The sequence below is a fragment of the Deltaproteobacteria bacterium genome (assembly GCA_028818775.1).
Taxonomy (GTDB): Bacteria; Desulfobacterota; Binatia; order UBA9968; family JAJDTQ01; genus JAJDTQ01.
The window spans coordinates 116008-159908 of record JAPPNE010000084.1; the positions used below are offsets into that span (position 1 = coordinate 116008).

Annotated in this window: 38 protein-coding genes and 1 pseudogene; 20 read left to right on the top strand and 19 right to left on the bottom strand. The window is 65.0% G+C overall.

Annotated features, from left to right (window positions below; translation table 11 throughout):
- Window positions 1-209 precede the first annotated feature (209 nt).
- Together OXU42_10330 and OXU42_10335 are read left to right on the top strand one after the other, a co-directional pair.
- Window positions 210-1133: an ABC transporter substrate-binding protein gene (locus OXU42_10330; protein MDE0029781.1), complete on the top strand. Its 924-nt coding sequence runs from the start codon at window positions 210-212 to the stop codon at window positions 1131-1133.
- A gap of 18 nt (window positions 1134-1151) precedes the next feature.
- Complete coding sequence (locus tag OXU42_10335; GenBank protein MDE0029782.1) at window positions 1152-1940, top strand: SDR family oxidoreductase; 789 nt, start codon at window positions 1152-1154, stop codon at window positions 1938-1940.
- A gap of 11 nt (window positions 1941-1951) precedes the next feature.
- Here the strand turns inward: OXU42_10335 and OXU42_10340 are convergent, their stop codons facing one another.
- Window positions 1952-4051, bottom strand: a complete 2100-nt coding sequence (locus OXU42_10340; protein ID MDE0029783.1) for a carboxy terminal-processing peptidase — start codon at window positions 4049-4051, stop codon at window positions 1952-1954.
- A 167-nt stretch (window positions 4052-4218) separates the two neighbouring features.
- Here OXU42_10340 and ispG point away from each other — a divergent pair, with 167 nt between their 5' ends.
- From ispG to OXU42_10355, 3 genes are read left to right on the top strand one after another with little or no spacing between them, the layout of a single operon-like run.
- Window positions 4219-5367: a (E)-4-hydroxy-3-methylbut-2-enyl-diphosphate synthase gene (gene ispG, locus OXU42_10345; GenBank protein ID MDE0029784.1), complete on the top strand. Its 1149-nt coding sequence runs from the start codon at window positions 4219-4221 to the stop codon at window positions 5365-5367.
- Window positions 5368-5387: 20 nt separating this feature from the next.
- Window positions 5388-6470, top strand: coding sequence for a tRNA-dihydrouridine synthase (locus tag OXU42_10350; protein MDE0029785.1), 1083 nt, complete (start codon window positions 5388-5390; stop codon window positions 6468-6470).
- Between the two features lie 29 nt (window positions 6471-6499).
- The gene (locus OXU42_10355; protein ID MDE0029786.1) at window positions 6500-7135 is read left to right on the top strand and encodes a Maf family protein; all 636 of its coding nucleotides are present in this window, start codon (window positions 6500-6502) and stop codon (window positions 7133-7135) included.
- 70 nt (window positions 7136-7205) lie between these two features.
- Here OXU42_10355 and OXU42_10360 read toward each other — a convergent pair whose 3' ends face one another.
- Window positions 7206-8069 (bottom strand): EamA family transporter, encoded by an 864-nt coding sequence (locus tag OXU42_10360; GenBank protein ID MDE0029787.1) that lies wholly within the window; start codon window positions 8067-8069, stop codon window positions 7206-7208.
- A gap of 101 nt (window positions 8070-8170) precedes the next feature.
- Between OXU42_10360 and OXU42_10365 the strand changes: the two genes are divergently transcribed.
- The gene (locus tag OXU42_10365; protein ID MDE0029788.1) at window positions 8171-8875 is read left to right on the top strand and encodes an isochorismatase family protein; all 705 of its coding nucleotides are present in this window, start codon (window positions 8171-8173) and stop codon (window positions 8873-8875) included.
- Between the two features lie 83 nt (window positions 8876-8958).
- On the opposite strand, the gene OXU42_10370 is transcribed toward OXU42_10365, so the two are convergent.
- The 4 genes from OXU42_10370 to OXU42_10385 form a co-directional block, all read right to left on the bottom strand.
- Window positions 8959-10662, bottom strand: coding sequence for an iron ABC transporter permease (locus tag OXU42_10370; GenBank protein ID MDE0029789.1), 1704 nt, complete (start codon window positions 10660-10662; stop codon window positions 8959-8961).
- Window positions 10663-10710: 48 nt separating this feature from the next.
- Window positions 10711-11838, bottom strand: coding sequence for an amidohydrolase family protein (locus OXU42_10375; protein MDE0029790.1), 1128 nt, complete (start codon window positions 11836-11838; stop codon window positions 10711-10713).
- Window positions 11839-11899: 61 nt separating this feature from the next.
- A complete protein-coding gene (locus OXU42_10380; GenBank protein ID MDE0029791.1) occupies window positions 11900-12922 on the bottom strand; it encodes an extracellular solute-binding protein in 1023 nt (340 codons plus the stop codon).
- An 80-nt stretch (window positions 12923-13002) separates the two neighbouring features.
- Complete coding sequence (locus OXU42_10385; GenBank protein ID MDE0029792.1) at window positions 13003-14184, bottom strand: CoA transferase; 1182 nt, start codon at window positions 14182-14184, stop codon at window positions 13003-13005.
- A 139-nt stretch (window positions 14185-14323) separates the two neighbouring features.
- Between OXU42_10385 and OXU42_10390 the strand changes: the two genes are divergently transcribed.
- Genes OXU42_10390 through OXU42_10405 form a run of 4 tightly spaced genes read left to right on the top strand, consistent with a single transcriptional unit; the run spans window position 14324 to window position 18216 of the window.
- Window positions 14324-15460: an amidohydrolase family protein gene (locus OXU42_10390; GenBank protein ID MDE0029793.1), complete on the top strand. Its 1137-nt coding sequence runs from the start codon at window positions 14324-14326 to the stop codon at window positions 15458-15460.
- Between the two features lie 18 nt (window positions 15461-15478).
- Entirely contained in the window at window positions 15479-16615 is a 1137-nt protein-coding gene (locus OXU42_10395; GenBank protein ID MDE0029794.1) for an amidohydrolase family protein, read from the top strand.
- 45 nt (window positions 16616-16660) lie between these two features.
- Window positions 16661-17824, top strand: a complete 1164-nt coding sequence (locus OXU42_10400) for an LLM class flavin-dependent oxidoreductase (protein ID MDE0029795.1) — start codon at window positions 16661-16663, stop codon at window positions 17822-17824.
- Window positions 17825-17850: 26 nt separating this feature from the next.
- A complete protein-coding gene (locus tag OXU42_10405) occupies window positions 17851-18216 on the top strand; it encodes a hypothetical protein (GenBank protein ID MDE0029796.1) in 366 nt (121 codons plus the stop codon).
- A gap of 51 nt (window positions 18217-18267) precedes the next feature.
- Here the strand turns inward: OXU42_10405 and OXU42_10410 are convergent, their stop codons facing one another.
- The 3 genes from OXU42_10410 to OXU42_10420 form a co-directional block, all read right to left on the bottom strand.
- A complete protein-coding gene (locus OXU42_10410) occupies window positions 18268-19374 on the bottom strand; it encodes an amidohydrolase family protein (GenBank protein ID MDE0029797.1) in 1107 nt (368 codons plus the stop codon).
- A 61-nt stretch (window positions 19375-19435) separates the two neighbouring features.
- Window positions 19436-20884, bottom strand: a complete 1449-nt coding sequence (locus OXU42_10415) for an amidohydrolase family protein (protein ID MDE0029798.1) — start codon at window positions 20882-20884, stop codon at window positions 19436-19438.
- Window positions 20885-20931: 47 nt separating this feature from the next.
- Entirely contained in the window at window positions 20932-21882 is a 951-nt protein-coding gene (locus OXU42_10420) for an NAD(P)-dependent oxidoreductase (protein MDE0029799.1), read from the bottom strand.
- A gap of 169 nt (window positions 21883-22051) precedes the next feature.
- Between OXU42_10420 and OXU42_10425 the strand changes: the two genes are divergently transcribed.
- Window positions 22052-22672 (top strand): DUF6338 family protein, encoded by a 621-nt coding sequence (locus OXU42_10425; GenBank protein MDE0029800.1) that lies wholly within the window; start codon window positions 22052-22054, stop codon window positions 22670-22672.
- Between the two features lie 150 nt (window positions 22673-22822).
- Here the strand turns inward: OXU42_10425 and OXU42_10430 are convergent, their stop codons facing one another.
- Both OXU42_10430 and OXU42_10435 read right to left on the bottom strand, forming a co-directional pair.
- Complete coding sequence (locus OXU42_10430) at window positions 22823-23938, bottom strand: amidohydrolase family protein (GenBank protein ID MDE0029801.1); 1116 nt, start codon at window positions 23936-23938, stop codon at window positions 22823-22825.
- Between the two features lie 53 nt (window positions 23939-23991).
- The gene (locus tag OXU42_10435) at window positions 23992-25236 is read right to left on the bottom strand and encodes a Xaa-Pro peptidase family protein (GenBank protein MDE0029802.1); all 1245 of its coding nucleotides are present in this window, start codon (window positions 25234-25236) and stop codon (window positions 23992-23994) included.
- A 136-nt stretch (window positions 25237-25372) separates the two neighbouring features.
- Between OXU42_10435 and OXU42_10440 the strand changes: the two genes are divergently transcribed.
- From OXU42_10440 to OXU42_10460, 5 genes and pseudogenes are all read left to right on the top strand, one after another.
- Window positions 25373-26437, top strand: a complete 1065-nt coding sequence (locus OXU42_10440; GenBank protein MDE0029803.1) for a tripartite tricarboxylate transporter substrate-binding protein — start codon at window positions 25373-25375, stop codon at window positions 26435-26437.
- A 19-nt stretch (window positions 26438-26456) separates the two neighbouring features.
- Window positions 26457-27935 (top strand): tripartite tricarboxylate transporter permease, encoded by a 1479-nt coding sequence (locus OXU42_10445; protein ID MDE0029804.1) that lies wholly within the window; start codon window positions 26457-26459, stop codon window positions 27933-27935.
- On the top strand, window positions 27925-28413 hold the full coding sequence (locus OXU42_10450; protein MDE0029805.1) for a tripartite tricarboxylate transporter TctB family protein: 489 nt from the start codon (window positions 27925-27927) through the stop codon (window positions 28411-28413). The genes OXU42_10445 and OXU42_10450 overlap by 11 nt, the downstream gene beginning before the upstream one ends.
- Before the next feature lie 128 nt (window positions 28414-28541).
- Window positions 28542-28769 (top strand): annotated as a pseudogene (locus tag OXU42_10455) (DUF5131 family protein).
- 123 nt (window positions 28770-28892) lie between these two features.
- A complete protein-coding gene (locus tag OXU42_10460; protein MDE0029806.1) occupies window positions 28893-29159 on the top strand; it encodes an addiction module antitoxin in 267 nt (88 codons plus the stop codon).
- Window positions 29160-29253: 94 nt separating this feature from the next.
- Here OXU42_10460 and OXU42_10465 read toward each other — a convergent pair whose 3' ends face one another.
- From OXU42_10465 to OXU42_10495, 7 genes are all read right to left on the bottom strand, one after another.
- Window positions 29254-30201 carry an NAD(P)-dependent oxidoreductase gene (locus tag OXU42_10465; GenBank protein ID MDE0029807.1) on the bottom strand — a complete coding sequence of 316 codons (948 nt, stop codon included), beginning with the start codon at window positions 30199-30201 and terminating at the stop codon, window positions 29254-29256.
- A 61-nt stretch (window positions 30202-30262) separates the two neighbouring features.
- Window positions 30263-31645: a hypothetical protein gene (locus OXU42_10470; GenBank protein MDE0029808.1), complete on the bottom strand. Its 1383-nt coding sequence runs from the start codon at window positions 31643-31645 to the stop codon at window positions 30263-30265.
- Window positions 31646-31657: 12 nt separating this feature from the next.
- Window positions 31658-32794: an amidohydrolase family protein gene (locus OXU42_10475; protein MDE0029809.1), complete on the bottom strand. Its 1137-nt coding sequence runs from the start codon at window positions 32792-32794 to the stop codon at window positions 31658-31660.
- 27 nt (window positions 32795-32821) lie between these two features.
- Window positions 32822-34099: a heterodisulfide reductase-related iron-sulfur binding cluster gene (locus OXU42_10480; protein ID MDE0029810.1), complete on the bottom strand. Its 1278-nt coding sequence runs from the start codon at window positions 34097-34099 to the stop codon at window positions 32822-32824.
- Between the two features lie 40 nt (window positions 34100-34139).
- Window positions 34140-35468: an FAD-binding oxidoreductase gene (locus OXU42_10485; protein ID MDE0029811.1), complete on the bottom strand. Its 1329-nt coding sequence runs from the start codon at window positions 35466-35468 to the stop codon at window positions 34140-34142.
- A gap of 43 nt (window positions 35469-35511) precedes the next feature.
- Window positions 35512-36939, bottom strand: coding sequence for an FAD-binding protein (locus OXU42_10490; GenBank protein ID MDE0029812.1), 1428 nt, complete (start codon window positions 36937-36939; stop codon window positions 35512-35514).
- Between the two features lie 68 nt (window positions 36940-37007).
- A complete protein-coding gene (locus OXU42_10495; protein ID MDE0029813.1) occupies window positions 37008-37511 on the bottom strand; it encodes a flavin reductase family protein in 504 nt (167 codons plus the stop codon).
- Between the two features lie 265 nt (window positions 37512-37776).
- On the opposite strand from OXU42_10495, the gene OXU42_10500 reads away from it, so the two are divergent.
- Window positions 37777-38808: a DUF4325 domain-containing protein gene (locus OXU42_10500; protein ID MDE0029814.1), complete on the top strand. Its 1032-nt coding sequence runs from the start codon at window positions 37777-37779 to the stop codon at window positions 38806-38808.
- Between the two features lie 97 nt (window positions 38809-38905).
- Window positions 38906-39862, top strand: coding sequence for an N-acetyl-gamma-glutamyl-phosphate reductase (gene argC / locus OXU42_10505; protein MDE0029815.1), 957 nt, complete (start codon window positions 38906-38908; stop codon window positions 39860-39862).
- Between the two features lie 143 nt (window positions 39863-40005).
- Here argC and OXU42_10510 read toward each other — a convergent pair whose 3' ends face one another.
- On the bottom strand, window positions 40006-40749 hold the full coding sequence (locus OXU42_10510) for a sulfite exporter TauE/SafE family protein (GenBank protein MDE0029816.1): 744 nt from the start codon (window positions 40747-40749) through the stop codon (window positions 40006-40008).
- A gap of 227 nt (window positions 40750-40976) precedes the next feature.
- Between OXU42_10510 and OXU42_10515 the strand changes: the two genes are divergently transcribed.
- Window positions 40977-43181 carry an acetate--CoA ligase family protein gene (locus OXU42_10515; protein MDE0029817.1) on the top strand — a complete coding sequence of 735 codons (2205 nt, stop codon included), beginning with the start codon at window positions 40977-40979 and terminating at the stop codon, window positions 43179-43181.
- A gap of 323 nt (window positions 43182-43504) precedes the next feature.
- Window positions 43505-43901: ABC transporter substrate-binding protein (locus OXU42_10520; GenBank protein ID MDE0029818.1), on the top strand; the 397-nt coding region annotated here is incomplete at its 3' end.

Sequence of the window (43901 nt, forward strand, 5' to 3'; positions counted from 1 at the left end):
CCCCGTCGTTGTTGTATTCAAAACAAACCCCCCCCCCCCGGTGGTTGGGGGGGGCCCCCCCCGGGGGGTTTGGGGGGCCCCCCCCCCCCCCGGGGGGGGCGCCCCCCCCCCCCCATCCCGCCATCCTCCCATCCCCCGGGGACCGCTTTACATCCGTGCACCGAATCCGCTACACCCCACCCCAACGCCCCGTTCGCGAAAGGAACGCCATGCGCATAGGACTACCCGACTTCGTCTCCAACTCCTACTTCCCCGCCATCGCCGCCGTCGAGCTCGGTTTCTTCAAAGACGAAGGTCTCGACATGGAGCTGGAGCTCATCTTTCCGGTGCCCTCCACCTTCGAGGCCCTGAGAGACCACAAGCTCGACTTCGCGGCCGCCTCCTCCCACGCCACCCTCACCAAGTTCCCGGACTGGAAGGGAGCCAAGCTGCTGGCGGCGCTGGCCCAGCACATGTACTGGTTCCTGGTGCTGCGGGCCGACCTGGGGGTCCAGCGCGGCGACATCGAAGCCGTCAAGGGTCTGCGCATCGGCGCCGCGCCGGGGGTAGACCTCGGACTCAAACGCATGCTCAGGGCCGCGGGCCTCGACCCCGAGGCGGACAAGATCGAGATCGGTCCCGTACCCGGCGCCACCGCGGCCGGAGTCTCCTTCGGCGTGACCGCGGCCAAGGCCCTCTCCGAGGGCGCCATCGACGGCTTCTGGGCCAACGGCATGGGCGCCGAGGTGGCCGTGCGCCACGGCGCCGGCACCGTCGTCGTGGACATCCGGCGTGGCGAGGGACCGCCCGACGCGCGCGGCTACACCTTCCCCGCCCTCATCACTTCGGACCGGGTCATCTCCGAGAACCCCGACGCCGCCGCCGCCGCGGTGCGGGCGCTGGTCAAGACCCAGAAGGCACTGGTGGAAGACCCGCAGCGGGCGGCGGACGTAGGCAAGGCCCTGTACCCTCCCGAGGAGGCCGGGCTCATCGCCACCCTCATCGAACGCGACACCCCCTACTACGATCCCCGTATCCCGGAGCCGGTGGTGACGAGCATGAACCGCTTCGCCCAGGACATCGGCCTGCTGGCCGCGCCGGTCGCGTACGAGGACGTGGTGGCCGTGCAGTTCAGCCATTTGTGGGAAGGTTAGAGGACGGAAGGAAAACACATGGACCTGTCACGCTTCTCACTGGAAGGACGCACCACCATCATCACCGGCGGCAGCGGCGGCATCGGGCGCTGCTGTGCGTTGGCCTTCGCCCAAGCGGGCTCCAACGTGATGATCGCCTCGCTGCCGGCGGACTCCATCCCGCCCGTGGTGGCGGAAGTCGAAGCCTTGGGGGTAGGCGCCGCCGGCGTGGCGGTGGACGTGTCCCAAGAGGATCAGGTGAAACGGTTGGTCGCCGCCACGCTGGAGCGGTTCGGCCGAATCGACGCGCTCCTCAACGTGGCCGGCGGCTCCTACAGCCGCAACCCGGAGATGCCCGCGTTTCAGCGTGCGCCGCTGCTGGAGCTTGCGCCCGAGGACTTCATGGGGGTCTACGACGTCAACGCCAAGACCGCGTTCGTGTGCTCCAAGGCAGTGGTGCCGCACATGAAGGAACGCGGCAAGGGCGCCATCGTCAACATCGGCTCCATCTCGGGCCGCTCCACCAAGCACGAGCGCCCCAACATGGCCGCCTACGGCACGGCCAAGGCCGCGGTCATGAACCTGACCTTTCACATGGCCAATCAGTGGGGACCGGAGGTGCGGGTCAACGCGGTGGCGCCGGGAATCATCGACACGCCGCGGCCCGGCGGTACGAGCCTCGGAAACCTGGAGGCGCGGGGACTGGAGAACATCGCCTTGGGACGCCACGGCAAGCCCGACGAGGTGGCGAGCGTGGCGCTGTTCCTGGCCTCGGACGCGGCCTCCTTCGTCAGCGGCTCGGTGGTGGACGTCAACGGCGGCGAATAACCAACCAACCCCTACGTGCCTCGGCGTTGCGCCCGCCCGGCCGACCGGGAGATGTCGATGAAGTCTCCCAGGACGTGTGCCGTCTCGTCCAGGATCGGGTCTTCTTCCGGAGAGCCGTTGGCGCTTGCCTTCTCCTCGTTGTAGGTTGCCAACTCGGCGTAGCTGGCGAAGGGTTTCTCGCCCTTGGCCACGCGCCGGCTGTTCTCGCTCTGGAGCTCGCGGACTTCGTCGGTCTTCTTCATGGCCCTGCGCGTCTTCTCGCTCAGCGAGACAGTGGCCTCTCCCCGCTCCTGGCGCAGGCGTTCGATACGCGCCATCAGATGGCTGAAGTCCGGGTCCGCCTGCGTGCGCTTGTGGTGTCTTCGCCGCAGTTCTTCGAGAAGCGGCGCGGTGTCACCGGTCCGGGCGTACCGGGCGCGGTCGATGACATCCCACGCCAACGCGTGCTCCAGCGCGCTCTCGCCCACCTCCGTCTTGTCGATCATGCCGGGAAACTCAATGTCGGGAATCACGCCGCGGTGCTGGGTGCTCTCTCCCGAGATCCTGTAGAACTTGGCCTGGGTAAGCTTCAGGTGCCCTCGGCTCATGGGCATGAGCGTTTGCACGGTGCCCTTGCCGAAAGTCTGGACGCCCAGCACCAAACCCCTGCCGTAGTCCTGGACGGCGCCGGCAAAGATCTCCGAGGCCGAGGCGCTGAGCCGGTTCACCAGCACCGCCAGCGGACCGTCGTAGACGATGCCCGGGTCCGTATCCGAACGAACGCCGATCACGCCCCGCCCATCGCGGATCTGCACCACCGGACCGGTCCGGATGAACAGTCCGACGAGCCGGATGGCCTCGCCGAGAGCACCCCCGCCGTTGTTCCGCAGGTCCAGCACCAGGCCGTTGACCTTGGCGTCCTGCAACTCCGCGATGAGGCGTTTGACGTCCGTGGCCGTGCTCTTGTAGTTGGGGTCCCCGGCGCGCTGCGCCGCGAAGTCGACGTAGAACGTGGGCAAACGGATGACGCCGATCTTGTCCGTCCGCTCCCCGACCTTCACCTCCAGGACCTGGCTGCTGGCCTGCTGGTCCGCCAGATCCACCTTGTTGCGAACGATGCGGATGACCTTGTGTTCTCCGCTCGTGCTCGCCTGGGGAATAATCTCCAGCCGGACCGTGGTCTCCTTGGGGCCGCGTATCAGGGTGACGACCTCATCGAGGCGCATCCCGAGGATGTCCACCATTTCGCCGTAGTTGCCCTGGGCCACGCCCACGATACGGTCTCCGGGACGCAGTTCCCCGGCCTTGTCGGCCGGCCCGCCCGGAACCAGCCGGACCACTTTTACCGTTCCACCGTCGTCCTGGAGCACGGCGCCGATGCCCTCCAGCGACAAGCTCATGTGAATGTTGAAGTTTTCACTCTGATGAGGCGGATAGTACGCGCTGTGCGGGTCGATGGCCCGGAGGAAAGCATTGGTGTACACACGAAACACATCAGCGTTGTTGGTCTTGGCCAGGCGCGTCAATTGATTCCGATAACGTTGCCGCAGCGCCTCGCGGATCTCCTCCCGCTCGGTCCCTGCCAACAGACGGTTCAGCACGTCACCCTTGAGTTGCCGGCGCCAGAGATCCCCGAGCTCGTCCGCGGAACCCGCCCAGTTCGTATTGGTCCGTTCCAGACTCTCGTCCTTTTCGAAATCGAGCTGCTCGAACCCATCGTCGAGAATGTCGATCAGGAAGCGGAGCCGTTCGTCCAGGCGTTGCCGGTACCGATTGAAGATTTTGAAGGCCGGGCCGAGATCCCCGGCCTTGACCAAGTCGTCGAAACGCGTCCGAAGGGGCTCGAACCCGTCGATATCGGCCACCGAGAAGTAGCTTCGTGACGGATCCATGGCCCTGATGTAGGAATCGAAGATCCGCCCCGACAACTGGTCGTTCAGCGTGATGGACTGGTAATGGGCGCGTGTGAGCCGCTGGAGGATTTCGGCGCTGATGCCCGAGTGCTCCGGTTCCGGCTCAAGGACCGGGGCCGACTCTCTCTGTGCCGGAGACAGGCTTGCCGGCATGAATCCCAGCAAGCAAAGCGCCGTGGCGACGGCCGCCAGACGGGTTCTCGCGCGTGCGGTTTGCATCGGTTCTCCTTGGCTACGCCGGTCATCCTAGTCCGAATTCCTACCCGCATCAAGACGCGATCTCACACGGCTTCGAAACCGCCCCGTGCCGCCGTGGAAGTTGCTTCCAGGGAGCATTCGAGCTAGCCTTGAAGACAACACACCGGACACCGGAGTCGCACGATCCCATGAAACTGCCGCGCAATCCCACCCGCGCCGTTCGCATCGGCACCGCCGTCATCGGCGGCAATCACCCTATTGCCGTCCAGAGCATGTGCGCCACTCATACCCAGGACGTCGACGCGACGGTGGCCCAGGTCAAGGACTTGGCCGAGGCCGGCGCCGATGTGATCCGCATCGCCGTGGACAGCAAGAAGGATGCGGCGGCGCTGGCGGCCATACGGGGCGCGACCGACGCCAACCTGTCTGTGGACCTTCAGGAAAATTACCGTCTGGCCAGCGCGGTGGCGCCCCACGTCGACAAGATCCGCTACAACCCGGGCCATCTCTACCACCACGAGCGCAGGAAATCCTGGCGGGACAAGGTCAAGTTCCTGGCCGAGGTGGCAACCGCTCACGACTGCGCCATGCGCGTGGGCGTCAACTGCGGTTCGGTGGATCCCGCGCAGCAAGAAAAGTTCCCCGAGGACGACTCCATCTCGCCGATGCTGGCGAGCGCCTGGGAGCACTGTGAGCTGCTCGACCGCATCGGCTACACGCGCTACTGCGTCTCGCTCAAGGACTCCGATCCGGCCAAGGTCATCGAGGTCAACCAACGATTTGCCGAAGAGCGCCCGGACGTGCCGCTGCATCTCGGCGTGACCGAGGCGGGATTGCCGCCGGACGGCATCATCAAGACCCGCATCGCCTTCGAGCAGCTCATCAGCCGCGGCATCGGCGATACCATCCGGGTGTCCCTGACCGTGCCCAACGCGCGCAAGGGCGAAGAGATCGCGGCCGGACGCGGGATACTGGCCGACATCGCCGAGGGCCGGGTGCGGAGCGTCGTGGACTACGGCCTCGACTCCCTCAACATCATCAGTTGCCCGAGCTGCTCGCGGGTGGAGAACGAGAACTTCGTGGAGCTGGCGCAGCAGGTGAAGGAGATGACCGCCTACGCCGCCGAGCATGCCATCACCATCGCGGTCATGGGTTGCCGCGTCAACGGTCCGGGAGAAACCGACGACGCCGACCTGGGCCTCTGGTGCGGCCCCCGGTTCGTCAACCTGAAGCGTGGGAGCGAGCCGCTGGGGGCATTCCCCTACGATGAGATCCTGCCGCGCCTCAAGGACGAGCTGGACGAAATGATCGCGCAGCGGGAAGACGTGCCGGACTGAAGCGCGTTCCGCCTGTCCTCATGAATTTCTGGCACGACATCGAAAAGCCGATCATCGGCCTCTCGCCCATGGACGGGGTCACGGACGCATCCTTCCGCCTGGTGGCGGCGCGACACGGCCGGCCCGACCTGTGCATGACCGAGTTCACCAGCGTGGAGGCCATCTGCTGCGGCGCCGACGGCTTCGTGCGCGACTTCGTGTACGGCGAGTGCGAACGGCCCGTGCTGGCGCAGATCTACGGACGCACGCCGGAAGCGTTCTACCAAGTGGCCCACGTCGTCTGCGAGCTGGGCTTCGACGGGCTCGACATCAACATGGGCTGTCCGGCCAAGAACGTTGCCAACAAGGGGTGCGGCGCGGGCCTCATCCTCAATCCGAGGCTGGCGGTGACGCTCATCCGCGCGGCGCGCCGCGGCATCGAGGACTGGGCCGCGGGCCAGCGCCTTGAGGACATCGGACTGGCGCCCGACGTGTTGGAGCGGGTCCGGAGCATGTGCCACGGGCAACCCTGGGAAGAAGAGCGCCGTGCGATCCCCCTCTCGGTCAAGACCCGCGTGGGCTACGACCGGGTGCAGGTGGACGAGTGGATCCCGGTGCTGCTGGACGAACGCCCCGCCGCCCTCTCCGTGCACGGCCGGACCCTGAAGCAGATGTACAAGGGGTTTGCGGACTGGGACGCCATCGCCCGGGTAGTGGAGCTGGCACGGGGCACGGGGATCCTGGTCCTGGGGAACGGAGACCTCAAGTCCATGGCCGACGTGGTGGAACGCGTGCGCCGGACCGGCGTCGACGGCGTCCTCCTGGGGCGCGGCGCCATGGGTAACCCCTGGGTGTTCCGCGACAAGCGGTGGGCCAAGGACGCACTGGCCCGCGGCGCGGAGTTCGACGCGGCCCCGCCGGACGTCTCTCAGGAAGAGCGCACCCGGGTGCTGCTCGAGCACAGCCGGCACTTCGAGGGCCTGTGGGGCGAGCGGCGTTTCCCCGCCATGCGCAAGCACTTGGCCTGGTACTGCAAGGGTTTCCGCGGCGCGGCGCAATGGCGCGCGCGCATGGTCCAGGCGCGCAATGCCGCCGAAGTCGCGCGCATCGTCGGCGCCGGCTAGTTCGACCAACCTCCGAGAACTCGAAGCGAATGCGAATCATCCTGGCGTCGACCTCGCCGCGCCGGCGCGACATCCTCGCCCTTCTCGGCCTCCCCTTCGAAGTGCACGCCCCGAATTTCGTCGAGACCACCCGCGCGCATCTCGCCCCCGAGGCCGAGGCGCTGGAGTTGGCCACGGGCAAGGCGCGCGCGGTGGCTCGTGCGGAACACGCGGCCCTGGTGATCGGAGGCGACACCCTGATCGCGCTGGACAACGAAAAGATCGGCAAGCCCGAGAGTATGGAACACGCAGCGGCCATGCTGCGGCGATTCTCCGGGCGGGATCACCGGATACTTACGGCGCTGGCACTCATTGACGGAGCCACCGGACGGGAAACCACCCACCTCGAATGCGTGGACGTGCGCATGCACCCTTTCACCGACGCCGACATCGCCGCCTACCTGGCCCGGGGCGAATCCATGGACAAAGCCGGCGCCTATTCCATCCAGGGCGACGGGCACCGGCTCATCGAGCACATCCACGGCGACTACCTCGCCGCCGTGGGGATGCCGCTACGGCCCATCGCGCAGTATCTCCAGAACACCGGAACCGATGTCCCGGTGGATGTCGAGAGGCTGTACAGCGAACGGGCACTGTGGACCTGGAGCCGGTTCGCCGCACTGTAGACGCCCCATGTTCCCCTCAACCCCTGGATTCCCGCTTCCGCGGGAATGACGATTCGCATAGCTTCCCGGACTAGCTCAACCGCAGCAGCACCATGCCGGCCATGATGGTCAGGCTGCCGGGCAGGATCTCGCGCACCCGCGCGCGCTCGTTGAACACGAGCCAGCCGGCGGCCAGGGCGAACAGGATCTCGGTTTGCTTGACCGCCTCGACGTAGGAGGTGAGGGTCAGCTCGTAGGCAAGGCTGTGGCAAATGCTCGTCAGCGAGGCACACAACCCCATGGCCATGAACGATACCCCGTGGCGGGGGATGGCGCGGAAATGGCCGGCGGAGTGGTACAGCGCCAGCGGCAGCACCGTCAGAGAGGCCGCAAGGTAACCGATCAGGTTGGCGAAGTAGACGTCGGAGTGGAGGATCAGGAGCTTCACCAGCACCACCGAGGGCGCGTAGAAGAAGGCCGCCGCCAGCGTGTAGCGCAGTCCCCGGTCCACCAACAGCTCGCGCAGCGGTGCCCATACGGAGATATGACTCTTCTGCACGTTGAGGAGATAGACGCCGGCGGTGCTGAGCAATACCCCCGCCAGCCCGGCCGCCGACGGCGTCTCGTCCAGGGTCACGTAGGCGAACAGCACCAGGAACAGCAGGCTCAACTTCCACAGGGACGTGACGATGGCGATGCCCGACAGCTTGAGCGCCTTGGAGAGGCTCAGTGTGGCGATGGACTGGGTCACGGCGAAGCCGATGACGTAGAGCCAGAACCCGTCCTTCACCTCCGGCAATCCGTGCCAGACCGAGCCCAGGGCCACGAACGGCAGCAGGAACGTGAACCGGCCCCAGACGTTGATGATATCGTCGAGCTCATGGCCCAGGTGCTTCATGGAAATGTTGCGCAGCACCTGGAACAGGGCGGAGAGAAGCGCCAGCACGAACCACATGGACACGCAGGCTAACGGTTACGGGGCGAGAAAGCGAGGTTGACACCGTGGCGGCCGAAACGGTATCACCGTTGGATCATATCGCGAAAGGGAGACTCCCGATGGTTGATAAATTCGAGGATCATTGCTGGCAGGATCTCGTCACCGAAGAGATCATGGACATCTACAGGCCCTACCGCAGGGACATCTACGTGGGCGAGCGGCCCGCGCTCCTGGCCATCGATCTCTACAACCTCGCCTACCGGGGCGGCCCCCAGCCCGTGCACGAGGTGGTCAAGGAGCACAAGAGCTCCTGCGGCGTGTACGCCTACGATGCCATCGAGCCCACCAAGGAGCTCTTCGCCCTCGCCCGCGCCCAAGGGCTGCCGATCTTCTACACTACCACCGAGACGCGGAAAGAGGTGCAGCCGGCCGCGGTGCACGCCACCAACCGTCAGATTACCGGGATCGACGCGGACGACTTCGAGATCTACAAGGAATTCGCCCCCGAGCCCGACGACATCATCATCTACAAGGAGCGGGCCAGCGGCTTCTACGGCACGCCGCTCATCGCCCACCTCACCCGGCTCGGCATCAGCTCGCTGATCGTGTGCGGCGAGAGCACCAGCGGCTGCGTCCGCGCCAGCGTGGTGGACGCCTACTCCAACGGCTACCACGTCTCCATCGTCGAGGAGTGCGTCTTCGACCGCAGCATCATCTCCCACAAGGTGAACCTGTTCGACCTGCACCACAAGTACGCCGACCTCATGAAGCTGGCGGAGGTGAAGCAGCACTTCGAGGAACAGCCGCTCAGGAAGGCCGTGTAACGCTCTTTCCACGCGTTCAAAAGGGGGGCGGGTCCCGGGACCCGCCCCCCTTTTCTTGTGCGACGCGTGAGTCGGACCAGTGACTAGTGCATACCCACCGGGTCTCCCCAGGTGAGGAGGCGCCGGGCCGCGAACGCTATCACCAGGGAGACCGCGATCAGCATGATGGAAAGCGCGTAGGCCTCTCCCACCTGCCCCTCCTGCCAGGCGAACCAGATCATGGTGCTCACCACCCGGTTTCCGGGGGTGGCCAGGAGGACCGCCGACGAGAGCTCCCGCAGGCTGTGAAGCGCCACCCACAGCCACAGGCTCACCAGCGCGGGAAGCACGATGGGCACCACGACCTTGCGCAGAGTCGCGCCCAGCGAGGCGCCGCAGGTGTAGGAGGCCTCCTCCAGCTCCTTATGGACCTGGACCTGGGCGGAGATCACCGCCCGGGAGCCGTAGGAGATGTAGCGGGTGACGTGGGCGATGACGATGACCCAGACGGTGCCGTAGACGCCCACGGGTATCGAGAGGTACATCAGGATCAGCGCGAAGCCGATGATCACCGACGGGATGGCGATAGGCGCGAAAGTCAGCAGGTTCAGGATTTTCCCGGTCCTGCCGCCGAACCGCACGATGATCCAGCCCGCCACCACCGCCAGCACCGTGGTGGCGGTGGACGCCGCCACCACCAGCACGGCCGTGTTCTTGAACGCCGTCAGGGCGCCGTAACCCGTTACCGCGTTGACGTAGTGCTTGACGGTGAGCTGCGGCACCAACTCCCAGGAAGGCGGCTGGTAGAACGTCAGCAGGCTGCCCCACGCCAACACCAGCAGCGGCAACACGACGGCCAGGCACATGTAGAGAAAAAAGAAACCGGACCCGACATACCTGGCGCGGCCCAGGTCGATCACCGCGGGACGGTAGCCGCGGCCGGTGACGGTGGTGTACTTCTCGCCCGCCCCGAGCACCTTCAGGTAGAGATAGACGAGCACGCCGCTCAGCACCAGCACGCTCATGGCCAGGGCGCTGGCGGTGCCGTACTCCGGCAACTCGCCCATGGGAGGATGGATGGCCCAGAAGATCTTGGTGCTGAACACGAGGATGCCGGCCTGCATGCCGATGACGCCCGGTATCTCGAAGGCCTCGATGGAGATGATGAAGAACCAGATGAGGGCGGCGAAGAAAGCCGGATAGGTCAGCGGAAAGGTCACCCGGCACAGGGTCGTGAAGCGGCTGGCCCCCGAGATCATGCTGGCTTCCTCGAAAGCCGGGTCCATGTTGCGCAGCACCGGCACCAGCATGAGAAACACGGTGGGGACCATGGAAAGACCCATCACGAACGACATCCCATAGAGGGTGAAGACGTTGAGGGGGCCTTCCCCTTCCATGCCGAGCAGCGCCCTGAGGACCATGTTGATGACGCCGATGCGCGGGTCGAGCAGCCGTTCCCAGCCGAGCGCCGCGATCATGGGCGGAAGCGCCATGGGCACCAGAATCAGGGCGTACATGAGATGCCGCCCCGGGGAGTTGGTGCGCTCCACCAGCCATGCCAGGGGCACCGCGAAGGCAAACCCGGTGAGGATGGAACCGGCGCCGAACAGCAGGGTGTTGAGGATCAGCTCATAGGTGCCGGGGTCGACGTAGATCTCGAAATAGTGGAACAGGGTAAGACCGCCGACCTCCATCAACGGCTCGCGCTGCAACGAGAAAAAGACCACCAGGAACAGCGGTACGACCACGAGCCACGCCACCGCTCCCAAGGTAAGCCAGCCGAACAGATCCCGTTCGCTTGCGCGCATGTCGAACTTGCGATGGGAGAGGACCGGACGTCTCCCGTCCCCTCCTTTCTATTGCCGGTTGTAGAGTCTGGCGCTGTTGTCCCAGAAGATCTTGCGCTTCGATGCGTCGCCGAGCCCATCGATCTTGAGAAAGCTGCTCACGGCGTCCGGCCACCTCGAATCAGCGTGCGGGTAATCCGTGGAGATGACGATGTTGTCGTCCCCGAGCCGCTCCACCACGTCCGTCACCAGGTCCTCTTCCACGTCCGTGGCGACAACGCATTGGCGCATGAAGTAGTCGCTCGGGTTCAGCGACAAGGGCTCGTCGCAAAGGTGTTGGCGCAACTCCCAACGCTCGTCGAGGCGGTAGAGCACCCACGGCAGCCAACTGCAGTTGCCTTCGAGGAACGCCACCTTGAGCCGCGGGAACCGCTCCAGCACGCCGCCGCCGCAAAAGCTTCCGACGGCCAGCATCAGCTCGATGGGATTCCGGTAGGTGTTGACCAGAAGCCCCTCGTTGGGAAAACCGTTGAACCGCTGCGCCACCTGGTCCATGCGCGGGGCCGCCGCCGGATGGAAGCAGATGGGCACGTTCAGGCGCTCCGCCTCGCGCCACAAGGGGTCGAAGTAGTACTCGTGAATGTGCCGGCCGTTGGCCGGCTCGGGCACGAGGCACAGCCCGGCGGCGCCCAGCTCGGTCACCGCGCGGCGCGCCTCGTCCACCGCCATGTCCACGTCGTGGAGCGTGATCAGCGCCGATGCCTTGAGCCGCTCGGGATTCTCCTTGCAGAACTCAGCGCACCAGTCGTTCCAGGCCCGGCACAGGGCATTGGCGAACTCCGGCTCCAGGGTGTCGTCCGTGTGCAGCGGGAAGGTCCGGAACAGCACCGCGACATCCAGACCCTCCTCGTCCATGGCCTCGACCTGGGAAACCGCGTCGTAGTTCCGCTCCAGGGGCTTGGCGTAGCGGTGGGCCACGAGATCTTCGCCCGGAGTCACATTGGGCCGCGCCGTAACGCCCGACGGCCGTACCGGCGTGCCGTCGCCGTAGCTGAACTTGATCTGGCCGTGGCGCTTCCTCGGCTCGCCCCTGGGAATCCGGTCACCCCACTTGGGATCCATGTGCCTCAGATAGAGATCATGCGGCTCGAACACGTGCATGTCGCTATCGAAAATCCTGAAGCCGTCTCGGGCCATGCGTAAGGACTCCTTCCCCGTCTCGGGTCCGTATCCGGAGCAGCGGCAAAACCGTGGGGCGCTAGTGCCCCGTCAGGATCTTGCGCACGGCCTTTCGCCACCCTTTGAGCTCCTTGGCTTCCGCCATGGTGGGGGCATTCCACACCAACTGCACACCGGCCCTCCGCACCATCTTCGCCGCGTCGGTCTGGGCGCTCTTGCCCAACTGGCTCCGGAACGACACTTCCTCCATGAGCCGCGACGCTTCCTGGGTGCCAAGGTAGCCGGTCAACAGCTTGGCCGCGTTGGGATGGCGGACCTTCTTCACCGCTATGGAGAAGAACCGCGTCACCGACATGGGCGAGATCCACACAAAGTCCACCGGCGCCTTTTCCTTCACCTTGGCTCGAAAAACGCGATCGAACTGGATCAGCGCCAACGGGGCCTGCCCCGCCACCAGCGCCTCCAGGGTCTGGGGGCCGCCGCGGGGCTGCACGATGGGGTCTTGGGCCTTGAACTTCTTGGTGTATTCCAGGACTTTCTCCAGGCCCCAGACAGGCACAAGGTCTCCGAAAGGATAGCCCCGCCCGACGACGATGATCTTCCTGCCCTTCCACTTGGGGTCCAGCAACCCTTCCCAGGTGGTGGGCACCTGATCCTTCGAGACCAGATTCGTGTTGAACCCCAGGACTCGCGTCAGGTCGAACCAGGGCACGAGCCGGTCGCCGAAAGAGATCTCGTCCTTGGCGATACCGAACTCGTGGTACGCGAAGGGCGCCAGGAGGTCCTTCTTGAGGAGAAGCTCGGCCGAGGTGGTAGTGGCCTGGGCGACCTCATAGGTGGCCCTGCCCACCCGCGTCTCGAGCTGTATCTTGGCGGACGCGTCGGACCCCGTGGACGGGATGTGGTTGACCTGGATCCCGGGGAACCGCTTGTTGAAACCCGCGATCTGCGCCTTGAGCGCGGAAGGGGGCGAGCCCGCGGCCATCACGACCTGGCCTTCCTTCTTCGCCTTTTCGTAGAGGGCCTTGACATTGTCCTGTGCAGAGGCTCCGCTCGCCGCCGCAAGGACACCACAGATAATGAGCGCCATGATCCAATGCATCTCGCTCTCCTTTCCTGGTCGACCTCTGCCCGGCACGTCATGAAAGCTGGCCCGCCCATAACACAGGCCGGGAAACAGGGTCAAGTCGTGCCCGCTTCCGCCAATTGATCGATCCGTTCCCGGCTGTAGCCCAATTCGCGGAGAATCTCCGCGGTGTGCTCGCCCAACTCCGGCGGCAGCGCCGAAACCTGGGCCGGCGTCTCGCTCAGGTTGACGCCGCTTCGCACGGTGTGCATCTTGCCGTGCTTGGGATGCCGCAGTTCCATGATGCGGTCGAGATGCTGCACCTGGGGGTCGCCGAACACTTCGTCGAGTCGGTTGATGGGGGCGTTGGCCACGTCGTTGCGGCTCAGCGCCTCCAGCCAGTGCGCCCGGGGTTTGGCGCGGACGGTCTCCTGCAACAGCGCCTTGAGGTCGTCGTAGTTTGCGAGACGGTCCTGGTGCTCGCGGAACCGGGGGTCGTCCGCCAGTTCGGGACGCTCGATGGCGCGGGTGAGGCCCACGAAGAACTTGTTGAGATGGGAAAGATGGACGACGAACGGGAGGCCGTCCCCGGCCAGCAGCGCGTACACGCCGGCGGAACGGCCCCGGCTCTCCACGTTGGGGATGTCTCCCGTAGCGAAGTACTGGATGATGCTGCGCCCGATGAACGCCATGGAGGCCTCCATGAGGGAGGTCTCTACCTTCTGGCCCTTGCCGGTCTTTTCCCGCGCCATCAGGGCGGTGAGAACGCCGTAGCAGGCGAACATGCCGCCCAGGTGGTCCGAGAAGGCGAGGCCCGGCGGCGCCGGGTTTTGCGGGTCGATGATCTGGCTCAGCAGGCCGCTCAGGCACTGCCCGAGTGTGTCGAAACCCGGCTTTTCGCGGTAAGGACCGGTTTGCCCGAACGCGGAAATGCCGCAGTAGATCAGGCGCGGGTTCAGTTGGCTCAGGCGTTCGTAGCCGAGTTCCAGCCGGTCCATCACCCCCGGCCGGTAGTTCTCGATGACGACGTCGGCTTCCTCCACCATGCGAAGAAAGACCTCCTTGCCTTCCGCATGGCGCAGGTTGAGCGTCATGGCCCGCTTGTTGCGGTTGTAGCTGCGGAACAACGGGCTGTACATGCGCGGCTCCCTGCCCCACTTCCGGAAGGGGTCGCCGCCGTTCGTGTTCTCTATCTTCACCACCGCCGCCCCCATGTCCGCCAGCAGCATGGCCGCGAACGGGCCGGCGATGTAGTTGCTGAGATCGAGTATCCTGATGCCGTCAAGGGCCTGTGCCATACCTGCTTCCTCCTTCGATGATGCGGCCGTGGCTTCCTTTATAGGAACCTCGGGGCGGGCGAGTCAAAGGCGTCTTGACTCACGGCGGGACTAGGATGTATTCGGGTTTCAGCAGTCGAACGGCTCCCCAAGGGAGATCATGATGAAGAACGGACTCAAGATCATCGACTCCGACATGCACATTCAGGAGCCTCCGGATATTTGGGAGAATTATGTCGACGCTCCGTTCAAGCAGCACGCCCCGCGAGTCGTCAAGGTCCCGAGCAGCGGCGATTTCAACTTGCACCTGGTGAACGGCAGGGAAGCGCGCCACAAGAGCCCGTCCCTGGCGGCCGACGCTCGCATGATCGGCGGGCGCCGGAACGAGAGTCCGGACGCGGTCGACTTCGCGCGCAAACAGGGTTTCAACCCCAAGTCCCAACTGGAAGCCATGGACATCGAGGGGCTGGACGTGGCGGTACTGTTCCCCACCGCCTGCCTGCACATCATGACCATGCCGGACATGGACCCGCTTCTGGCGGAGGCCATCTGCCGGGCCTACAACAACTGGCTGTACGACTTCTGCCGGGAAGACCCGGCGCGAATGAAGGGCGCCGCCCTCTTGCCGCCCCACGACGTATCCCTGGCGGTGAGGGAAGCCCGCCGCGCCGTGAAGGAGCTGGGCTTTGTCTCCGCCTTCCTGCGGGCGACCCCCCTGCCCGGAGACACTTGGTTCAGCTTGTACTGGGAGCCCTTGTGGGCGGAGCTGGAGGACCTGGGCGTCCCCGTGGGTTTCCACGAATGCACGAACTCCGGGTACTACCCTCACATCGAGCGCTTCGGCCGGAGCAATCGCCTGATGCGCCACATTTGCAGTCATGTCACCGGCCAGATGGTCACGATGGTGGACATCATCCTGGGCGGCGTGCTGGAACGTTTCCCCAAGCTCAAGGTGGCCTTCCTGGAATGCAACTGCGGCTGGACGCCGTCGTGGCTGGGCCGCATGGATACCCACTACAGTCAGTTGGGGGCCGCGGACACCCCCATGCTGACCATGAAGCCGAGCGAGTACTTCAAGCGCCAGTGCGTGGTCGGTTGCGAAGGTGAAGAGCGGGAGGTGGGCTCGGTCATACAGCTCATGGGCGATGACAACATCGTCTTCTCCACCGACTACCCCCACAGCGACTCCGAGTTTCCCCACGCGGTAGACGCCTTCATGCAGCAGGAGCTGCCGGTGGAGCACGCCCGCAAGATCCTGTGGGACAACTGCGCCAAGTTCTACGGTATCGAGGCGTAAACGGAAGGGAGCATCCCGATGAAGAACGGTCTCAAGATTATCGATTCCGACATGCACATCATGGAACCGCCGGACCTCTGGGAGAACTACGTCGACGCGCCCTTCAAGCAGCATGCGCCACGCGTGGTGAACGTCCCCAGCCGGGGCGATTTCAATCTGCTGCTGCTGGACGGGAAGGAGCCCCGGGCCAAGAGCCCGTCGCTGGCCAATGACGCGCGCATGATCGGCAAGCGGCGCGCGTCCACCCGCGAGGACGTGATCAGCTTCGCCCGCGACCAGGGATTCAACGCCAAGTCCCAGCTCGAGGCCATGGACATCGAGGGGCTGGACGTGGCGGTGCTGTTCCCCACCGCGTGCCTGCACATCATGACCGTGCCCGACATGGATCCGCTCCTGGCTGAGGCCATCTGCCGCGCCTACAACAACTGGCTCTACGACTTCTGTCAGCAGGACCCCGCGCGACTCAAGGGCGCCGCCATGCTGCCGCCCCACGACGTGTCCCTGGCGGTGCGGGAAGCACGGCGCGCGGCCAACGACCTCGGGTTCGTGACGGCCTTCCTGCGGGCCACGCCGCTCCCCGGCGACACGTGGTTCGGGCTCTACTGGGAGCCGCTGTGGGCGGAGCTGGAGGAGTTGGGAATGCCCGTGGGATTCCACGAGTGCACCAACTCCGGCTACTACCCGCACATCGAGCGCTTCGGCCAGAACAACCGCCTCATGCGCCACATCTGCAGCCACGTCACGGGCCAGATGGTGACCATGGTGGACATCATCGTGGGCGGGGTGCTGGAACGCTTCCCCGAGCTGAAGGTAGCTTTCCTGGAGTGCAACTGCGGCTGGGCGCCGGCCTGGCTGAGCCGCATGGACACCCACTGGAGCCAGTTGGGCGGCGCGGACGCGCCCATGCTCACCATGAAACCCAGCGAGTACTTCAAGCGCCAGTGCGTGGTCGGGTGCGAGGGGGAGGAACGCGAGGTGGGCTCGGTCATCCAGCTCATGGGCGACGACAACATCGTCTTCTCCACCGACTACCCGCACAGCGACTCGGAGTTCCCCCACGCCGTGGACTCTTTCATGCAGCAGGAGCTGCCGGTGGAGCACGCGCGCAAGATCCTGTGGGACAACTGCGTGAACTTCTACGGCATCGACGCGTAGGTTTCCGCGACACCAAAACCCGGCGAGGAAGGGAGGCGTTCCCGCGTGTCCGACACCATGCTGCGATTCGGCGTTTTCCTGGCGCCCTTCCATGCGCTGACCGAAAATCCCACCCTTCTCTTCGAACGCGACCTCGAACTGGTCATGCTGCTGGACCGCCTCGGCTACGACGAGGCCTGGATCGGCGAGCACCACTCCGGCGGATTCGAAACCATCGCCGCGCCGGAGATCTTCATCGCCGCCGCGGCCCGGGAAACCCGGCGCATCCGGCTCGGCACCGGCGTGAAGTCCCTGCCCTACGTCCATCCCTTCATGGTGGCCGACGCCATGGTCCAGCTCGACCACATGACCCGCGGGCGCGCCATGTTCGGCGTCGGGCCCGGCGCCCTGCCGTCGGACGCCACGCAGATGGGCATCGACCCGCGCCGCACGCGGCGCATGATGAACGAGTCGCTGGACGTGATCATCCCGCTCCTGGAAGGCGAGCGCGTGAGTGCCAAGACGGACTGGTTCACCCTGGACCGGGCCAAGCTGCAGCACGCCTCCTTTACCCGGCCCCGGATGGAAATGGCCGTCACCACCATCCGCTCCCCCGCTGGCGCATCGCTGGCCGGGCGCTACGGATTGGGGCTGCTGTCCCTGGGCGGACACTCCGACGAGGCCCTCGCCGCATACGCGCACAACTGGGGCATTTACGAAGAGGCCGCCGCCGCCCACGGTCGCGCGGCCGACCGAAGTGTATTCCGCATCGCCGTGCAGATGCACATCGCCGACACGCGCGCGCAAGCCATGGAAGACGTGCGCTTCGGCATCGACGCCTGGGGCGGCTACGCCCGCGACGTGCTGCCCAATCAAACCGTTCCCAAGGAAGTCACCGACACGCGCAAGTTCATCGTGGAGTCAGGTCGCGGCATCATCGGCACCCCCGACGACGCCATCCGCGAGATCGAGCGCATGCAGGCCGGCACCGGCGGCTTCGGCGTGGTGCTGTTCATGTGCCACGACTGGGCCGACTGGGAAGCCACCAACCGGAGCTACGAACTGTTCGCCCGACACGTGGTGCCGCACTTCCACGGCCAGTTCGATTCCAGACAGACCAGCTATGACGAGGCCGCAAGGCGGCAGCCGGAGTTCCGTGCGGCTGCCATGGAGGGCGTTGCAGCGGCCAAGGCGGCGTACGAAGACCAGCGAAAACAGAAAACAGGGTGAGAGCCCTTAGGGAGGAGCCTGGAACCATGATCAAGGGCGTGCACGCGATGTTCTACTCCTCCGAGCCAGAGGCGCTGCGCGTGTTCCTGCGCGACAAGCTCGGCTTCACCTCCTTCACCGACGTCGGCGGCGGCTGGCTCATCTTCGACATGCCCGAGGCCGACATGGGCGTCCACCCCTCCGACCCCACCCGCGCCGCCGGCGAGCCCGCCGGCACCCACGACATCTCCTTCTACTGCGACGACATCCACGCCACCGTCGCCGAGTTGAAGGGTCGAGGCGTCGTCTTCGACGGCGAAATCGCTGACGCCGGCTTCGGCCTCGCCATCCAACTCACCATGCCGGGCGGCGTGCGCGTGCAGCTCTACCAGCCCCACTACGAGAAGAGCTGAACGTACGAGAGCTGAGGAAGGAGGGGTTGATCGACCGCCTGAACCACCCCTTCAAAGATCATACAGCCGCGCGCAGTTGTCCCAGAGGATCTTTCGCTTGGTCTCCCGTGAGACGCCCTCTACTTCCAGGAACTCTTCCACCGCGTGGGGGAAATCCGAGTCTCCGTGGGGATAGTCGGTTGAGTAGACGATGTTGTCGTCGCCGATGAGGTCGGCGATCATGGGGAGTTCCTTCTCGGACTCGGTGGAGATCCAGCACTGGCGCTTGAAGAACTCGCTGGGCTTGAGCTCGGAGATGTTGGGGTTGCGGGCCTTGGACACGGCTCCGTCCATTCGGTGGAGCATAAACGACACCCAGCCGCAGTAACATTCCAGGAAGGCGACCTTGAGCTTCGGGTGGCGCTCCAGCACCCCGCCGCCGATGATGTCGATCATGGCCATCATGTTGGACATGGGATGCTCGCAGATGTGCCGCAGCAACAGATCGTCGCCGAACACGTCGCCCAACTGGCGGACCTCACCGGCCGAGGCGGCGGAGTGGAAGCCCATGGGAATGCCCAGCTCCTCCAGGGTGGACCACAGCACGTCGTAGTAGCGGGAGTGCCAGGGCAGCGAACGGAGCGGCTCGGGACGCGCGAACACGGACACGAAGCCCAACTCCTCCACCGCCCGCCGGGCCTCCTTTGCCGCCTCTGTGACGTCGTGGAGCGAGATCATGGCCGAGCCCTTCATTCGCTCGGGATCGGTCTGGCAGAAGTCATGGAGCCAGTTGTTGTAGGCCCGCGCTATCGCGGCGCCGAGCTTGGGGTCCATGTCGTCGCGCATCATGACGCCCAGGCCGATGGACGGGTACATGATCGCCAGGTCCAGCCCCTCCTTCTCCATGGCGTCGAGCTGCGACACCCCGTCGAAGCCCCGGGCCCGTGCGTCCGCGATCTCCTTGTCGATGCGCCTGGCGTCGAAGATGCCGCCGCGGTAGGCGGGCGGGTAGCCCTTGAGGATCTTGCCGTCGAGCATGACCATGGCCGAGCTGCGGGTGGTGGTGCTCAGGATCTTGGGGCCCCGGTCGCGCCACTCCGGCTCCAGGTACTTCTCCCACAGGTCCGCGGGCTCGCGCACGTGCATGTCCGAGTCCATGACCTTCAATCCGTCCTTCATGAGCGTTCCTCTCCCCTGTCTCCGGTCCAAATCGCCCTGAGGCGCTGACCGCCGGTCGAAATCAATCCGCGGCCAAAGCGCGGCCGGCGGCGTCCTCGCACGCGGTGCCGGCAAAGAAATCCGGGTTCACGCCGGCGTAGAAGCGCACCGCATTGGTGAAGCTGAAGTCACGGAAATCCTCGTCGGTGATGTGTCCATGATCTACCAGCTCATGAGCCTCAGCTACTACCTCGGTCATATCGGTGACGTCCCAGTGACCGATGTCCGAGCTCATCATGGCGCCCAGCTTGGCGCCGAAGGGATTCAGCTTGTCGTTGAAGGCCCAGGCGATCATGCGGTCGTCGGCCTCGCAGCCGAAGTAGAAGCGCGGTACGAAGCGGTCGCGGATGTCCTCGGCCTTGTCGATACCGCAGCGCGACCAGTCGTCGAGGTTCTCGGGGCGCCGCTGCTTGCGGCCGAGGGACGCGCGGATCTCTTCGAGCTTGGCTTCGCTGTCGATGCCGGAATACTGCGCCACCAGCTTCATCATGAGATCGATATCGGTGCTCTCGGGGTCCAGCCCGGCGATGGCGTCGCGGTTGCGCTTCTCCCAGTGCTCCAGGATGTCGCTGTAGAGGCTGCAGGCCCACGCCACGCCGCACTCCAGAAATGCGAAGTTGAGCTTTGGAAACCGGTACGTAACTCCTCCGAAAAACATCGCTTTGCACATCGCCTCGCCAGCCGATGCGAAGTGGCCGATGTGGTTGTACATGTAGTTGGAAACGGAGCGCCGGCTGCCCCAGCCCTGGCCGCTCGCGTGGGACGTCGGCGCCACCCCCAGCTCCAGGCAGCGCTGCCAGAACGGATCGTAGTCGTAGTCGCTGTCCAGCGCCAGGGTGTCGATGTAGCGCGCGAAAGGCGCCAAGTCGGGACGCTCTTCCTCAACGCGCGGGACAGGACGGTCCACGTGGGAAATGACGATGGTCTTGAGGCCGAGTTCCTTGACGGCATACTCGGTATCCTCGATGGCCTCCTGCGGGGTATGCGTGGGGATCACCGCGGCCGGGGTCATGCGGTCGGAGCACTCACCGTAGAACTCCGCGTGGAACTTGTTGAGCGCCCGGCACGACACGCGGCGGAGTTCCTCGTCCTCGAACCGAGGCGGGCCGGCCAAGCCCTCGGTGGGATAGAGCACGGCGAAATCGATGCCCAGCCGGTCCATCCTTTCGTGCAGTAACCGCGGCAACGACGCGGTGGCGCGGTCCAGGGTGTTGCTCGCCGGACGCGCCCACCACGGCGGACAGTGGGCGCGCACGCTGCGCCGCTCGGCCTCGGTCATGAACGCCCAGCGGCTGTTGGAGCGGGCGCTCACGGCTTCCGCATAGCGCCGCGGCATGTCGGCCCCGCCCAGCTCCTTCAGATAGTCGAGATAGAGCGGCGTCAACTCGACCGTGTGGCCGTCGGTGTCGATGATCGGATGGTCGAGCCGGGCGCGTACCGCTTCGGATTCCGAGGTCCGTCCTGAACTCATCACTCCTTGCCCTTCCCCTATGTGGATTGGCCGTCAGAGGCTACAGACTATGCGCCGGACTCCAGCGCATCCAGATCCTTGACGTAGTCGCGCAACGCGGAGCCCAGGGTGAACCGGGGTTCCCAGCCCAGGTGTTCCCTGGCCCGCGTGATATCCAGCGGTTGCTTGGGTCCCTCGTAGGGCGTCCCGTCCGGCACCACCTCCACCTCCAGGTCCGGGTAGATCGCCCTCGCCTCCTCCACCAGTTCGTCGAAGGTCGTCACCAAGCCCGTGCCGATGTTGAAGACATTGACCGGAGGTACCGGTACGGTAGCCGCCAGATCCACGGCCCGTCCCACGTCCTTGGCGTAGATGCGCTCCAGCGGCCGGGCCTGGCGCCGCGCGACCCTGGCCACGCCGCCATGACGGCCGCGGTCGAGGAGCGTGTGGGTGATGGCGCCGCTTTCGGCCCCGCCCTGGAAATGCCCCAGCCCGAACACGTGGGCCAGCCGCACCATCATCAGCTCGAAGCCGAACAGCCCCTGGTAGGCTTCCAGCACCAGTTCCTGGACCGCCTTGGAGTTGCCGTAGGCCGAGCTGTCGCCCCGCTGGAGCGTCTCCGGCACCGCGCCCGATCCCTCGAAGGCGCGGTTGTAGACGCCGAGCGTGCTGATCTGCACGACCCGCTTGACGCCGGTCAGGCGCGCCGCCTCAGCGACGTTGATGGTGCCCTGAATGTTGACGTTGAAGGCCCAGTAACCCTCGCGGGCTACCCGCCCGGCGATGATGGCCGCCGTGTGCAGCACCGTATCGACATCGTGGGCCTTGATGATGCCCGTGAGCGCCGGGAGGTCCAGCACGTCCCCCTGGAGAGAGACATAGTCCGCGTCGCCGAGCTTCTGCTTCAAGTAATCGTCCCGTGGCTGGAAATCCACGAAGACAAGCCGCTCGCCCCGCTCGGCCGCGAACTGCCCGAAAGAGGCCCCGATAAGCCCGCTGCCCGTGATCAGAGTCGCCATGCCGGCAATCTAGCATGGACGGTGCGGGGTTGGGAGAGTCGTGTCCGGTGTGCGTTTCGCTTCTGGCAAGAGTTTCGAGGGAACGATACACTGGAACAGACGGTACCGGTGCCATGTCCGTAAAACCGACAATGCTTTCAGAACGGGCACCCGCGGAGGTGAAACATCAATGAACTGGCCATCCAGCGAGATTGTCGGCGTTCTGAGTTTCCTCTTGCCTGGGTTCGTAGCAGCGGCAGTCTTCTATTCGCTGACGTCGTATCCCAAGCCGGGACCCTTTGACCGCGTGGTTCAAGCTCTGATCTTCACCGTGATAGGGAAAACCGTAACGGAAGGTCTCTTCTTCGTTGGAAGCATTGGGGCCGATGACCCTTGGCGCGGAAACTGGGAACTCCTAGTTTCTGTCATGGTCGCTGTTGTCCTGGGGCTGCTGACCGCCTACTGCATCAATTGGGATACGTTACATCGCCTTCTTCGTCGGCTCGGCTTGACCAGAGAGACCTCCTACGCGTCCGAGTGGTATTCCGCCTTCTCGCGTCACTGCGACTGCTATGTTATTCTACACTTGAAAGGGGAACGCCGTCTGTATGGCTGGCCTGAAGAGTGGCCTAGTCGTCCGGACGAAGGGCACTTTCGAATCGCGGAGGCCGAATGGTTGGACGCTAAGGAGCGAATTCCCGCGACGGGCGTCTCCGCGATTCTGATACCAGCGGAGCAGGTTGAAATAGTCGAGTTTCTTCGCGAATCTCAAGAAGAACCTGAGGAGTTGAACAATGGCCAAGGAGCCTAACCCTCCGCCTTCACAGCGTAGAGTGGTGCTGAAGGATGGAGTGTCACCCAAACCCACCAACATCAGGAAACCGCCACCCCCGCCGCCACCACCGCCGAAGAAATAAGACTAGCCACTGTCCTTTGGGCAAAACTCGTTGACCAAAGCGCTTTAGCTCACGCCGTACAGCCTCGCGCAGTTGTCCCACAGGATCTTCTTCATGGAGCCTTCGCTCACGCCCGGCGTCGCCATGAACTCCTCCACCGCGTGGGGGTAGTGTGCGTCGATGTGCGGGTAGTCGGTGGAGATGACGATGTTGTCGTCTCCGAGCCGACCGATGACGTCGGTGACCAGGTACTCGTCCACGTCCACCGAGATGTAGCACTGGTCGAGGAAGTACTCGCTGGGCTTCCGTGACAGCGGCACGTCGGTGAGGGCGCCGTGGAGTTCCGCCCTCTCATCCAGGCGGTACAGCAACCACGGCAGCCAAGCACAGTTGCCTTCGAGGAACGCCACCTTCAGCGTCGGGAACTTCTCCAGCACGCCGCCGCCGCAGAAGGCAGACACCGCGAGCTGCAGCTCGATGGGGTTGCGCAACGCCATGGCGATGACGCTGGAATTGGGATGGCCGTAGAACTCCTGCGCCACCTGCTGCTGCTTGGGGTTGGCGGGCGGATGGAAGCACAGCGGCACTCCCAGCCGGTCGATCTCCGCCCACAGGGGATCGTAGTAGCGGTCGTGGATGCGCCGGCCGTTCACCGGCTCCGGACAGACGGACAGGCCTACCACCCCCAACTCCGTCACCGCTCTCCGCGCCTCGTCCACGGCCATGTCGACGTCGTGCAGCGTCAACAGCCCCGACGCCTTCATGCGCTCCGGCCGCTCGCCGCAGAAGTCCGCGATCCAGTCGTTCCATGCACGGCAGAGGTCGTTGGCGTATTCCGGCTCGAAGCTGTCGTCGCAGTGGAGCGGCGAAGTGCGGAACATCACCGCGAGGTCCAGTCCCTCGTTGTCCATGGCCACTACTTGGGACGGGGCATCGTAACCGTGCTCCAGCGCGTAGCCGTAGCGGTCGGCCACGTTGTCCTCGCCGTGCTCCAGGAGTTTCTGGCGCGGCCGCAGGACTTTCCCGTTGCCCAGACTGAACTCGATGCGCCCGTGTTTGGTGCGCGCCTTTCCGACCGGAATACGGTCGCCCCACTTTGGGTTCATGTACTTCTCGTACAGGTCCTGAGCGTCGTAGACGTGCATGTCGCTGTCGAATACCTGATATCCGTTCCTGGCCATGTTCCTGCTCCTTGTTCCGGTCGTGGTACCTGCCGTAACCGGGTTGCCGCCCCCTACGAAATCTGGATCAGCTCCGGGGGAAAGTCATTCAGGCACTCGGTGCCCGAGTCCCGCATGGCGTATGTGTCGCCGATGAAAAGCCCTTTGGTCCGCTCCTTGTCCACGAGATGGATCTGCAAGACGAACACGGTACCGTTCTTGAACACCATGTCGTCGCCCTCGAAGAGCTTGTCCTCGGCCAAGCTCGTCAACTCCGGCCCGATCTGCGGCTCGTGGCGCGGCTGCGCGCCGAGCATCCCTTGCAGGTAACCGCCCCAAGCATCGTAACCCGCGGGCTTGATGACGCTGTTGGCGGCGTTGACCGAGTCAGACCCCGTCCCGCCCACCTTCAAGGTCTCGGCGACTCGATGGTAGGCCTCCAGCGCCACGTCGAACATGCGCCGGAACTCATCGGTGGGCGGACCGATGAACATGGGCTTGCCGGTCTGGGCTTCGTAGCCGTTGTAGAGGACTCCCAGCTCGTTGTTGATGATGTCGCCGTGGGTGATCACCCGCTCCGAGGGGCGCGGGCGTTGGTCGCCCACGTCCGAATCGTGCATGGGCGTGGAACTGAGCTGAATCATGCCCATCTCGCCGCCGCTTCGCACCACGGCCTCGTACACGATGGCGAAAGCCTCTGACTCGGTCATGCCGGGCTTGAGCTGATCCGCCAGCGCCCGCAGCCCGACATCCTGCACAAGCGCCGACTTGCGCAACGCCTCGATCTCCTCGTCGCTCTTGTACAGCTTGAGGGCCAGAAACTCCTTGGTGACGAACACGAACTCGGCGTCAGGCAGCTCCGACACGAAGAATTCCCAGTGGTTCTTCGGGATCGAGGTAAAGGGGTCGTACTCGACGATACCGATCCTTCCCTTGTCGTAACCCATCTCCCGGACCTTGCCGACGATGGCGTCGAGGACGTTGGGACGGCCCACCACGAGTTCCTGCACCACGCTTCGGGCGATCATTCCCGGCGCCAGCGCGTGCCCCGGCCGGGTGATGATGGCCGGCTTCCCTTCCTTGGGGAAGAAACAATAATAGGCCATTTCCGCCTTGGCCATCATGTTGGTGAGGTAGCGGACGTTGAACCACAACCGTCCGTATGAAGCCGACCCGCCGATGACCAACAGACAGTCGAGCTCCTTGTCTCGCATCATCCCGCGCACATTCGCGTAACGCCGCTCGTATTCGGCGTCGGAAAACCTCGGATAAGGGTACTTGGCGTGCAGTCGGTCCAACTCGTCGCGCTCGATGAACATGGCTTTCCTCCGTTGTGATAGACGGTCCTTGCATTCTTGAGGCCAGATTTCTTCTCTAAATCACCGCGCTCCGGCGTGTCAACTTGACACCCGCAGCCGATGGTGCGATAGAATCGGCCCCCGAAAGGAGGGCATCATGAGAACAGTACCTTCTCCGAGGCAGTCCTGGAAACCGTTACTTCTGTTGCTCGCGCTCCTCTTCCTCGCGGCGCCCGCATCCGCCGCCGACCCCTATTACAAGGGCAAGGAGCTCAGCATTCTCTGCGGATTTGCCGCCGGTTCGGGAGTGGACCTGCATGCGCGCCTGATGGGCCGGCATCTGGCGAGATTCATCCCCGGGAACCCCTCCGTCATCATCCAGAACAACCCCGGCGCCAGCGGCATCCTGGCATTCAACCACGTGTACAACCGCGCCAAGAAGGACGGGCTTACCATTGGCAACACCTCGTCCGGACTGATCACACGACAGCTAATCAAGCGTCCGGGAATACGCTTCGACCTCAAGAAATCCGTGCTTGTCGGAGCCAACAGTACCCAGTCACGGTACGTCTACGTAAATGGTGGCCTCGGCATCAAGTCGGTGGGGGACCTCTACGGCCGCGAGAAGCCCATCGTCACCGGCTGGTCTTCCAAGGGCGGCGGACCCGACGTCATGATAGAGCTCATGTTCCGCATGTTGGGCCTGGAGCGGAAAGCCATTTACGGGTACAAGGGCGGACCCGACATCTTCCTGGCGGTGCAGCGGGGGGAGATCGAGATGGCGTCGTCCAACGAGATGGACTATCCGACTCAAGGGAAGCCGCTGGCGCAACAGGGCGCGATTCGCGTGCTGATGCAGAGCGGGATTTTCCAGGACGGCAAATTCGTCAGGAGCAAGACGCTCCCAGACATCCCCACCGTGGAAGAGGCTTACACCGAGCGTAACGGCAAGGCTCCCTCGGGTCCCTTCTGGGACGCCCTCAAGGCGCTGGCGGCGGTACCCACGCGATCCTACTGGGTGGCGCCCGGGACGCCGCCCGAGTTGATCGACATGCTGCGTCAAGCCTTCGTCAAGATGAGCAACGACGCACAGTACCAGACGGATTCCAAGCGCCTGCTGGGCTATGTGGACAAGCTGGATACGGGGCCGCGGAAGCAGATCATCGTCAACTATCTGAGTCTGCCGGAGGACATCGCGAAGCTGTTTGTGCGTAAGCGCTAGCTTCGCTGGACCTGACCACGTGCTCGAAGCGGCAGTCGAAGCCATCCAGAATCTCTTTATCCCGAGCCGCCTGGGCCTGCTGGCGCTCGGGGTCGTCATGGGGCTCGCCCTCGGGGCCATTCCCGGCCTCGGGGGCATCGTGGGCCTGTCCATCCTCCTGCCCTTTACGTTCGACATGGACCCGTTCACGGCGTTTGCCGTGCTCATCGGTCTTCACTCCGTCATCTGCACCGCCGACACCATGCCCGCGGTCCTCTTCGGAATACCCGGGACCGCGGCGTCCCAGGCCACCATCCTGGACGGACATCCCATGGCCAAACGCGGCGAGGCCGGGCGCGCCCTCGGGGCCGCCTACATGTCGTCGCTCATGGGAGGGCTCTTCGGCGCTCTGGTGCTGGCCCTGTCGGTGCCCGTGTTCCGCCCGCTGGTGCTTGCTTTCGGAGCGCCCGAGTTCTTCATGCTGGGCATGCTGGGCATCTCCATGGTGGCGGTGCTGGGCGGACGCCGCCCTCTCAAGGGTCTCATCGTGGGTGTGATCGGCCTTCTCGTGGGGTCCGTGGGCGGTGACCCGCAGACGGGCATTCTGCGCTGGACATTGGACCAGCCCTACCTCGAGGACGGTGTTCCCCTGGTCCCCGTCAGCCTCGGCATCTTCGCCATACCGGAGATCGCCGACCTCGTGGTCAAGGGCACGCGCATCGCGGACGTACCCAAGGACGCGACCCGCGGCGTGACCGTCGGCATCCGGGACGCCTTCCATCACTGGTTCCTGGTGCTCCGATGCAGTGCCGTGGGCACCTGGGTCGGATTCATTCCGGGGTTGGGTGCGTCGGTGGTGGACTGGTTCGCCTACGGTCACGCGGCCCAGTCCATCAAGGACGCGCGCAGGACCTTCGGCACCGGCGACGTGCGCGGCGTCATCGCGCCCGAGAGTGCCAACAACGCCAAGGAAGGGGGCGTTCTCATCCCCACCATCGCATTCGGTGTGCCCGGCGGAGCGGCGATGGCGCTGCTCCTGGGAGCCTTCACCATCCAGGGCCTCGTACCGGGTCCCGACATGCTGACCCGCCACCTGGACGTTACCTATACCATCGTGTGGAGCATCGCCGTGGCCAATATCCTGGGCACGAGCATCTGCCTGCTCTTCACCAATCAGATCGCCAAGATCGCCACCATTCGGGCAAATCTCCTGGCGCCTCTCATCATCGTGGTGGTGGTGCTCGCCGCGTTCCAGGCCACGCGCTATTTCGGCGACCTCGTGACGCTGACGTGCTTCTCCATTCTCGGCTGGCTGATGAAGCGGTTCGCTTGGCCGCGGCCGCCCCTTATCCTGGCGATGGTCCTCAGCACCATCGTCGAACGCAACCTCTTCATCTCCGTCAACCGCTACGGCGTCTCATGGTTGGGGCACCCGCTGGTGTTGGTCATCGGTCTCATCATCGCCGCCAGCATGTTCTACGCGTTCCGGACTCAGAGACGGGTCGCCGATGAGAGTTGAACCTCGCACCTTCTTCACCGCCGCCTTGGCAGTCGGCCTTGCGGCAGCCATCTACACCGCGAGAGACTGGCCCGTAGAGACCCGGATGCTTCCCTGGGCATTGGGAATTCCCGGACTGCTGATGGCGCTGATCCAACTGTTCCTGGATTTCCGCGCCCACGAACACACGCAGGAGACCGCCGCTGCGGACCTGATCGACCTTCCCACGGACACGACCCTCCCACCCCACATCGTCACGCGCCGCGCCGCCATTTTTTTCGGCTGGTTCCTGGGACTCATCGCTGGCGTATGGCTGTTCGGCTTCTTCATCGCGGTACCGTTGTTCGTATGTCTCTACCTGCTGCTGCGGGCTCAAGAGAAGTGGTGGAGCGCCCTTCTCTACACCGGCCTTACCTTCGGGTTCCTGTGGCTCGTCTTCGACCGGATCCTGCGAGTGCTGTGGCCGCAGGGAGTGGTGTTTGTGTGGCTCGGGTTCTGAGGTCACAATGTCCGGGGTTGGTTGCCCGAGCCATGACGACTGTTATAATTCATCCGCTAGGGTTCACCTAATTCGCGAAAGACAGCGGGAGTCAGGTCGGGGCTTGGACACTTGGGTGTAAATCGACAATCGAGTGGACTGACGCAACCTGGAATCCGGTCATCGGTTGTACCAAGATTACGCGCGGCTGTGACAATTGCTACGCCGAACGGTTCCGGGGTACTCCGGGACATCCCTTCGAGGATGGCTTCGACCTCAAGCTCCGTCCTGAACGACTCTCCCAACCGCTTTCATGGAAATGGCCGAGGAGAGTCTTCGTCAACTCCATGAACGACCTGTTCCACAAGAAAATCCCGACGGCTTCGACCGTATGCTCGTTTGTCAAGGCATCGAGCATGACCTGAGTCTGGTCACACCAGATTCCCTGATCACTCAGTATCCGATAGACACCATCTGGTGAACTCTTCGGAGACCAAACCATGCCACGCACGACCACCATCACCGTACGGCTCAGCGGTGCGCTTAGCGACTTCGTCGCCGCCAACCTTGGAGACGACGGGTCCTACGAAGACATCAGCGAATACATTCACGATCTGATCAGACGGGACAAGGTGCGCGCGGAGCGTGCGTCTTTCGAACGACTCAAGGCCGAGCTGACACTCGCCTTCACGGCGCCCGACGATACCTACCATCCCCTCTCCGCCCCAGACGTCATCGCGAGGAACAAGGCGCGATCCGACGCGTGACCTCGGTATGTGACGGAGACCTCGGTATCGTTACGGTTCTGCAAGAACGCATGCATCAGATTGACCGATTTCGAGAAGACTTCCGAGCAGGAGCCTACTCTCCGGCCGCCTTCTCCAGGTCGGCCACGAAGTCCCTGAACCCCTCCTCCATCGTGTATCTCGGCTCCCATCCCAACACGTCCCTGGCTAGAGAAAGGTCCATGGCCTGCTTCACCTGTAGCGGGGGCGGCGGGCCGGGCAGGACCTCGACTTCCAGGGTCGGGAGGACTCCCTTGATCGCGGCAACCAACGCGTCGAAGGTCAGCACCTCGCCGGTGCCGATGTTGAAGTGCGTCTGCGCCGGCGGCGGGATGGTGGCGGCGATGTCGACGGCGCGGCCCACGTCCTTGGCGTAGACGTACTCGAAGTCCGTGGTCAGGGGCCTGGGCACGCGCGCCACCTCGCCCCGCAGGGCGCATTGCACCAGCGTCTGGATGAGGCGGCCGCCGGAAGAGCCGCCGTGGAACCGCCCGAGCCCGTAGAGCTTCGCCAGGCGCAGGGCGATCACCTCGAAGCCGTACAGACGCTGGTAGGCCTCCACCATCAACTCCTTGGCGGCCTTGGTGTTGTCGTAGAGCCTGCCGTTGCCGCGAGGAAAGTCCTCCCGCAGCGGCGCGGGACAGTCACGGCGCTGGTCATAGACGCTCAACGAGCTGATGTGCACGAGACGCCGCACGCCGGCCAGCCTCACGGCTTCCAGGACGTTGATGGTCCCCATGACGTTGATATTGACGCCGGTGTAGGGGGCATCGGCTACCTTGGTGCCGATGAGTCCAGCGGTGTGCACCACGGTGTCCACGCCGTGCTCCGTCATGGCGTGAAGAAGCCTCGGCAGGTCGAGGGTATCGCCCTGGAGGAACGCGACGTCCGCCCCCGGCAGTTTCCTCTCCAGGAAGTCGCCCAAGGGCTGCGCGTCGTAGAAGACCAGCGGGACGTTCCTTCGCACGGCAAACTCGGCGAAGGACGTCCCCACCAGTCCGGCACCGGTGATGAGTGTGGTCACGGGCGAATCCTCTGGTCGTTCGCACCCAGCGCGCTGCGAGGTGTCTCCCCGGCGACTCGGCTCAGCCGCTCTCGCCGTTCCCCGAAAGGAAGTACCCGCCGGTAATGGCATCGTGCCAAGTCTTGGCGACGCCCGGTGCCACGCCCAGGGGCAGGTCCGTCTCCGGCGTCCAGTAGGAATGGACTCCGGCCTGGAAGTGCATCAGCGCGGTCTTGGGGGCCGGTTCCATGCGCGCGAACATGGGCATCACCAGGCTGCGGTAGGAGTCGGCGCTGTGGTCGCGGCTGTCCTTGGTGACGCAGAAGAGGACCGGCGGCACGGGCTTGACGCCGGGTCCCTGGAGTTCACGCCCGTAGCCCAGGTACTGTTGCACCAGCGCTTCGGTGCCGCGCTCGTCGAGGCCGAGCCGGCCGGCGGTGACCCGGGCACCCTCCTCCAGCGACGGTTCGATGTTGGTGCTGACGACGTACTCGCACTTGAACTGGGGCTGGTCCTTGGCGGCGTCCCATGCCTCCATCACTTCCTCGATGACCATGGGCAGCCGCATCAGCGCCACTGGGCCGTCCTGACCGAGCTTTTCGGGGCCGATGTAGCGTGCCTTGTCGCGCCACGTGCGAACGTACAGTTCGTAGAACGGGTCCACCCGGCTGGTCTCGGTCACCCGCCTTTCGTAGTCGCCGATGGCTCCGAGGGAACCCTGGACCGCCAGCTTGGCCTGGTTGATGTAGCCGAAGGACGAGTTCTCCACCGCCATGACGCCGGCGACGTTGGGCACCCGCTGGGACAGCATGAAGACGAACGGGCCGCCCGTGGAATGCCCGTGGACGTAGACGGAGTATTCCCCATCCGGAAGGTTCCGCGCCATCACCTGTTTGCCGCCCTCCTCGAAGGCCGCGGGCCAACCCGCGAGGCGGTACCAGAAGGTCGTGCCGGGCTTGGCGTGGAGCACGGTGCGGGTGCCGTAGCGTTCGCGCAGCGAGCTGTCCTTGACCACCTCGTACTGGTCCGGCGTGACGTGTTCGCCGGTGAGCCAGATGGGGGTGCGGATGGTACCGTCCGCATTGATGGTGTCCCCGGGCCAGTTGCGCGCCGGATCGTCCAGGCAGAGCCGGCCGGGATAGGTCATGGTGGCGACCTTGAAACCGAACTTCCCGGCGAGCAGGCGCGCCACGGGCGCCATGGTCTTGAAATCGCCGTCGCCGCCTGACAGCAGGTAGGCCCCCGCCTTCTTCCCGTCCGCGCCCACGACGATCCCCGCCGGGTCCTCCGGCTCGTAGATCTGCGCGCCGATGTCCCACTCCAGCCCCACGGCCTCGATACGGACCAGATCTTCGTACTCCTTGAGCGGGATGTCCGGCATCGCCAGAACCGCCCTGGAGTCGGTGAGGCACTCCTCCCGCGACACCTCCGCGGGAGGAGTCCAAACGGCACTTCGCGTTGTCATGGATATCCTGTCCTAATCCACCCCGTACAGCCGCGCGCAGTTGGTCCAGAAGATCTTCTCCAGGGACTCCTTCTTCAGCCCGGGGATGGACGTGAAGGTGGAGACGGCCTCGGGCCAGCGCGAGTCGATGTGCGGGTAGTCGGTTGAGAAAACGATGTTGTCGTCGCCCATGTAGTCGATGACGTTCACCACCAGCGCTTCGTCCACGTCCGCTGAGATGAAGCACTGCTCGCGGAAGTATTCGCTGGGCTTCTTGCGCAAGGGGATCTCCGCCATGGCTCCCTGAAGTTCGCAGTACTCGTCCATGCGGTACATCAGCCACGGCAGCCAACTGCAGTTGCCTTCGAGAAAGGCCACCCTCAGCTTGGGGAACTTCTCCAGCACGCCGCCCACGCAGAAGGCGCTGACGGCCAGGATCAGCTCCACCGGGTTGCGCAACGGGTTCACCAGGAGGTCTTCGTTGGGATGCCCCTCGAAGCGCCGGGCCACCTGGATCTGGTTGGGCCGTGCCGGCGGGTGGAAGCAGATGGGCACGTCGAGGTCGATGGCCTCGGCCCAGAGCGGGTCGAAGTGCCGGTCGTGGATGTGGTGACCGTTGATGGGTTCCGGGCAGAGCGACAGCCCGATTGCACCCTTTTCCTTGACGGCCCGCCGCGCTTCCTCCACCGCGAGGTCCACGTCGTGCAAGGTGATCAGGGCCGAACCCTTGAGGCGTGACCTGTCGGCGCCGCAGAAGTCGTACATCCAGTCGTTCCAGGCCTTGCACAGGTCGTTGGCGTACTCGGGCTCGAAGTCCTCGTTGGTGTGAAGCGGCGCGGTGCGGAACTGCACGGCGACGTCGAGTCCCTCCACGTCCATGGCCTCGACCTGCGAGACGTTGTTGTAGTTCTGCCGCGCGGGCTTGACGTAGGCGTCCTTCTGGCGCTGCTCGTGGAAGTGCACCGCCTTTCCGGGAGGACGGATCGGCGTGCCGTCGCCCAGCACGTAACGTGTCATGCCGTGGAGTGCGAGGCCCTTGTCCTGGCGCTTCTCCCGCACCTCGCCGCGCGGGATGCGGTCGCCCCACTTGGGATTCATGTAGGTCAGGTAGAGATCGTGGGGCTCGAACACGTGCATGTCGCTGTCGAGTATGCGCAAACCGTCTCTCATGGGTTCCTCCGTTTCGGGTACGCCGGCCTAATCCGGCGCCGCCGCCCCGCTGGTGTAAGCCCGCGCCAGGAAGTCCGCGGTATGCACCACGCGAATGGACGATCCCTGCTCCCGGAGCGCCGCCCGGATCTGCAGGATGCACCCCGGATTCCCGGTCACGAGCACGTCCGCCTCCGTCGCCACCACGTTCCTGGCCTTTCGCGCAGCCAGCCTGCCGGCCAGCTCCGGTTCCGTGAGATTGTAGGTCCCCGCGCTGCCGCAGCACACGTCCGCCTCGTGGAGATCGACCCACTCGACGCCCGGGATGTTCTTGAGAAGCTCACGCGGCTGCGCCTCCACGCCCTGCCCGTTCAACAGGTGGCACGCGTCATGATAGGCCACCTTGACGTTCACGCTTGTTCTGGGCGCGAAATCGGGCAACGCATGGAGGAACTCTGCCACATCCCGCACTTGGGCGGCAACACGTTCGGCCGCTGCCCGAAACGCGGCGTCCTCCTTGAAATGCGCGCCGTATTCGCGCATGGCCGCACCGCAACCGGCGGCGTTGGTCAGCACGGCGTCGACATCCAGGCTATCGAACGCGGCGATGGTCCCGCGCGCCAGCGCCAGACCCCGCTCGTGGTCTCCGTTGTGCAACGACAACGCGCCGCAGCAGCGGGCTCCCGGCGGAACCCGGACCTCGCACCCGTGCTGCGTCAACAGCCGAACCGTGCCGGCATGCGTGTCGCCGAAGAGGCTCTGCATGACGCATCCGGCGAGAAGACCCACGCGGTGCCGCACCGGTCCGACCGATGCGGTCACTTCGGGCAGGGCTATGGACCGGAAAGGCGCTTCCGGTTCGGGCAGATAGCGCAGCGAGCGGCGGACCGACGCCGGCAGGAGCCCCGCCCGGGCGACACGCCGAAGGCCGAACCGTGTCATCCAGCGCACCGCCCAGCCGAACGCCTTCATGATCGTCGGATTTGGAAGGGCGCGGTTGAGCAGCCCGCGCTTCATTCGCTCCCACCAGGAGCGCCGGTGCCGGGAGCCGATGAACTCGCGCGCCGCTTCGATGAGGGTGCCGTAGCGCACACCGGACGGACACGTGGTCTCGCACGCGCGGCAGCCGAGACAAAGGTCCAGGTGCCGCACGCTGGTGTCGTCCAGCGGCACCGTCCCGTCGCGGAGCGAGCGCATGAGCTGGATGCGCCCTCGCGGCGAGTCCATCTCCGTTCCCAACTCCAGAAACGTCGGGCACGACGCGATGCACAGCCCGCAATGAATACAGTTCCCGGAGCTTTCGAAATCAGCCAGTTGTGAGCTCATACCTTGAAGAGATCCGTTTCCGAAAACCGGACAGACGGCCCTAAATCCCCGCGACAAAGCGTCCCGGCGACAGGACTCCCTTGGGATCCAGGGCCTCCTTGATACGCTGCATCAGCGGCAGCGCTTCGATCCCGTCGCCCCAGATGTCAAGATCCGCCTTGACCTCGGGAGCCGCCTGCTCCACGACCAGCGTGCCGCCCAACGCCGCCGCGGCACCGCGCAGTTCCTCCACCAAGGCCCGCGCCGAGCGGCCCGTGTTTTCCACTTCCGGGCGCTGCACACGGACGCGGACGATGCCGTTGCCCGCGTGGGCATGCACCGCCATCGTCACGCCGTGTTCCGCGCTCGCGTCTTCCAGCGCCGCCACGAACGCCGTAAGCCGGGTGGGAAGAAGGCTCGCCTTGAGCTTCAGCAAGCCCTCGCCCAGCACGTTGGCATCCCGCAGGTCGGCCAGCACCGCGACCGCGTCCTCCCCCACCTGTTCTTCGAGTGTCTGCCCTTGCGCCAGCGCCCGCAGGGTCGTTTGCTGGTCCGCCACGTCCTCGTCGGAACCGCCGAAGCCAACCACGATGATGCAATCGCCACCACCGGCCGGGACGGGCGTCAGGAGTTCAATCAAGCGTGGTTCCAGGGGCGCGGTCCGGATTCGTTCCAACAGTTCTCGCGCCTCCGCCATGTCGGAACAGGTCATCCGACCCACCGCCAATGCCGGGGGAAGCCCGCGCAGCTTGAAGGTCGCCTCGACGATGACCCCCAAAGTCCCCAACGCCCCGCAGTAAAGCTTGGCCAGGTCGTAGCCGGCGACGTTCTTGACCACTCTCCCGCCGCTCTTTGCGAGGGTCCCGTCCGCCCGCGCCACGGTGATGCCGATGAGCAGGTCCCTCACCGTTCCCTGGGAGAAGCGCGACGGACCGCTCAGGTCGGCGCTGATCAGTCCGCCCACGCTGGTGGCGGCCGGCAGGGGCGGATCCACGGGCAGCCACTGGTTGCTCCCGGCAAGCGCTGCCTGAAGCGCGGCCACGCTCATGCCCGCCTGAGCGGTCACGGTCATGTTCGCGGGTTGATGATCCACCAGCGCGTTGAAGGACACCAATGAGAGCGCGGCAAAAGGCCTCAGCGGGAGCCCGCCCAGGCCCAGGTGGGCGCCGAAGCCGGCCGGCACCAGCGCGACGCCGCGGGCGCGGGCACTTTGCAGGATGCGGCAAACCTGCTCCGCCGAGTCGGGGAAGAGAACCCGCTCCGGCCGGATTCCGTCGATGGTGAAGCGCGCGAAATCGGCCGGCGTTCCGGCGGCTACGCCGGACAGGCGCAGATCGTCGTCGAATCCATCCCAGTCCGGCACCGGCTCCATGAGGGATGTGCGGCTCATACAACAACCGTCCCGTGGCACGCCCGGTGCCCGGCCGTACCGCTTACATCGCCGCCTGCCGCCGCGGCGCCCGCACCTCGACCTGCCGCTCCGCAGACGGGAATATCTTGTTGGGGTTGCAGCAGTCGTCGGGATCGAACACGGCGCGCACCTCCTCCATGGTGCGCAGATCGTCAGGCGTGAAGATCAACGGCATCAACGCCACCTTCTCCACCCCGATGCCGTGCTCGCCGGTCAGGCTGCCGCCAAGCCTCACGCACTCCCGCAGGATTTCGCGGCCGGCGGCCACCACCCGTTCGGTTTCGTTCCGGTCGCGCTCGTCGTACAGCAGGATGGGATGGATGTTGCCGTCGCCCGCGTGGAACACATTGCCGATTCGGAGGTCGTACGCCTCGCCGATGGCGGCGATCCGCTCCATGATCTCCGGCAACCGGTTCGGCGGAACCACGCCGTCCTGGCAGCAGAAGTTGGGGGCGAGGCGCCCCAAGGCGCCGAAGGCACGCTTGCGGCACTTCCACAACGCCTCGCGCTCGCGATCGTCGCGGGCCACCCGTATCTCGGTGGCGCCGTTGGCTTCGCAGATCTCCCTGACTTTGCCGGCGGCCGCCTCCAGCCCGGCCTCCATTCCGTCAAGTTCGGCGATCAACACCGCGCCGGCGTCGCGCGGGAAGCCGAAATGGAAGGCGTCCTCCACCGCCTGGATGATCATGTGGTCGAGCATCTCCAGGGCGGCGGGGACAATGCCGCCGGCGATGATGGCGGACACCGCGGCGCTCCCGTCGGCCACGGAATCGAACACCGCCAGGAGCGTCTTGCACGCCTGGGGCAACGGCTGGAGCTTGAGGACCGCCTCGGTGACGATGCCGAAGGTGCCCTCCGAGCCGACGGTGACGCCCAGGAGGTCGTATCCCGGCGCGTCCTCGGTCATAGCGCCGAGGCTGACGACTTCACCGTCCGGGAGCACCAGCGTCACCCCGAGCACGTGGTTGGTGGTGACGCCGTACTTGAGGGTGTGCGGGCCGCCGGAGTTTTCCGCCACGTTGCCGCCGATGGAGCAGGCCATCTGGCTCGAGGGGTCCGGCACGAAATGGAGCCCGTGGGGTTTGGCCTCCCGGCTCACCCAGGCGTTGATGACGCCGCTCTGGACCACGGCGCGGCGGTTGACCGGATCCAGATCGAGGATCCGGTTCATGCGGGTCAGGCTCACCATCACCGGCGCCCCCAGCGGGAGGCAGCCGCCGCTCAGCCCGGTGCCGGTGCCGCGCGGCACGAAGGGCACTCCTTCACGCCGGAGCAGCTTGAGGACCGCGGCCACTTCCTCGGTGGAACGCGGCAGCACCACGATGTCCGGCGCCGACTTCTCCAGCGTGTACCCGTCGCAGTCGTAGACGCTCAGCTCCGTGGGATGCGACACGACGCCGTCATCGCCCACGATGTCCTGCAACCAGCCGACGAGCCTTGGGGTTGCCATAAAATGACGTGTCGCGCCCGGAGCACGCGCCACCCACGTGGAGCCCAGCGCGCCCCGGGCGCCGTGTATCAGCCGCCGTAGAAGACCGAGTCGCCCAGGTCCTTGAGCAGGAGAGTGGCGTCATCGGCCCGGCCGGAAATCTCGCCCCTCACGCCGGCCTCCACCACTTCCCCGACGAATACGGAATGGTCGCCCTTCTCCACCGTATCCACGAGCTTGCACTCGACGAACGCCGGCGCGTTGGCCAGCACCGGCGCGCCCGTGGCGCCCGCGGAGAAGGCCTCGCCGCCGATGCTGTCCCCTTCCCGCTCCAGCGACTTGAAGAAAGTGAAGGCCTGGCCTTGCTGCCCCTTGCCCAGCACGTTCAGGGCGAAGCTGCCGGACTCCTTGATGATGTCGTGCGCGCCCGAGTCCGCCTTCACGCCCACCACCACCAGCGGGGGCGCGAACGAGGCCTGCGTCACCCAGTTCACCGTGGCCGCGGCCACGCGGCCGTCCTTGGCCTCACTGGTCAGGATGTACAGTCCGTAGGGAATCATGCGCAAAGCGGTCTTCTTGGCATCGGCGTCCATTCTTTGCCTCCTTGAATCGGTGATGAAAGCGCCCGCGCCGCCACGCGAGCGCGGGCCGCAGAAGATGGAGAAAGAAGTTAACAATTCCGGGGGAGGGCGTAAACCGTCGCATAATCGGTTCGGATAGCGGGCCACAGTCGACTCACGGGATCGCTTGGTAACGACTGCCGTTAACAGAGTTCTTGGCGAGGATTGCAAAGGGTTGACAATTCGCCATATAGGGTTGACAATAGAGTGCTGTTAAGTTGACTAAGGAGAATCCTCGATGGCAGGCACGAGAGAACGAGGCCGGGCGATCCGCAGTTTCATCCTTGCACATGTCGGTGCCCATGGGAACGACATTGGGCAAGTTTGCGCCGCCCACTACGGTATTTCACGCCAAGCTGTCAACAAGCATCTCCGCCGCCTCGTTGTCCATGGGCTATTGACTGCTCGCGGAGCAACACGCAACCGCCACTACTCCCTGACTGTACTCACTCGAGAGAAATTTTGGGTCCAACTCACCGAAGGGGTCAACGAAGACGCTGTGTGGCGCACCAAGATCGGTCCGCTTCTGTCCGATCTGCCTCAAAGGACACGGGAGATTTGGCAATACGGCTTTACTGAAATGCTGAACAATGCCATCGATCACTCGTCGGGAACTTGCGTCGTCATTGACGTTACACGGAATGCTGTTGGAGCACGGATCACTCTTTGGGACGATGGTGAGGGCATCTTCCGCAAGATCGCCAGAGAGTTGGGGCTGGACGATGAACGGCATGCGGTCCTTGAACTGGCCAAGGGGAAGTTGACGACCGACCCCGAGAACCATACTGGTGAAGGAATCTTCTTTACGTCACGGCTGTTCGACCACTTCGACATTTTGTCCCACGAGGTCTTTTTCTCACATGACAGTGCCACACAAGAGGATTGGATCCTGGAATCTCGCTCGACCTCGTACAGTACGCTTGTGTTTCTGGAACTCGCCAATGACACGGACAAGATTTTGGGACAGGTTTTCGACGAATACACCGCGGATGAAGGCTATGCCTTTTCGAAGACCGTGGTGCCTGTAAGCCTGGTTCGTTACGGAGATGAAGCTTTGATATCACGATCCCAAGCAAAGCGCCTTTTAACGCGATTCGATCGCTTTAAGACAGTCCTCTTAGATTTCAAGGGAGTCGAACAAATCGGGCAGGGCTTCGCTGACGAAGTATTTCGGGTATTTGCGCGAGCACATCCCAACGTTGACCTTATTCCCATCAACACGAACAAACCCGTCCAAGCTATGATCCGACACGCAGGCGGCCCGGCCTGACCGGTACTCGGAGCCATGCTAGGAAACCTGTGGGGCGGGCTGCCAAACTAAGCCCTTTTTGGTAAATTGTGACCAACACGGAAGACCTACTGACACGATGAAACCCAAAGTGTACATAGACGGCCATGTGGGCACCACCGGCCTGCGCATACGCGACTGGCTCGTCGGACGCCGGGACATCGAGCTGTCCACGCTGGACGAGGATCGGCGCAAGGACACGGCGGCGCGGCGCGCGGCCATCGAGGCGGCGGACCTGACGGTGCTGTGCCTGCCGGACGACGCTGCGCGGGAAGCGGCCCAATGGGTTGCGGACTGCGGAACCCGTGTCATCGACGCCAGCACGGCGCACCGGGTGGCGGAGGGGTGGACTTACGGGCTGCCGGAGCTCGACGGTGCACGGCGGGAAGCCATCCGCGAGGCCGGCTTCGTGGCCAATCCCGGTTGCTATCCCTCGGCTTTCATCCTCCTGACACGACCGTTGGTGGACGAGGGGCTGCTACCTCACGATACCCCGGTTTCAATCCACGCCCTGTCGGGCTATTCCGGGGGTGGCCGGGCACTGATCGAAAAATGGGAGAACCCCGAGCAGGGACTCAGTTCGTTGCCCTACGAGGCACCCTATGCCTTGGGTGCGCGGCACAAGCACATCCCGGAGATGCTGGCGTACGGCGGGCTCACGGTGGAACCCCTGTTCGTGCCCGCGGTGGGCCCGTTCCGCTGCGGCATGCGGGTGGAGGTGCCGATTCCGCTGGGCGTGCTGCCCATGGGTGTAAACAGCACCTCTATCCTGGAGTGTCTACGGGAACGCTACGAAGGTGAACCCTTCGTCCGGGTACTCCTTCATCCGGACCCGCGCGAGGCTCACGAACGCAGCTTCGACCCCCAGGCCTGCAACGATACCAACTGCATCGAACTTCACGTGGTGCCCCACCCGTCGGGGCACACCTTGCTCGTGGCGCTTCTCGACAACCTCGGCAAGGGCGCCAGCGGCGTGGCCATACAGAACCTGAACCTCATGCTCGGGCTCCCGGAGACCGCGCACCTGCCGGGCTGATGGGCCGGAATTTCCTCGCGGGGTTGTTGGCCTGCGCCCACCCCGCCACTCCTGGATTCCCGCTTCCGCGGGAATGACGTTCATGCTGGCGTCGCCATTCTCTACGCTACGTGTTTCGCTCGCGGCGTGCAGGTAGGTATCGGCTATCCCGCCAGCCCCTGCCATACAAGCTTTGCCTCCATCACGATGATCAGCGTGACGATGACGCGGTTGAACCACTGTTTGCTGATGTAGGGAGTCGTCCGCATCCCCAACGGTAGGAACAGCGCGATGGGGACCAGCGCGAGGACGCCTTGGCCGAGAAGCTGCCGGTCGAAGAGGCCGGCGGCCAGGCAGAAGAGGAAGTGCATGGTGGTGAGGCCCAGAAACATCGTCGACGCCGCGAAGATGTACGCCTCCTTCTCCAACTGGAACGCGCGCACCCACGCGGCCACCACGGCGCTGGACATCCCGGCCGCGCCCTGGGACACGCCAGCCAAGGCGGCGATGACCGGCGAGAGGACGCGGCCCAGCCGCCCGCTGAAGCGAACCTCGATACGGAAGGCCAGCAGGACCAGGTAGGCGCCCACGCATATCGCCAGCACCAGGGTCAGCATGCGTTCGTCGGCGGTGGCCAGGAACCAGGTGCCACCGGCCACCCCCAGGGCGCCCGACATGGTGGCGAAAGCGAGCCCCGGCACGGTGTGGAACCTGGAGCGATAGGTCCACATGACCCAGAAGTTGCTGACCATGTTGGGGATGGTGATGACGATGACCGCCTGTTGGGCTCCCAGAAAGCCCGCCATGATGGGCACGGCGATGAGCGGCAGCCCCATCCCCGTGGCGCCTTTCGAGAAGGCGCCCGCGCCCAGGGCGACGAAGATGATCAACAGGGACTCGATGTGCATGTAGGCAAGCAGCCTTGCGAGCGTTAAGTGTGGGTGGCATCCCTCCGTACTGCGAACACCGCAGGATTACCATAGCCCGAACGCGAGTCAAAAACGCGTCCGCGTCGCAATGAGGACCCGGGTCGGACGAGACACTGTACCGGACTCCGCCATCGCGCCGTTTCCGCGGCTCCCCTGGACTCGTCGTGATTGACAATTGAGCGGCGTCGCGCCACGACAGATACGACATGAGTTCCGGTAAAGCCAGATCCTCACAACCGGCACCCAACCCCCGTCCCGACGTGCAGGCCCTGCTCAACCCGCGCAACGTCGTGATCGTCGGCGCTACGGACAAGCCCGGCAACTGGCCGCAGCGCTGCGCGCGCAATCTCGCCCGCTACGGCTACGCCGGCGCGGTCTACCCGCTCAATCCGGGACGCGAGGAGGTGTGGGGCACGCGATGCTACCGGAGCTACGCGGAGCTGCCCGAGCAGCCCGACCACTTGGCAGTGTTCGTGCCGGCCCCGTTCGTAGAGGAAACCCTGCGCGAGGGAACGGCCGCGGGAGCGCGCAGCGCCACGGTGGTGTCGGCGGGTTTCGGCGAATCGCCCGATCCCGACGCTCTCGCGCGCGGCGAGGCCCTGGCCGCCACCATCGCGGAGTTGGGGATCGCCGTTTCCGGACCCAACTGCCTGGGCAACTTCAACGGCGGCGCTCGCTTCGTCACCATGACAGACAACCGCCCGCAACGCACCGAGCCCGGTCCCATCGCCATCGTCGGGCAGTCCGGCGGCCTCGTGATGGCGCTCAAGCGCACCCTCGAAGAGCGCGGCATGGACGTGGGCTACATCGTCACCAGCGGCAACGAGGCTGGCCTCAAGACCGGAGACTACCTCGAGTACTTCGCCGCCGATCCCCAGACCCGTATGATCGTCTCCTACCTGGAAGCCGTGCGCGAACCAGAGAAGTTCCTGGCCGCCTGCCGTGCCGCGAAGGCGGCCGGCAAGCCGGTGATCGTGGTCAAGCTCGGCACCTCGGACAACGGGCGGGCAGCCGCCCTGGCCCACACCGGTGCGCTGGCCGGTTCCATCGCCGCCTTCGATGCCATCGCGGGCGCCGCCGGGACGGTCCGCGTCGCTACCCTGGACGACGTGGTTGAGATGGCGGAGTACCTGCTGCACACGCGGCTGCCCAAGGGCGAGGGCTTGGGGGCCATCACCTTCTCCGGCGGTCTGCGGGGCGTGCTGCTGGACCAGGCCGCGGCCAACGGCCTGTTCTTTCCGCCTCTTGCCGCGAAAACAGAGAATCGGCTTGAGAAGCTGCTCGGGGTCGGCACGGTCGTCGGCAACCCGCTCGATTCCGGTTTCGCAGCGCTGTCGAGCCGCGAGACCTACATCCGCTGCGTCGAGGCCATGCTCGACGACCCTGGAGTCGACACGCTGCTCCTGCAGGAGGAGCTGTTGCGGGCTCCAGAGGGCGGCAACAAGGAAGCCAACATGCAGGCCGTGAACGCGCTGGCGGCAAGGGCGAGGAAACCCATCGCCTTCGTCACCATGATTTCCCACGGCCTGAACGACTATGCCCGTGAACTGCGCGACGGCCTGCGCAACGTCGCGTTCATGCAGGAAGCGGACAAGTCGTTGCGCGCGGTCCGCTCCATCATCTCCTACGCCTTGCGCGCCAATGCCGATACGGATCCGAAGCGGACCGCGGCAAACGCACCTCCCTTGGCGGTCCGCAAGCTGCTTGAACGCGCCAGCCGTGGGCCGGGTCCGACGCCGCTGTCGGAAATCGATTCCAAGGCGCTGCTCCGGGCCTACGGGTTGCGGACACCGAAGGAGCGGTTGGCCCGAAGCGCGACCGAGGCGGCGCGCATCGCCCGCGAGATCGGGTTGCCCGTGGTGCTGAAGGCGACGGGCGCGGAGTTGACGCACAAATCGGACGCCGGCGGCGTATTGCTCGACAACCGGACCCTGAGCGCCGTACGCCAAGGCTATGCTGTCATCATGCGGAACGTCGCGCGCAAGGCCAGGGGAATCGCCATCGACGGCGTGCTGGTGGCTGAGCAGGTGGCCGGGGAACTGGAGTTGGTCATCGGCGCCGCGCGCGATCCGGAAATGGGTGCCATGGTCATGTTCGGCTCCGGCGGGGTGGCGCTGGAGCTGTATCGCGACGTGGCCTTTGCCGCCCCTACCCTGGATGAGGCCGGCGCCGATGAATTGATCACGCGCACCAGGGCCGCCCGCTTGATCGACGGCTATCGCGGCGCACCGGCGCTGGACCGGAAGGCGCTTGTCAAGGCGTTGATGGCGGTATCGCGCCTCGCCTGCGACCTGGGCGACCGGCTCGAGTCCATCGACCTCAATCCCTTCGTACTGCGCCGCCGGGGCGGCGTCGCGCTGGACGCCCTTGTGGTGCTCGCCGGCGCCGGCCGCGACGGCGAGGGTTCGTGAACAGAAAGCCACGCCATTCCCTCAACCACGGACGTCCTGTCTGAGCGTCAAGACAGAACTGCGGTGGCAGTCCATCACGGTCCGTGGCTGCTCTTGCACTCGGAACTTCAACCGGAGTAATGTGCGGGCGTGTCAAGCTCGGGCGGAATCAAGGATTGGTCGACCGAATCGGCAACAAGGAGGATGTGACCATGTTGAACGCTTCGAAGGGGCTTCTTCTGTTCCTGTTTCTCGCGCTTCCGTTGGCTTTGGGCACGCCAGCTTTGGCGGCCGATTCCGGGAAGACGCTCCGTTACGCCGCCGGGAGCTTCGGCGAGGAGTCCATGGATCCCACCCGCACTTCCATCAGCGCCTCGCTGGGTCTGGTGGGGCCGCTGTGGGACTGGCTCACGGAGATCGACGCCGCCGGCAAGCTCTCGCCTGGGCTGGCGCTGAGCTGGGAGGCCGGGGAAGACGGGAAGTCCTGGACCTTCAAGCTGCGGCCCGGGGTCAAATTCCACGACGGCAGCGAGATGACCGCCGAGGACGTGCAGTTCACGCTGATGGAGGGGTTCCGCCGGCCCAAGGCCAAGGCCTCACGGGTGCGCCAGTTCCGCAAGGGCATCACGGACGTCAAGGTCGTCGACCGCCACACGGTGACGGTGGTCACGGCGAAACCGTGGCCTACCTTTCCCTATGACATGTCCTTTCAGCCCGGCATCGAGGGCATCGTGCTCCCCA

Bases quoted from the DNA above. Each gene is read 5' to 3' on its own strand.
- OXU42_10485 (MDE0029811.1), bottom strand. From the start codon at position 35,468: ATGAGCCGCACATCCCTCATGGAGCCGGTGCCGGACTGGGATGGATTC.
- OXU42_10500 (MDE0029814.1), top strand. From the start codon at position 37,777: ATGGCAGGCACGAGAGAACGAGGCCGGGCGATCCGCAGTTTCATCCTT.
- OXU42_10360 (MDE0029787.1), bottom strand. From the start codon at position 8,069: ATGTGGTTCGTGCTGGCGCTTCTCTCCGCCCTGTTCCAGGTGCTGCGC.
- OXU42_10480 (MDE0029810.1), bottom strand. From the start codon at position 34,099: ATGAGCTCACAACTGGCTGATTTCGAAAGCTCCGGGAACTGTATTCAT.
- OXU42_10490 (MDE0029812.1), bottom strand. From the start codon at position 36,939: ATGGCAACCCCAAGGCTCGTCGGCTGGTTGCAGGACATCGTGGGCGAT.
- OXU42_10330 (MDE0029781.1), top strand. From the start codon at position 210: ATGCGCATAGGACTACCCGACTTCGTCTCCAACTCCTACTTCCCCGCC.
- OXU42_10405 (MDE0029796.1), top strand. From the start codon at position 17,851: ATGATCAAGGGCGTGCACGCGATGTTCTACTCCTCCGAGCCAGAGGCG.
- OXU42_10340 (MDE0029783.1), bottom strand. From the start codon at position 4,051: ATGCAAACCGCACGCGCGAGAACCCGTCTGGCGGCCGTCGCCACGGCG.
- OXU42_10515 (MDE0029817.1), top strand. From the start codon at position 40,977: ATGAGTTCCGGTAAAGCCAGATCCTCACAACCGGCACCCAACCCCCGT.
- OXU42_10470 (MDE0029808.1), bottom strand. From the start codon at position 31,645: ATGACAACGCGAAGTGCCGTTTGGACTCCTCCCGCGGAGGTGTCGCGG.
- OXU42_10420 (MDE0029799.1), bottom strand. From the start codon at position 21,882: ATGGCGACTCTGATCACGGGCAGCGGGCTTATCGGGGCCTCTTTCGGG.
- OXU42_10385 (MDE0029792.1), bottom strand. From the start codon at position 14,184: ATGGCACAGGCCCTTGACGGCATCAGGATACTCGATCTCAGCAACTAC.
- OXU42_10355 (MDE0029786.1), top strand. From the start codon at position 6,500: ATGCGAATCATCCTGGCGTCGACCTCGCCGCGCCGGCGCGACATCCTC.
- ispG (MDE0029784.1), top strand. From the start codon at position 4,219: ATGAAACTGCCGCGCAATCCCACCCGCGCCGTTCGCATCGGCACCGCC.
- OXU42_10375 (MDE0029790.1), bottom strand. From the start codon at position 11,838: ATGGCCCGAGACGGCTTCAGGATTTTCGATAGCGACATGCACGTGTTC.
- OXU42_10475 (MDE0029809.1), bottom strand. From the start codon at position 32,794: ATGAGAGACGGTTTGCGCATACTCGACAGCGACATGCACGTGTTCGAG.
- OXU42_10370 (MDE0029789.1), bottom strand. From the start codon at position 10,662: ATGCGCGCAAGCGAACGGGATCTGTTCGGCTGGCTTACCTTGGGAGCG.
- OXU42_10450 (MDE0029805.1), top strand. From the start codon at position 27,925: ATGAGAGTTGAACCTCGCACCTTCTTCACCGCCGCCTTGGCAGTCGGC.
- OXU42_10510 (MDE0029816.1), bottom strand. From the start codon at position 40,749: ATGCACATCGAGTCCCTGTTGATCATCTTCGTCGCCCTGGGCGCGGGC.
- OXU42_10395 (MDE0029794.1), top strand. From the start codon at position 15,479: ATGAAGAACGGTCTCAAGATTATCGATTCCGACATGCACATCATGGAA.
- OXU42_10495 (MDE0029813.1), bottom strand. From the start codon at position 37,511: ATGGACGCCGATGCCAAGAAGACCGCTTTGCGCATGATTCCCTACGGA.
- OXU42_10430 (MDE0029801.1), bottom strand. From the start codon at position 23,938: ATGGCCAGGAACGGATATCAGGTATTCGACAGCGACATGCACGTCTAC.
- OXU42_10390 (MDE0029793.1), top strand. From the start codon at position 14,324: ATGATGAAGAACGGACTCAAGATCATCGACTCCGACATGCACATTCAG.
- OXU42_10410 (MDE0029797.1), bottom strand. From the start codon at position 19,374: ATGAAGGACGGATTGAAGGTCATGGACTCGGACATGCACGTGCGCGAG.
- OXU42_10435 (MDE0029802.1), bottom strand. From the start codon at position 25,236: ATGTTCATCGAGCGCGACGAGTTGGACCGACTGCACGCCAAGTACCCT.
- OXU42_10335 (MDE0029782.1), top strand. From the start codon at position 1,152: ATGGACCTGTCACGCTTCTCACTGGAAGGACGCACCACCATCATCACC.
- OXU42_10415 (MDE0029798.1), bottom strand. From the start codon at position 20,884: ATGAGTTCAGGACGGACCTCGGAATCCGAAGCGGTACGCGCCCGGCTC.
- OXU42_10380 (MDE0029791.1), bottom strand. From the start codon at position 12,922: ATGCATTGGATCATGGCGCTCATTATCTGTGGTGTCCTTGCGGCGGCG.
- OXU42_10425 (MDE0029800.1), top strand. From the start codon at position 22,052: ATGAACTGGCCATCCAGCGAGATTGTCGGCGTTCTGAGTTTCCTCTTG.
- OXU42_10460 (MDE0029806.1), top strand. From the start codon at position 28,893: ATGCCACGCACGACCACCATCACCGTACGGCTCAGCGGTGCGCTTAGC.
- OXU42_10440 (MDE0029803.1), top strand. From the start codon at position 25,373: ATGAGAACAGTACCTTCTCCGAGGCAGTCCTGGAAACCGTTACTTCTG.
- argC (MDE0029815.1), top strand. From the start codon at position 38,906: ATGAAACCCAAAGTGTACATAGACGGCCATGTGGGCACCACCGGCCTG.
- OXU42_10365 (MDE0029788.1), top strand. From the start codon at position 8,171: ATGGTTGATAAATTCGAGGATCATTGCTGGCAGGATCTCGTCACCGAA.
- OXU42_10350 (MDE0029785.1), top strand. From the start codon at position 5,388: ATGAATTTCTGGCACGACATCGAAAAGCCGATCATCGGCCTCTCGCCC.